This window comes from Flavobacterium sp. UBA7682, from assembly GCF_002482945.1.
Lineage (GTDB): Bacteria > Bacteroidota > Bacteroidia > Flavobacteriales > Flavobacteriaceae > Flavobacterium.
In genome coordinates this window covers 57,672-115,342 of record NZ_DLGY01000026.1, presented here as the reverse complement: position 1 = coordinate 115,342, position 57,671 = coordinate 57,672, and the positions used below count along the sequence as shown (strand labels likewise).

The following is a 57,671-nucleotide window of genomic DNA, read 5'->3' as shown; positions in this document are numbered from 1 at the left end:
ATATTTTTCACAACAATCAGACTTGCAGTTTTCTGCAATCTTGTGTGTTTTAAGGAGTAGTTTTTTGTGCTTTTTATCCTTTTCTTTGGTCTTATTTTTTTCTTTCTTGCCCACCTTTTCTACATTTATAATAAGTACGTGTTAAACCGGATTACGGTTTTGTGTTCAAAGAAACAGAGCTGGTTACAACCAATTGCTGAATATCACGGTCAAATAAGTATAAACCACCGCGGTCTTCACCAATTAAATTGATTTTGTCTAAAATGGTTTTGGCTTGTGCTTCTTCTTCTATTTGCTCAGCCACATACCATTGCAAGAAATTATGAGTCGCATAATCTTTTTCGCCTAAAGTGATATGGACCAATTCGTTAATTGAATTTGAAACAAACAATTCGTGTTGGTACAATTCTTCAAACATTTCTTTGAATGTCCCGAACTTTGTTTTTGGGGCTTTTAGTTCCGTGATGGTAGCATGCGATCCTCTTTCGTTAACATATTTAACGAGCTTTAACATGTGTTGGCGTTCTTCGTCAGATTGACCGTACATGAATTGAGCAACACCTTCAAGTCCTTGTACTTCAGCCCAACAAGCCATAGACAAATAAATTTGTGATGATTCCGCTTCAATGCGTATTTGATTATTAAGTGCGTTTTCGATATTAGCTTGTAACATGATATTTTTTTTGTAAAGTTAGAAAATTATTCGTTTAACAACTCTTGAAGTAAAGTTAAAAATTGTCCAACATGATAGCCATCAGCCAATCCGTGATGAACATGAACAGCAATTGCCATTGTTTTTTTACCATTTTCTTCCGCCATTTTGCCAAAAGAAATTTTCGGGCAACTGTCCGGCCAAGTATAACTTCTTGCGTGTGAATAAGAAGTAAAATCAATCCAAGGCACGGCTGAAAAATGAATCAAATTGTTTTCAAAATCACGAGTGATTAATCCGGTAGTGTTTTGAATTCGCTCAATTTCTTTTCTTGTGATTTCGGCAAATTCATTTATGTCTTCAGCATATTCCATTAAGGAAAAACCAAAAGTTTTGTCTTCGCGTAAAATGGTAGCAGAGGCATCAATTCTGTCAAAAACATACACTTCATTATCAATAATTCGGTAACGGAAATTTTCTACAGCATTGACTCCAATTAATGTTTTATGCAAATAATAGGTGAAAAATGAAACACCTAATTTCTTAGCATTCGTATAAGCTTTGGAACAATCCACTCTAGTGGTGATACCAAAAAAAGGTTCTTCCATTTGTTTAAAGAATAGAAAATGCTCTTTTCGATTCCAAGTCTCTAGTTCAAGTTTGTGCTTCATGGATGAAGATAATTATTTCAGCTTAACTAATTCTGAGTGTTTTAATCAGCGAATTTGCGGTGATTTTATTTTAATAAAATTGGCAAAACCTCAGTAATTTTTTCCAAAGCGGTAAAGTTAGGATGTTCTACTTTGTGGCTGATTTTTTCATGTTCCCAAGTCGTGTGAAACGGAATATGCACCGCATAACCGCCAATGCCTAACACTGGTAAAACATCTGATTTAAGAGAATTGCCAATCATAAAAAACTCATCTGCTTTGATTTCCAAACGCTTTAACAAATCTTCATAATCTTTTTCTTTTTTATCCGACATCACTTCGATATGGTGAAAATAATGGCCTAAACCGGAGTTGTGTAATTTTCTCCGTTGGTCCAATAAATCGCCTTTGGTTGCCACAACTAATTTGTATTTTCCGTTTAAAGCCGCCAAAGTTTCTTCTACACCATCCAATAATTCGATAGGTTTTTGAAGCAATTCTTTACCGTATTCCGTAATCTTTTCAATAGTTTCGATCGAAATGGTATTGTTCGAAATTTTCATCGCGGCTTCAATCATCGAAAGGATATAGCCTTTGATTCCGTAACCGTATAATTCTAAATTGGCGATTTCGGTTTTAAACAATTCCTGTGACAAACCTTGATGCGACAAATAATCGCTCATCAAAGCACAGAATTTCTCTTCCGTTTCTTGAAAATACGGTTCGTTGACAAACAAAGTGTCATCGGCGTCGAAAGCGATTACTTTTAGGTTCATGTATTAGTCATTGAATTTATAAAACGAATAAGTTTTGGTTTCTTTATCGAAACCGGCATAGAACAAAGCCGAATTAAATTTGAATACAACAGGAGAACTTAAATTCTCTTTTGTTTCTGAAAATTCTCTTAATTTATCAAAAGCGGTTTTTTTAACATTGCCTTCAAGATGATTGAAATTATTGTCAAACAAACAATTGATGTAAACTACTTTTCGTCCTTTATAGGAATTCAAGTTATTCATAGAATAATTAGAAGAAATAGCACTTCCAATCAATGCGCCGGTAAATCCGCCAAGTAAAGCACCATACATTGCCGCATTGTTTTCTACCAAAGAAACACCACCAATAACCATATACAAATTATCATTGGCTGAAAAAATGGATAGGGATGGATTTAAGTCATTTATTTTGCGTATCAACTGACTGGATTTGTCTAAAACTCTTTTGCTTTTAACATTGCCATTTTCCTGATAGATGTCGGAGTTTTTAAAAGTAATTTCTTGACTATTGATGAGAAATTGCTTTTTTTCCAGACCTTCCATGTCTTTTACAGACAATTTCATGAAGCTTGAATTGATTTTTGTCTGAACAATTTTGTCCTGAAGAAAAAAGGAGTTTGAATCATAGCTATAACCAGTCGATTGTCCGTTTTCATCTATTATGCGCTGATCTTCAGGAAAATTGGGTTGCGTAAACATTTTTGTGGAAGCCGAAAAATCATCTAGATCAATAGTGAAAGTTTGTGTAAATCTTCTGTTGTTGTCTAATGTAAACAGCAATTTATTCCCTAAAACATAAATCTTGCGTTTGTTAGCGCTGAAAGCTAATGAAGCAGGCGATTCATTTGAAATTGTTTGAAATGAATAAGGCATTTCATAATTTGTTGAGCTGGAAACAATTTCCCATAAGGTTGTGATTTTGTCTTCTCTGTCAAGAAATCTTTTTGCTGTTAAGTCGACAGTTTTTTTAGTAAGATTTCCGTCTTTTAAGATGTAGAAATTCAATATACCCGTACTTTTTACAATGGTAATCATGTAAAAAATATTGTTGACAGTAATCTGCTTTATGATTTTTTCTTTGGCAAGAGGGATATTCACGGGTTTAGAATTGGCTTTTTTAGCATCATAATCGAAACATTGAGACAGCATTTCTTTACCGTTTGAATTGGACCAATAAACGTAATATTGATTTCCGGATATGCTATAACCAACGATATCATCATAATCTTTTGATGGACTTTCAGAGGCAATCGAATCGATTACGCTAAAATTTTCATCAAATCGAACAGAATGCACCTTGTTTTTGTCACTAAAAAACAATGAAACTTGCTTTTTGTTTTCTTCCACAATCTGGAAAACATCTGATTTTTTATTGATGCTTAAACTTGTATTTTTTATCATTTCTTGTGAAAAAGAATGAAAGCCAATTAGGCAAATAAGTGTTAAAAAGGATTTTCTCATGTTTTTGTTTTGGAATTAACTAATCAAAGCGCCATTATCCACACCATCAGCATCAGGATTGACAAAAACCAATTTGCCTTCAGCGTTATTTGTCATCAAAATCATGCCCTGACTTTCCACGCCGCGCAACGCTCTTGGTGCCAAATTCACTAAAACCGTAACGCGTTTTCCCACGACTTCTTCTGGCGAAAAATGTTCTGCAATTCCTGAAACTATAGTGCGAACATCAATTCCGGTATCGACTTTTAGTACCAAAAGTTTATTGGCTTTCGGCATTTTTTCAGCTTCCAAAATCGTTCCGACACGCAAATCTAATTTGGAGAAATCTTCAAAGGTTGTCGTTGGTTTTTGTGGTTCTGTTACTTGGTTTTCCATAACATTCGCTTTTTTAGTCGCTTCGAGTTTGTCTATTTGTTTTTGGATTTCGGCATCTTCAATTTGGGCAAATAATATTTCGGCTTCGCCAATTTGATGTCCGGCCGGAATTAATTCGGAAGTTTCTGCAACCGAATTCCAGCTCAAGCTTTCCAATTTTAAAATCTTCGATAATTTATTTGACGTAAAAGGTAAAAATGGTTCAGCCAAAACTTGTAAAGCCGCCGCAATTTGCAACGCCACATACATTTGAGTTTGCACGCGTTCCGGATTGGTTTTAACCATTTTCCAAGGTTCTTCGTCGGCTAAATATTTATTTCCGAGACGAGCGACATTCATCAATTCACCTTGCGCTTCTCTAAAACGGTAACGCTCAATCGAACTCGAAATCACCGCAGGATAGGCTTTTAATTCGGCTAAAGTTTGTTCGTCAACATCACTAAATTCATTTGGCGAAGGAACAATGCCGGTGTAATATTTATTGGTTAAAACGACTACACGATTGATGAAGTTGCCAAAAATCGCTGCCAGTTCGTTGTTATTTCTCGCCTGAAAATCTTTCCAGGTAAAGTCGTTGTCTTTGGTTTCCGGAGCGTTTGCGGTTAATGCGTAACGCAACACATCTTGTTTTTCAGGGAAATCGATTAAGTATTCATGCAACCAAACCGCCCAGTTTTTAGAAGTTGATAATTTATTGCCTTCCAAATTCAAGAATTCATTTGCGGGAACATTATCGGGTAAAATAAAACTGCCTTCGGCTTTCAACATCGCCGGAAAAATGATACAATGGAAAACGATATTGTCTTTTCCGATGAAATGAACCAATTTAGTGTCTTCTTTTTTCCAATAATCTTCCCAGTTTTTGCCTTCGCGCGCTGCCCATTCTTTGGTGGAAGAAATGTAGCCAATCGGTGCGTCAAACCAAACGTATAGTTTTTTGCCTTCTGCGCCTTCAACAGGAACATCAATTCCCCAATCTAAGTCACGCGTTACGGCACGAGGTTTTAAGCCATCGTCTAACCAAGATTTCACTTGTCCGAGAACATTGGTTTTCCAATCTTTGGCGTGTCCAACCAAAATCCATTCTTTTAAGAAATCATCATAACGATCCAAAGGTAAAAACCAGTGTTTGGTCGATTTCAAAATCGGTGTTTCTCCTGTGATGGTTGATTTCGGATTGATTAAATCTGTTGCGTTTAAAGTCGAGCCACAACGTTCACATTGGTCGCCATAAGCTTCCGGATTTTCACATTTCGGACAGGTTCCGGTTACGAAACGGTCGGCTAAAAATTGGTCCGCTTTGGCATCATATAATTGCTCGGTTACTTCTTCGATGAAGTCACCATTGTCGTATAGTTTTCTGAAAAATTCAGACGCAGTATCGTGGTGAATTTTAGAAGACGTTCTCGAATAATTGTCAAATGAAATTCCGAAATCAATAAAAGACTGACGAATAATGCCGTCGTATTTGTCGATTACCTGCTGTGGCGTGATGCCTTCCTTTTTCGCTTTCATCGAAATGGCAACGCCGTGTTCGTCGCTTCCGCAAATAAAAGCCACATCTTTTCCTTGTAATCTTAAATAGCGCGCGTAAATGTCTGAAGGCACATAAACTCCGGCCAAATGACCGATGTGAATTGGTCCATTAGTATAAGGCAAAGCGGCCGTAATGGTATATCTTTTTGGATTTTCTAACATATTCTTTTAAATAGAGAGCAAAAATAACTTTTTAGCCACGAAATCTCGAATTAATTTTGGGATTTGTTTACTTTTGGTACAGCCAATTTACAATCATTTTTGATTCATGCGAATCCTTTTAATCTTAGTTTCACTAATTACATTTTCTTCTTATTCCCAAAAAAAGATGATTACACCACCATATCTCCAAAAAGGCGACACGATTGCCATCGTTTCTACAGCGCGAAAAAACATTGATGACAACCTAAAACCGACGATTGATATGCTTGAAGGTTGGGGTTTGAAAGTCAAAATCGGGAACACCATTGGTTTGGATTATTACCAGTTGGCCGGAACTGACGAACAACGAACAGCTGATTTTCAAGCGCAAATGGACAATCCGAATATCAAAGCGATTTGGTGTGTTCGCGGCGGTTATGGCACGGTGAAAATCATTGATCAGTTAGACTTTACTAAGTTCAAGCAAAACCCAAAATGGATTATCGGTTTTAGTGACGTTACTGTTTTACACAGTCATTTGAACCGAATGGGAATTGAATCTTTGCATGCGATTATGCCGGTCAGTGTGGCGCGAGCGACTGATGAAGCAAAAAACTCCCTTTGTACCGCATTGTTTGGCGAAAAATTACAATACACTTTAGATTGCGACGCTTTGAATCATTCAGGCAAAGCCAAAGGCGAATTGGTTGGTGGAAATCTTTCAATTTTGTACAGTTTGTTAGGCTCTGAATCAGCGATTGATTGTAACGATAAAATTCTTTTCATTGAAGATTTAGACGAATATTTATACCATATCGACCGAATGATGATGAACCTTAAACGAAACGGATGTTTGAGCAGTTTGAAAGGAATCATTGTTGGTGGCATGACCGACATGAAAGACAACGAAATTCCATGGGGAAGAAACGCTTTGGAAATTATTGAAGACAAGGTAAAAGGATTAAATATTCCAATCATTTATAACTTTCCGGCCGGACATATCAGAGACAATCGTGCGCTAATTTTTGGCAGACAAGTTTCGATGGAAGTAACGGCTGAAAAAAGTAAAGTGGTTTTTGAATAGACATCCTAGACTACTTAGAAGGTTAGATTGTTTGAAAATCTAAGAAGTCTAATCGGTCTAAAAATCTAAAAATCTGAAAATGGCAGAACACAATCAACTAGGAAAATTTGGGGAAGAATTGGCGGTAGCATTTCTGCAAAAGAAAGGCTATTCCATTTTGGAAACCAATTGGACTTTTCAAAAAGCTGAGATTGATATCATTGCCCAAAAGGAAGGTATTTTAGCCGTTGTTGAGGTAAAAACGCGTTCTTCCATTGAGTTTGGCTTGCCACAAGATTTTGTTAAACCTAAGAAAATCCAATTGTTGATTAAAGCCGTAAATGAATATGTAACGTCTAATGATTTAGATGTTGCTGTACGGTTTGATATTATTGCCATTTTTAAAGAAAACAGCGATTATAAAATTGAGCATATTGAAGATGCTTTTTATCATTTCTAGATAGATTAATCTTAATAAACGGTTTTACAATTTCTGTAAATTTCATATAAACAAATCCTAAATTTCAGAATAAAAAATAGTTTTGAATTGAATTTCAATAACTTTACAAAAAAATAACATTTACAAGCTATGAAAAAAGTTTTACTGTTTGCTGCATTTTTGATCTCTGTTTCAATTATTGCACAAAGTAAAGTAGCGGAAAAAGTAACCAACTTACAAAAATCAAATACTGATTTTAAGAGAGTTTCTGTTTTGTCGACTACTCAAAATACCATCAACGCTGAGGTCAACAAAGTGGTTGAAGGTGCTACATTGGCCGCTTTAGATTTGACGAAAGTCAATGAAGTTGTCAACAATAGATACAATACCATTGAATTAGAAATTCCCTACCAAAACCAAACCATTTCAGTTTTGTTATACCAATCTAATCCGTTGGCGGAAGGGTTTCATGTAGATACTGATAAAGGTAAAAACATTCCATACGAAAAAGGCGTTTATTACCGCGGAATTATAAACGGGAATACCAATTCAGTTTCGGCATTTAATTTCTTTAACGGAGAGTTTAACGGTATAATTTCGAGCTCGGAATTAGGTAATTTAGTAATTGGAAAATTAGACAAACCTAACAATCAGACTGAATACATTGTTTATTCGGATGCTAAAATGAAGGTGTTGAATCAGTTTGGATGTAACACTAAAGAAGAAGGAGTAACTGTAAACACGAACAATGAGACCAATAGAGATGTAAACACTGAAAAATGTGTTACTTTTTATTACGAGGTAGATTACAATTTGTATTTAAATAATGGTAGCAATGTTACCACTACTACTAATTGGATGACTTCTGTATCGAATAATGTTCAAACATTATTTGAATTTGATGGAATTTCAACAGCCTTAAAATCCATTTTTGTTTGGACAGAAACAGATCCTTACAACGGAATTTCAACATCCTCCGGGGATTATTTAAGTTCGTTTCGTAGTACAAGAACAGTTTTTGATGGTGATGTGGGACATTTAATTGGTGTTGACCCGGGTTCATTAGGCGGAGTTGCTTATTTAAACACTTTATGTACACAAAGTAATTATGCCTATTCTGATGTGAATTTCGCTTATTTAACGGTGCCAACTTATTCTTGGACGGTACAAGTAATTACCCATGAATTTGGACATTCACTCGGATCACCTCATACGCACCGTTGTTCATGGAATGGAAACAATACCGCTATTGACGGTTGCGGACAACAAGCAGGATTTACGGAAGGCAGTTGTCCACAAGGTCCAATTCCGGTACCGGAAGAAAAAGGAACAATTATGAGTTATTGTCACTTAATTTCAGGAGTCGGGATTAGCTTTAACAATGGTTTTGGCCCACAACCGGCAGAATTATTGGTTAATAATATTGATAGTAAAGCCTGTTTAAGTGTAGATTGTATAAACACTTGTATCAATACCATTACTGACATAACAATAACTAATATCACTACCGATTCTGCTTTAATCACATGGAATGACATTGGATCTAATTCCAGTTGGCAAATTTCGGTTACCTCAACTTTAGCAGCTCCGGTTTGGAATACGGTTGATACAAATAGTTATAGTGTTTCAGGCTTGAATGTTAATTCATATTACAGAGTTAGAATTAGACCTTTATGTGATAATGTTACGCCTACCAGTAGGGAAAAAATATTTGCTACAAAATCACCCGATTATTGTAATAATGTTTTATTCACAGATTCAGGTGGAGCTTCCGGAAACTATTTAAACTTTGAATCTTGGACGAGAACGTTGACTCCTTCAAATCCGGGATTGAAATTACGAGTTACTTTCTCAAACTTTAACATTGAACAAAATTGGGATTACTTGTACATTTACAATGGTCCGGATGATACCTATCCAGATTTAACATTGGGCGGATTAACCGGTTCAGCATTGCCAAATCCTTTTAATTCAACAGCATCTGATGGTTCATTGACCTTTAAGTTTTATTCGGATGAAGGAACTGTTGCCTCGGGCTGGAATGCCACCGTTACTTGTACCGGAACTTTAGGGGAAGTAGATGCAGACTTTATAGATTACAGCTATTATCCAAATCCAACCAATGGAAATGTGACCATTAATTCTAAAGATCCAATTTCTGAAGTATTGGTTTATAATGTCCAAGGCCAATTGTTATTCAATCAAAAAATGAACGAAATGACGACCAATGTTGACATGTCATCCTTTGCTAACGGAACGTATTTCTTCAAGTTGAAAATCAGTGGTGTGGAAGCCAATTTCAAAATATTAAAAATGTAATTATTACAATTTATTATAAAAAGAAAGCCACTCGAATTGAGTGGCTTTTTTATTTTTTCATCAATTCCATAAACTCTAAAGCTCGGGAAATTGATTTTACGTTTTCAAATGTGAGTAATAATCGCAAACCATTTTTGGTTTCTTTCTCTTTCATTTTACAAATATTTCCGTGCTGTTGTACAAACTGTAACATGTGTCGGAATGGCTTCGAATTGTAATAAGCCGATTGTTGGTCAGAGACAAAATAGCCAATCAGTTTGCCTTGTTTCATCACAATTCTTTCGATTCCCATTTGTGTGGCAATCCATTTGATGCGAATGCTGTTTAAAAGGGCTTTGGCTTCTTTCGGCAATGGGCCAAAACGGTCAATCAACTTATTTTCGTAGGCAATTAATTCCTCTTCGTTTTTGATGGTGCCCAATTCATTGTACAAATTCAATCGCTCCGAAATGTTGTTGATGTATTCATCGGGGAAGAGCAGTTCAAAGTCGGTATCGATTTGTAAATCTTTGACGTACTCTTTGTTTTCGTCTTCGTTTTCATCTTGGTACAAGTCTTTGAATTCGTTTTCTTTCAACTCTTCAATGGCTTCGTTCATGATTTTTTGATAGGTTTCAAAACCGATTTCGTTGATAAAACCACTTTGTTCTCCGCCCAATAAATCTCCGGCACCGCGAATCTCTAAATCCTTCATCGCAATATTAAAACCACTTCCCAATTCGCTGAATTGTTCCAAAGCCTGAATCCTTTTTCGGGCATCATCGGTCATGGCAGAATACGGTGGACAAATAAAATAACAAAATGCTTTTTTATTACTTCTTCCAACTCTTCCACGCATTTGATGCAAATCAGACAGCCCAAAATTATTGGCATTATTGATGAAAATCGTATTGGCATTCGGCACATCCAAACCACTTTCGATAATCGTTGTGGCAACCAAAACATCAAAATCACCATTCATAAATCCGAGCATCAACTCTTCCAACTTCGTGCCTTCCATTTGGCCGTGACCAATACCAACGCGGGCATCGGGAACGAGTCGCTGAATCATACCGGCAATTTCCTTGATGTTTTCAATTCGGTTGTTGATGAAAAAGACTTGGCCATTTCTTTGAATTTCATACGAAATCGCATCGCGAATCAACTCTTCATTAAAGCCAACAACCTGCGATTCGATTGGATAACGATTCGGCGGCGGCGTTGTAATAACCGATAAATCTCGAGCAGCCATCAACGAAAACTGCAAAGTTCTCGGAATTGGTGTTGCAGTTAGGGTTAAAGTATCTACGTTAGCCGCAATGGTTTTAAGCTTATCTTTTACGTTTACACCAAACTTTTGTTCTTCATCCACAATCAACAAACCTAAATCTTTAAACTGTACATTTTTGTTAACCAATTGGTGCGTGCCAATGATAATATCCAGTTTCCCGGAAGCCAATTCTTCTAAAGTTTGTGCTTTTTGTTTCGCCGTTCTGAATCTATTTAAGTAGCCAACTTTCACCGGCATTTCTTTTAATCTTTCTGTAAAAGTTCTATAATGTTGGTAAGCCAAAATAGTGGTTGGCACCAAAATCGCAACCTGTTTACTATTATCCACCGCCTTGAACGCTGCACGAATCGCCACTTCCGTTTTTCCAAAACCTACATCGCCACAAACCAATCGGTCCATTGGACGGTCTTTTTCCATATCGGCTTTGACGTCTTGCGTGGCCGTGATTTGGTCGGGTGTATCTTCGTAAATAAATGAGCTTTCTAATTCTTTTTGCAAATAACTATCGGGCGCAAACTGAAAGCCTTTTTCCAATCTTCGTTTGGCGTACAACTGAATTAAGTTGAACGCAATGTGTTTGACACGCGCTTTGGTTTTTTGTTTTAAAACTTTCCAAGCGTTCGAGCCGAGTTTGTATATCTTCGGCGGTGTGCCGTCTTTGCCGTTGTATTTAGAGATTTTATGCAGCGAATGGATACTAACGTAAACAATGTCGTTATCGGCATAAACGAGTTTAATGGCTTCTTGCGTTTTGCCTTCGACCTGAATTTTTTGCAAGCCACCAAACTTTCCAATTCCGTGATCAATATGCGTTACATAATCGCCTACGGATAATGAATTCAGTTCTTTCAGCGTCAAGGTTTGCTTTTTAGAGTAACCGTTTTTGATGGTAAATTTGTGGTAACGCTCAAAAATCTGGTGGTCGGTGTAACAAGCAATTTGGTTTTCTTCATCAATGAAACCTTGGTACAAAGATGAAACGATTGTATGGTATTGCTTGCGAATATTTTCGTGATTGGCTTCGTCTAAACTTTCAAAAATATCGTGAAAACGATTCGCCTGACCTTCATTGGCACAATACAAATAATTGGTATAACCGTTGAAATGATTGTCACTCAAATTATTCAACAACAAATCAAATTGCTTGTTAAACGAAGGTTGAGGTTGTATGTGGTATTCAAAAGTTTTAGTCGTTTTGAACAACGGTTTGTTCGATAATTCTATGATGGAAAAATCCAATGCTTTGCGCAAAAAACCTTCTTGGTTTAAGAACAAATGTTCCGGAGAAGCATGTTTGACGTCTTTTGATAATTTGTCAAAAGTTTCAATGGCTTTGCCAAAAAGCTTGTCCAATTGCCCGGTTAAAAACTCTGTATTCTCAATGCACAAAACGGTTTTATCACTGATGTAATCGAGGAAACTCTCGCGGTTTTCTTTGATGAATTTGTTTTCCAGATTTGGGATAATGGTAATCTTGGTTTGCTTTTCTACCGACAACTGAGTCGCGACATCAAACGTTCGAATGCTATCGACTTCATTCCCAAAAAACTCAATGCGATACGGATTGTCATTCGAAAAGGAGAACACATCTAAGATTCCGCCACGAACTGAAAACTCGCCCGGTTCGGTGATAAAATCTACGCGTTTGAATTCGTATTCAAATAAAACTTCGTTGATAAAATCGATGGAAACATTATCGCCAACGGAAACTTTTAAAGTGTTTTTGTCGAGTTCTTTTCGAGTAACCACTTTTTCAAAAAGTGCTTCGGGATACGTGACAATGACGGCCGGTTTTTTGCGGGAATTGATTCGGTTCAACACTTCGGAACGCAACAATACGTTGGCGTTGTCGGTTTCTTCAATTTGGTACGGACGACGATATGAACTCGGATAAAACAGTACGTCATTGGCACCAATCATTTGCTCCAAATCGTTTAAATAATAAGCCGCTTCTTCTTTTTCGTTGAGAATTAGTAGAAATGGTTTTTCGCTTTTCTTAAAAATAGCTTGAAAAACAAATGACAATGACGAACCCAAAAGTCCTTTTAACTGAATCTTAGCCAAAGGATTTTGCTTCGCCAGTTCGCTAACGCTCGTGTCAAGACTGTCTGCAATTTGTTTGACTTTCGCCGAATGGAGATAACTGTTATATAAAGAGTTTTGGCTCAAAGCTTATTGACGTGGTTTTAAATTTGGATCCGGAGTGGACGGAATGGCTCTGCTGGTGTCTAACATGCGCAACATGTCGCTTTCGCCATCTTCTATTTTGATGTTGCTTTTTCGGGTAATTTCATCGAGTTGGAACTGTAATGAAGCCACTTCGATATTGATTTCTTGCACCAATTTCACAATCTTAGCATCCGGAATTTGTTGCAAATTGATAAAAAGATTGATAGAATTAATTTTGGTGTTAATTGTGGCAATTCGGCTTTTAACTTCCGGTATAGCGAACTTCACAGGAATATTATTATTCAAGTCGGCTGCTTTTTTAGAAAGTGTTTTGGCTTTTGCTTTAAAAGCACCGATACTGCTTTTGGGTTTTTGTCCCAATTCGTTTAAAAACACGCGCCATTCGGCCCAATTGGTAGTGAGCGAACGAGCGGTTTCATTAGTAAGTTGGGTATTAAAATTCCACCCTTTATTAATGTTGTTAAAAATGACTTCTTGTTTCTTCGCTTCCTTTTCCTGTGCTAAGATGCGGATTTTTGGATCTTCTTGACAAGAGACCAAACACAACAGCATTAAAAGCAGGGCTGAAAAATAAATTTTCATTCGTTTGAATTTAAGTCGTAAAGGTACAAAGGTAAAAGGAAACTTCAGAATGAGATACTTAAAGGAATTATAATTTTGTTAAAAAAGAACGCCACTTTTAGTTAATGAAACATTTCTTAAAACTGTATCTTTGCCGGACACTCGAGCATAGTGACTGTATGGAACGAAGTGGAATAAAATACACACAAACTAAATGAGTACAAAAATCTTAATCATTGGCGCTTGCGGACAAATCGGAACCGAGTTGACCAAAAAACTGAGAAGTATTTACGGTGTTGACAATGTCATTGCTTCCGATATTCGAAAGCTGAATATTGATATCGTAAATGAAGGTATTTTTGAAGTAGTCAATGCTTTAGATTACAATCAAATTGAGCATTTAATTGAGCAATATCAAATTACCGATGTCTATTTGATGGCCGCTTTGCTTTCGGCGACAGCTGAAAAAAATCCGGCGTTTGCTTGGGATTTGAATATGAATTCACTTTTTCACGTTTTGAATTTAGCGAAGGCCAAAAAAATCCAAAAGATATTCTGGCCATCGAGCATTGCGGTTTTCGGACCCACAACGCCAAGGAACAATACGCCACAATACACTATCATGGAACCGACAACGGTTTACGGCATTAGCAAGCAAACCGGTGAAAGATGGTGTGAATATTACCATCATATTTATGGAGTTGACGTGAGAAGTATTCGTTATCCGGGATTAATCAGTTGGTCAACTGAACCGGGTGGCGGCACAACCGATTACGCAGTTGATATTTACCACAAAGCTTTGAAAGACGGTAAGTATGAATGTTTCCTTTCGGAAGATACGGCTTTGCCAATGATGTATATGGATGACGCAATTAGAGCGACTGTTGAAATTATGCAAGCACCGAGTGATAGTATCAAAATTAGATCTTCTTATAATTTAGCCGGCGTAAGTTTTACACCAAATGAAATCGCCGCTGAAATCAAAAATCACATACCTGATTTTACCATATCTTATAAACCTGATTTCCGTCAAAAGATTGCGGATAGTTGGCCGGCTTCTATTGATGACAGTGCCGCACAAAAGGACTGGAATTGGAAGCACAAATTTGATTTGGCTTCTATGACGGTCGAAATGTTAGAGAATCTTAAGTAAACAATACTATAAAGCAAAACGCTACCTTTTGGGTAGCGTTTTTTACAATAATAAAGTGAGTTACTATTGCACTATTGGATCTCTTAAAGATTCCAATACTGCAACGATGTCGGTATACAATTGTGTATTTGCCGCTACACCATTTTGATTGGCTGCTGCTCCAACATAACCAACAAATTTCGTGTAATTAGCATCGGTTGAAGTAGTACCCATTCTCGGGTTCATAGCCGGATTGTGAGCTGTCACCATATCCAAACCTGAATAAGTATTTACAGCATTTGTTCCACCGGTGTTGAAAGAGAAAAAGTCGGTAAGGTTGTCCACCAAAATAGCTAAGTTGGTCGTATTGCCTGCACCAACTTCTGTTAAAACCGGTGCGAAGTGCACGCCTAAATTACCGGAAGCACCGGCTTGAACATCGGCAACGATTAAACCTACTGTGGTGTTGACTACTTTGCGGTAGCTTAAACGACCTTGTTCAATCATTTGTCCCGGATTGTCAGGATCGGATACCATAGTAGTTCCGCCTAATCTTTCGTAGATTGATGGTGTTGCCGGTGGAGATGAATCATCGTCACTGCAAGAAGTGAATACTATCGCTCCGAAGACTAAAGCACTTAGTGCTAATTTTGAATACTTTTTCATAATGATATAATTTGAAGATTAATTAAAAATTCCTTGGATAAACTTGCTGAACTTGTATTTGAAACTGTCTTTTTTCATTACAGGACAAACTTGTTTGTTGGCTAAACTTGGCGGTAATAAAAAACGTTCTGCTTTGTAATCGCCTTTGGTCATTAATTCGTCGTACACTTTTTGGGAGTCGGCGATGGTGTTGTCGTGAAAATAGACTACCACATTTTCTTTGACAATGATGTCACTTTTAACGCCTTTGATACTGTGGAGTTTTTCTTTGATAGCAACAGTACTTAATGAATCAAATGGTTGGGCAAAATCGATACGACTGATTTGTATCGTTGCATTTTCTACCGGTCTGGCATTGGCGATATGATAAACCAAGATGCCGAAAAGCAGCACTACTACACCAAGTAGGCTCAATGCTATTCTCTTTACGGTTTTGTTAATTTTCATACTCTATTTGTTTTTTGTTTCCCTCATGTACGACGTGATTTCAATTTTGGTTTTATAAAAGCGAAAAAAAATTACTGTAGTGGTAATGTGAAGGCTATAAAATCAAAAAGCGCCACTTGTAGCAGTAGCGCTTTTCTTTAAACAAAAACAAAACTAACCTAACCTCTTAGTATGGGATGTAGTTGTCTTTTAGCTTGAAAAATACAAGCTGTCTCTTTATGCGGGAGCAAACAGGGCAAAGCAATAAGCCAAAAAAAGCAGCAGAAACAGTACTATAAACGCTATAGTGCCGAATAGTGCGTTGATTTTTTTGTTATTATCCATAATCGTAGCAATGGGATTCTTACCCTCATGTACGAGAAAAGGAAGGCTATGGATTTGAAGAAGGTAGAAAAACTATTTTTTTTCTTTTAATGTGGTGATGAGTTTGTCTTCGATAGGTGCTTTCACTTTTAAGACCTCGTCAATGTTGTCGTTAGGAATGGTCATCGAAAGGACGTAGTGTTTAATTTTCCATTGGCCATTGACCAAAACTAAAACGCCCGAACCGCGACAGATTTTCATTTGAGTATCCAACAATTCATCAAACCAAGCGGTTTTTTTATCGTTGCTGAAGTAAATATTTCTTTCTAAAGCGGTAAAATTCCATGCTTTTCCTTTGTCAAAATAAGGTTTGGCAAAGGCTTTAAAATCTGTTTTGTTCCAATTCTCGGTAGCATCGGTGCCAATGAAAATCGATTCTTCAGCCATGGCATCAAAATAGTCTTTGAAATTGGCTTCCGCTGCCGCTTTGTGCCAAGCGTCTAAAACTTTATTAATTTGTTCTTTCCCTTGTGCATTAACCAAGGAGAAACTAAAAGTGAAGACCAAAAGAAGCAGTATATTTTTCATCATCTTGTTTTTTAGACAGTTGTAATCAAAAGTAAATATACGATTTAGTGTTTATTTAGCCGATAACTTTTTGTAATTTTATAGGATGAATATACGGTTGGCTATGAAAAAACAACAATGGATTGGTGTTGTACTTGTCGTTTTAGTACTTGGGTTTTCTTTAACCGGATGGTATTGCGCCAAAAAGGATAATAAAGTGCTAAAAGTTTCGAGTAAATTTCAGCAGCAAGATTTTTCTTTGTCTTTTGACAGTACGCAAGTAGCTACTTTTTATGCCAAATATACTAAGTTGGTTTTGTATAAAACTCAAGTAGTAACACTGTATCAAAAAAGCCAATACAATTTTATTTGGTATGATAAAAAAGGGCGAAAAGAAACCGCCGAAGTGATTTACAATAAGATGAATAATCTTTTTGAAGAAGGCGTTCAAGCGAAAGTGCCTTACAAAGATATTTTGGATGGTTTGTTCCAAAAGACTTCATCGAAACCCAATGTGGATGTCGAATTGTTCCTGACCAATTATTATTTCTATTATACCAACAAAGTACTTCAGGGAATTGATGATACTAAAGTGGAAGAGTTAGGTTGGTATTTGCCTCGAAAAAAATTATCCTATGTTCAATATTTAGATTCTTTGTTGGTTGATCCAAAACTGATTGACAACAAAGAGCAACTGATAGGGCAATATTATAAACTGAAAACGGTATTGCAAAAATACAGAGCAATAGAACAAAACGGCGGTTGGACAGCTATTATAACTCCGGATGATTTCAAACAATTAAAACCGAATGACAGTTCCGACTTGGTAATGCAAATCAGAAGCCGATTGTTTTTGACGTCAGATATTGAAACTGATTCGAAGAGTGCTGTTTATGACGAATCTTTGCAACAAGCCATATTGAAGTACAAACAGCGCAACGGATTTTCAGCAGATAAGATTATTTTACCGAAACACATCGCCGAAATGAACGTGTCCATTAGCGACCGCATCAAAACCATTATGGTCAATATGGAACGCTGCCGTTGGATTTCGACCGATTTGACTAAAGCCAAAGAGTTTATCGTGGTGAATATTCCGTCCTATCGCCTGACTTATTTCAAGGAAGGAAAAGCCGCTTTGGTTTCGAATGTGGTGGTGGGAACGTCTTTAAATGAAACCGTGATTTTTAGCGGTATGATGAGTTATATTGTGTTTAGCCCGTATTGGAATGTACCGACCAGCATTAAGAATAAAGAAATTCTTCCGGCGATTAAAAAGAATCCGAATTATTTGGCCAAGCACAATATGGAGTGGAACGGCAATAACATCCGACAAAAACCGGGACCGAATAACTCCTTAGGTTTGGTGAAGTTTTTATTCCCGAATTCGAATAATATTTATTTACACGATACGCCGGCTAAGAGTTTGTTCAGCCAAGAAAAAAGGGCGTTCAGTCATGGATGTATTCGTGTGGAAAAACCCAAAGAACTGGCCAACTTGATTTTACAAGATGATCCCAATTGGACGCCCGAAAAAATTGATGCTGCCATGAGCGGCGGAAAAGAAAAGTGGCATACGTTGAAGAACCAAATCCCGGTGTATATTGGTTATTTTACCGCTTGGGTTGATGATGAAGGCACGATAAATTTCCACAAAGACATTTATGAAAGAGATAATGCTTTGGCGATGTTGTTGTTGGAGGAATAAGGAATAAGAGAAAAGGGATTAGGGATAAGTTAAAATGCTTCGCCGTGTTGCGACAAATCCAATCCCATGTTTTCTGATTCTTCTGAAACGCGAATCGGAATGATAAGATTGGTTAGTTTGAATAATAAATACGCACCGCCAAAAGTAAAGACCGAAACCAAAACCAAAGCCAGCATGTGGTGGCCAAAGATATTCCAACCACCATATAATAAACTGGCATTTTCTCCCTTAGCAAAAATAGCCGTTAAAATCATTCCCATTATTCCACCCACACCGTGACAAGCAAACACGTCTAAAGTGTCGTCAATTTGTTTTAGTTTTTTCCAATAAACCATTTTGTTCGAAACAATCGCACCGATGAATCCGAAGAAAATACTTTGAGGAATCGTCACATATCCTGCCGAAGGCGTAATCACGACCAATCCAACTACAGCACCGATACAAGCACCAAGTGCCGATACTTTTCTGCCGTTCATTCGGTCAAAGAATACCCAAGTCAGCATGGCCGAAGCCGAACAAATCGTTGTCGTAGCAAAAGCCATTGCGGCAGTTGCATTGGCGGCTAAAGCAGAACCTGCGTTGAATCCGAACCAGCCGAACCATAGCATTCCGGTGCCTAATAATACAAACGGAATATTCGTTGGAATGTGTTCGCTGTTTTTTCTTTTGCCTAAAACTAAAACACCAGCCAAAGCCGCAAAACCTGCACTCATGTGAACGACTGTTCCGCCTGCGAAATCCTTTACGCCGAAAAAGCTTCCCAAGAGACCGTTTGGGTGCCAAATCATGTGGCATAAAGGCGCGTAGATACAAATGGTAAACAAACAAATAAAGAGCAAAAAGGAAATGAAACGGATGCGTTCCGCGAGCGCGCCGGTAATGATGGCCGGTGTTATGACAGCAAATTTCATTTGGAACAAAGCAAACAAAATAAAAGGTATCGAAGAAGCCATCGTCTTGTGCGGATGCATTTCGACATAGCTAAAGAAAGCAAAATCAAACGGGTTGCCAATGATGCCATAGTGAATACCATTGATTGTTGGGCCAATCGGGGCGCCAAAAGAAAGCGAAAAACCAACGGTTACCCAAAGCAAACTGATTACACCCAAACAGATAAAGCTTTTAAGCATCGTGGAAATGACATTCTTTTTTCCCACCATACCGCCGTAAAAGAAAGCCAATCCCGGCGTCATGAGTAAAACCAAACAAGAAGCGGTGAGTAGCCAAGCCACATCGGCATAACTAATGGTGTCAATAGCATTGAAAGCCTCGTGGTTGTCGGCTAATTTTTCAGGCCAAAATAAACCCGAAATGGCGACTAAAGTAATGATGAGAAAAGAAACTATCCAACGTTTTTCGATTTTCATAAAAAGATAATTATAAGACCAACCCCTAAATTTTACAGGGTAAAGTTATTTAAAATTATGAATTATGAATTATGAGTTATGAATTTGTTCAGGGTAAAATTAAATTTTTGTTTAAATTTTAATAAATCGAATTTGTTTTTGTGGATTCAGAAAATAAGCACTTTGTTTTTGAGAAATGTATATTTTAATAAGTCAACAGCAAGGCGTCAGTTCGAGTTCGCCTGCAAGGCAAGTATCGAGAACCGTGGTAACAACAGTAAATTATTTTTTCAGTACTACTTTTTGTAATTCTTTTAAATCACTAGATTTAAAATTGGCAGCCGAACCTGTATAAGCCGAGTAGATGATTTCTCCGGTTTGGGAGTTGGTCACCGTGATGAACTTTTCTGTAGGTGTTTTGATGAAGAGTAAGTAATAAAATGGTGTGACGGTGTTTGCTATTTTATCGTTGAGTTCTGAGATTGGCAAAACTTTATAAGCCTGACTCAAACCATCGAAGATTTCTTTGTCTTCGTATTTCTTGCTTTCGTCGTCCGCATTTTTGGGGAACTTTATCATCACATAGTCAGGAATGAACAGTGTGGAAGCACTCATTTTTTGGAGTTCTGTTTTGTTGGCGATTTCGGTTTTGGCTAGGCAGTCGGTGCCTTTGTTGAGTAGGGAAGTGAGTTGTTGAAGGTAATTGGCAAGAACTCCTGCGCCCCAATTTTTAAAATGTCCTGCCGCGTCATAGTCCATTTTGTATAAAGCACTTGGGTTGTTTTGGGCATAATAATCGGCGAAGAGTTCTATGGTTGCGATAGAGATTTTATCGGCTTGGTTGAAGTGAAGGCGTTTTTTAGGATCGTGGGTGTATTTACCGTTGGTGGTCCAAAGTTCTAAATAGATGCGGGTTTCGGTGGACGCTAACGTGCTGTTGGAAGTCGTCATATTGGCACCGATAGTCACGAAACTGTTGTTGGGTGCAATGTTTTTCTCTACATCGGTGTATTTGATGCATTCTACTTTGGAGAGTGTCCAGGCTTTTTTGATGGCGTCGACAAAGGCTTTTGCTTTTGGTGCATTGGGATCGCTCATGGCGAAGAACGTGGTGCCTTGTTTGATTTTGGCTACTTCGGCGGTGTTGGTGATGGTGATTTGGCTAAAGCTGATTAGGGGAAATAAAGCGATGGCTATGAAAGTTGGAAAGGTGTGTTTTGATTTCATAAAAGGTTGGGTTGGTGAGGTAAAGTTAAAGAAATAATTATTTGGTTGGTGGGGAAAAGTGAGGGATAAGGGATAAGGGATAAGGGAAGAGGGATAAGGGAAAAGGGAAAAGGGAAAAGGGAAAAGGGATAAGAGAAGAGGGGTTATGCGGATTTAATAGACTACCTTGACGAAGAACTTGTCAAATCAAGTGTGGGTGTGTGATGGAAGATAGTTTTGAGACCTTGATTAGTAGTTTTATTAAGAGTAAAGTTGGGATTGCAGACCATTTTTTAAGCGATGATTTGTGCCAACATTTAAAGGAAAATATATTGGCCTTGCAAGCCGAGAATTTACTGGAAAAAGCCGGCATTGGCAATGACCAAAAGCTCCAACACAACAGCCAAGTGCGAAGCGATGTGATTTATTGGCTGGATAAAAAGCACAACAACATACACGAAAATGCCTTCTTTGAAAAGATGGACGCTTTTGTGCTTTATTTAAACGAAAGTTGCTACACCGGTATTACGGGGTATGAGTTTCATTATTCGTTATATGAAGCGGGTGATTTTTATAAAAAACACTTAGACCAGTTTCAAGACAATTCGAACCGACAGTTCTCGATGATTAGCTACTTGAATGCCGATTGGAAGGCAAAAGACGGGGGCGAACTACAGATTTACCAAACGCCCACCAACCAAACCATTTCACCTAATGCAGGGAAAACGGTTTTCTTTAGAAGCAACGAATTGGAACATGAGGTGTTGGTGACGAATGTGGTTAGAATGAGTGTTACGGGGTGGTTGAAGAGAGGGTGAAAGGGTTTTAGGTTAAATCTGTCACCATTGATGCTTTAGCTATACTTGAAGTAGGGATTTCCTATACTTGAGCCATACACTAGCTATTAAGGATAAGACAAAGACGAACTAAAGTTCGTGTACCTGAAGCCCACCGGGCTTCCTCCTCTTAATATCAAATTCTTAATATCAAATCTAGGGAGTAGCTATGGACTAGAGTGTGACTTGTGCGAAATAATTGTCTAAACACAAAGTTACATTCCTTTTTCAGGTCAGCAAGGACTTGAACACCAATGATGCATATTGAGTGCAAATAAGCCGTTTTGATATCCAACGATGCCCAATGAGTCTTAAAAGTACTCTTTTTTGACCTTTGTTCGGGTGTTGTTCGTAGCTTGTTCGCAGTTTGTTCGCAAAAACACCTTTTTTTGCGAACAACACCCGAACAAGAATGGGAGAAAACCCAAACGGAAAACGCAGAAATATACTTTTTTGCATACATTTTCTTTTTTTTTGCATACTTCTTATTGTCGCAATTGCTTTTCTTTGTGATATGAATTGCCCAAAATATGTATTTTTGTGTAAAGCCGACTATAACCACCTTTTTAATAAACTTAGATTATGAGTACAACTGTAAAACCAAAACACATAGGCCGTAATATCAGCCGTATTAGAGAGTTACGCCAAATGAAGCAGGAAGCCTTAGCCATGGCAATAGGCGTAAGCCAACAGACTATTTCTACTATTGAAAATAGTGAGAGTATTGATGAGGAGAAATTGCAACAGATAGCTGAAGCGTTAGGAGTTTCTAAGGATACTATTAAGAACTTTTCAGAAGACGCTATTTTCAATTATTTTAATAGTTTTCACGATAGCAGTGTGAACCATGGGCCCTATAATAATTGTACATTTAATCCTTTGGATAAGGTTGTTGAATTGTATGAAAGATTGTTAGAGGCAGAGAAAGAAAAAAATGCTCTGTTGGAGCAGTTGAAGAAATAGGAAGAGGATAGATGTGAGTCTATCCTTTTTTGTTTGATGTCTCTGTCATTCCGATGAAAGAAGAACTCATAATAATTTAACTGTAACTAATTAAAATATGTTTGTTTATTTTTTAAACATGTAAAGTTTAACTAATTGTTTTTAAATATTAAGCATTCTTAAGTTAGACAGTGTAGATTATAAACTTTCTCAATCTGTTTTTGTCTAAGTTGTTTATTATCCTTAAGTTTATAAAAATTCCAAAGCATGATTAATGTTACTTGTGCAATTATAATAATTGAAAATAAAATTTTAGTTACTCAAAGGAGTGAAATAATGAAGTTGCCATTGAAATGGGAGTTTCCAGGTGGTAAACTAGAGGAGAATGAAAACGAAATAGAATGCATAAAAAGAGAAGTAAAGGAAGAGATAAATATTGAAATAGATGTTTTAAAAAAGCTTTCTAATGTTGTTCATGATTATGGAGTATTTGAAATTAACCTAATTCCTTTTGTTGCAAATTATATCAAAGGCAGTATAGAATTATCGGAACATAAAGATTATAAATTATTAGATAAATCAGAACTCAAGAGTTTAGATTGGGCTGATGCAGATAAGCCAATTGTTGATGAATTTTTAAAACTTGAATTATGAACCAAGGACTTTATGAGGAATTAGTAACCAAACTAATTAACTTAAAAATAAATGAACTTAATAAAGATACTTTTCAAGTAAAGAAGGCGTCAATTGACAAAGCTGAAGCAGCACAAATACTATCTCAACATATTGGTAAAACAATCAAGCATGCTTTCACTTTAATTAAAGGAGAAGACATTTTAGAAACACAAATAGAGATTGCCAACAAAATCATTTTATTTCTAAAAGAAGAATTAAAAAAAGAAGAGTTTGAAGATGATTTAATAGAAACAGAAGGGAAAATTTTAAAGGCCGTCTTTACAAAAGTAGATGCACATTTTACAGATTTGGATTTGCATCTTAAAGAAATTACACCTTATACAAGATTAATTCACAGCGAACTTTTTACAGGAGGAAATTCAGGAACAACACTTGAAAGTGAGTTGCGAAAAGAGATTTTATCATCTGATAAAATTGATTTATTAGTTTCGTTTATTAAATGGAAAGGGATTAGAATTCTTGAAAAGGAACTAAGAGAGTTTACTAATAGAGGGGGTCAATTAAGAGTTATAACAACTACTTATATAGGTGCGACCGATGCCAAAGCAGTAGAGTTTTTATCGTCTTTGGAAAACACCGAAGTTAAAGTTTCTTATAATACAGGAAATGAAAGGTTGCATGCAAAAGCATATTTATTTCAAAGAAATACGGGTTTTCATACAGCTTATATTGGTTCTTCAAATTTTTCTCGTTCAGCATTAACAGATGGATTAGAGTGGAATTTAAAAATCACCACAAAAGAAGTTGGACATATTATTGACAAGTTCAAGAAAACTTTTGAAGCCTATTGGCAAAATCAGGAGTTTGAATTATATGATAAAAGCATTCATTCTGAAAAGTTAGTTGATGCTTTAAAACAAGGTAAGTTTTCAAAGGAATACAGATCCACAACAGCAAACTTTGACATCAAGCCATTTCATTACCAAAGTGAAATCCTTGAAAAGTTAGAGGTTGAAAGAACAGTGCATAACAGATTTAGAAATTTATTGGTTGCAGCAACAGGAACTGGAAAAACTGTAATTTCTGCATTTGATTATAAAAACTTTAAAAGCAATAATAAATCTTCAAAGTTACTTTTTGTAGCTCATAGGAAAGAGATATTACAACAAGCAAGAGCAACATTTCAAGGTGTTTTAAAAGATAATAATTTTGGAGATTTATGGGTTGATGGAATTGAGCCAACTACCAATGAGTTTGTTTTTGCTTCTGTTCAAACGTTAAATAATAGACTTAAAGATATTAAGTTGACACCTGAGTATTATGATTTTATAATTGTAGATGAGGTACATCATATTTCTGCAAACACATATAGACCGATAATAAATTATTTTAAACCAAAAATCCTTTTAGGATTGACCGCAACTCCAGAGAGAATGGATGGTGCAGATATTTTGGAGGATTTTTGTAATAGGATAGCAGCTGAAATAAGACTTCCTGAAGCATTGAATCAAAAACTACTTTGCCCTTTTCAGTATTTCGGAATTACAGATAGCATTGATTTAACCAATGCAAAATGGGAGAAAGGTAAATATGTTGCTAGTGAATTGACAAGTATATACACCAAAAACAATGTTAGGGTTGGTGAGATAATTAATAATCTTGATAAATACACAAATGATTTAAACGATGTTCGTGCTATTGGTTTTTGTGTCACGGTTGAACATGCCATTTTCATGACTGAGAAGTTTAATTTGGCCGGATTAAAAGCAGAATGTTTGACCAGTAAAAACACTAATGAAAGAGATAAAATTAGAGAGCAATTCAAGAAAAAAGAATTTAATTATTTGTTTGTAGTTGATATTTTTAATGAAGGAGTAGATATCCCGGAGGTAGATACGGTTTTGTTTTTGAGACCAACAGAAAGTTTAACGGTTTTCCTTCAACAGTTAGGAAGGGGTTTGCGTTTAGCAGAAGGAAAAGATTGTTTAACGGTTTTGGATTTCGTTGGAAATGCCAGACCTGAATATGATTTTGAAAATAAGTTTAGAGCTTTGATAGGTAAAACAACAACCTCTGTGCGAAAAGAAATAGAAGATGATTTTCCTCATTTACCTCTTGGCTGTTCTATTGTTTTGGAGAAAAAAGCAAAGGAAACAATTCTTAATAACATTATAAAAGCAACTTCTTTAAATGTAAATCAATTATTAACTAAGATTAAAAACTTCAAATATCAAACTACTTTGCCGTTAACTTTAAATAATTTTATAGAGTTTAATCATATCCCAATTCATACGATTTATTCAAAAAAGGAAACTTGGTCAAGACTTTGTCAAAGAGCGGGTGTAATAGAAGATTTTGAATCTACCAATGAAAAACAAATCTATTCAGCCATTAGTAATAAATGGTTGTCAACTAATTCAACAAGTTATTTCAATTTTATTTTAAGAATAGCGAACAAAAGTTTCAACATCAGTATTAATGATTTTGATGAGAATGAAAAGACTATGCTGTTAATGTTGCATTATGATATTTGGCAGAACGCAGGAGGATTTGACTCATTAGAAAGAAGTATAAGAGCAATTGGTAAAAACAAAGTTCTCGTTAAGGAGATAAAAGAAGTTTTAGAGATATTAATTGATAAGATTGGATTCAAAGAAATTGATATTCAATTGCCGTACAATCAACCATTAAAATTGCATGCTCGTTATACAAGAGATCAAATATTAGCTGCTTTTAGATTAAGTACTTTTGAGAAGAAATCATCAAATAGAGAAGGCGCAGCAGAAAATAAAGAGCTTAACACGGAAATCCTTTTTATCAATTTAATTAAATCAGAAGAGAATTTTTCTCCAACAACTATGTATGATGATTATGCTATAAGTGAAACATTGTTTCATTGGCAATCACATAATGCTTATGGGCCAGATACAATTAAAGGATTGTCATATATAAATCACCTTGAGAACAACAAGAAAATATTGCTTTTTGTTAGAGAAAAAGCAAATGATGAAAATGGGAATACACTAGGTTATGTTTTTGTTGGTGAGGCAATTTTTAGAGAGACAGAAGGTTCAAAACCAATGAGTGTGAAATGGGAACTTAATGAGCCAATACCAAATTATCTTTGGAAGGCTTCAGCTAAGATGTCGGTTGGGTGAATGTTATGCTAAAATAATTCTCCAAAGCTCTTCTAAACAATTCCGTATCAATTTTCAAAAGTTCTTCTTTTACATTCCATCCTTCAATGTATTCTTCATCTTCTTTGAAGATTTCTTGACCGTTTAGTTTTCGAGTCAAGATATCGCTAAGTAGCACATCATCGCAGCTATAATAAAGTGTATAATGTTTTTCGATGAAGTCCCAATATTCAAATCCTGAGTTATTTTTTTGTTCTTGCATTGCTTTGGTTTTGTTTACTAATTTAAGAAATTTAGGTGATTTGTAATCCTACAATTGTATGCATAAACTCTGTTTGTTTGCAGAATTTATGAACAATTGTTTTGTGTGGTTTGAGCAGGATTATGATATGCTTCCTTCGTCAGCATGACAAGTTGGGGTGGTGGATTTGCTGCGCCAGTCGGGCAAACCTTCGTGTCCGCCTGCGGGGGAATGACAAAAGTGAGCGATAATGACAAGCTGTGGTTGGCCCTTCGACCCTTCGACTCCCGATAAATATCGGGACAGGGTGACAGTCGGGTTCTCGATTGGGTTTAGTTGTAAAACAAAAAACCCCAACGTCTCCGTCAGGGTTTCTAATATTTTTTGAAATTCTTCTACCAAATCTTCACACGCTTTTCAGGTGCTAAATACAAAGAATCCGTTGGTTTAATATTAAACGCGTCATAAAACTCCGGAATGTTGCGCACGGTTCCGTTAATTCTAAATAACGCCGGTGAGTGTGGGTCGGAAGCAATTTGATTTCGCAAAGCTTCTTCACGAGATTTCTCTGCCCATACTTGTCCCCAACCTAAGAATACGCGTTGCATGCCGGTAAAGCCATCCATCACCGGAGCTTCTTTGCCGTTCAAACTTGCTTTGTAAGCTTTGATGGCAATGCTCAATCCGCCTAAGTCGCCAATGTTTTCACCCAAGGTAAACGCACCGTTAACATTCAAATCGGGGAATGCTTTAAAGCTGTTGTATTGCTCTACCAACGCTCCGGTTTTTTGTTTGAACGCGGCTAAATCTTGTGGTGTCCACCAGTTTTTCATGACACCTTTGCCATCAAAAGTACTGCCCTGGTCGTCAAAACCGTGACCAATTTCGTGACCGATAACAGCACCAATGCCACCATAATTTACGGCATCATCGGCATTCAAATCAAAGAAAGGCGGTTTCAAAATGGCAGCCGGGAATACAATCTCGTTTAACGAAGGATTGTAATAAGCATTTACCGTTTGTGGGTTCATGCCCCATTCAGCTCTGTCCACCGGTTTGCCCAGTTTGGCCAAGTTGCGGTTGTATTCAAATTCGGCTGCTCTTTGAGCATTTCCGAAAAGATCATTCTTGTCAATTTTAAGCGCCGAGTAATCTCTCCATTTGTCAGGATACCCAATTTTAATCATAAAGTTATCCACTTTGTTCAAAGCTTCTTTCTTAGTGGCTTCACTCATCCAATCCAAAGTTTTGATGCTTTCGGCATAAGCTTTCAATAAGTTTTTCACCATACCAACCATTCGTTCTTTGGCTTCAGGAGAGAAGTGTTTTTTAACGTATACTTTCCCTACGACTTCACCCAAACCACCGTTTACCACTTCAACAGCGCGTTTCCAATCTTCTTGTTGTTTCTCGGTGCCATACAAGGTTTTGCTGTAAAACTCAAAGTTTTGATTGTCTATAGCGGTAGTTAAACCACCGGCTGAACGGTTGATTAATCCCCATTTTAGATAGGTTTTCCATGTGTCAATTGGGGTCGATTTGATAATGTTGTTTAAACTTTTAGTATATTCTACTTGAGTTACTACCAGATTTTTTTCTTTCTCAACTCCTGCACTTTTCAACATAGCGTTCCAGTTGAAATCGGGCATCAATGTTTTTAAATCTTTCACCGCATACGCATTGTACAATTTTACAATGTCACGCGTGTCTTCTTTTTTCATGTGTTGGGTCGCCAAGGTAGTTTCCAAAGCCATGATTTTGGCCGCACTTTCAGCCGCATTCGGCAGGTTGGTCAATTGGAACATCTTCTCAATATGCGCTACATATTTTTGACGGATGTCAGTCATTTTAGCATCGGTAGCCAAATAATATTCTCTTTCCGGAAGACCTAAACCGGCTTGCCAAGTGATCAAAGTATATTTCGTTGGGTCTTTAAAATCAGTATACACCGAAACGTTAAACGGAATGGCTATTCCTTTACGGTTGGCCTGTCCAAAATAAACCGCCAAGTCATCATAAGAAGCTATAGCGTCGATGGCTTTCAATTCGGGTTGGATAGGTGCAACGCCTTTAGCATCACGCCCTTTTCTGTCCATAAATGAAGCATAGTAATCTCCGATTTTTTGTTCGTCCGAACCTTCCGCATTGCTGCCTTTGGCGGCTTCTTCGATAATGGCTTTGACGTCTTTTTGAGATTGGTCATACAACATATCAAAAGCACCATAAGACGCTTTGTCTGCCGGAATCTTGGCGGTTTTCATCCAAGCGCCGTTGACGTAAGCGGCAAAGTTATCGCCGGGTTTTACAAGCGTATCCATATTTTTGGTAGTGATACCCGAAGTGAGTTCTTTTTGATTGCAGGAAGCCAAAAGAAAGGCTGTCAACAGCAGAAGTGATGCGTTTTTCATTAAAGTGGAATTAGTTTGTATAAGCTAAGTTAGCTAAAATTAGTTGGCATAATTTAAATTTTGTTACACTTTGCTACAAAGCATAATTTAAATTAACGCTCCAACGGTACTTGGCTTCTACTCTTCCGGCATTGAGGTTTTGGTGTATCGGCAGCATGGCGTTGGCTCCCAGAGAGAGTTTATTTTTTCCGACTTCAAAACCTATTTTGCTCATCACGATATTACCGGCGGTGTTTCTTACTTTTTGGCTGTACTGGTAATTGCTTTCATAAATTTCACCTGCTAAGCCCAGCTGAGGTACAATACTGAAAGTTGAAGTTTCGTGAAAGTAAAAAAAAGTAGCAGCGTAATTGGTTTGATTTCCGAAGCGGTAGTTTTTTTGGTTTTCGGTTTTGAAGTTGTAGTTGATCATGGTGTTGAGTCCGAAACGGTTTCTTTTAATCACATAATCTGCGGTAAGCATGTAGTCCCAGCTTCCGGTTCCCAATTGATAACTTGGGTTGACACTGCCGTTGTTGGCTTCATCAAATTTCCCCAAAGGTATTTTGAGTCCGGCACCCAATTGTATTTTATGGTGGAATTGTGCAGAGTCATTAGTGGTTTGGTAGATTTCATATAGCCCTAAGACGGTTGCATCGCCTATGCCGGAAATGTTTTGTTTTCCTGCAGCAGTTTCTCGGTGGTGAAAATGAAAGGGCAGCAAAGCAGAGACTTGGATTTTTTTGGTAAGCGGAATTCTACTCCAAATTTGAACAGTATTGAAGGTTTCGTCATGCCAAGGAGAGTTGGTGTATAAACCATCATTGCTTTGGTAACTTTGGTAAAAGTAACGAATGCCTACAAAGTTGTTATTGAGCATAGAAGCAAATCCCATGCTGCCACCGCTGGCCGAGCAACCGCAAGCATCGCAGTCATCAGCCACAGATTCCCAGAGCGGTAAGGCTTTGAAAACGGGAGGCAATTGTAGGGTGTCTTTATTGGCAGCAAAAAGACACTGTGTGGTAAACAATAAGAGCAATAAGTATTTTTTCATTTTGATTAAAATTCGGCAAATTTTGGATTTGTTAAGTACTGTATATCAGTTAAGGTTTTTAGGAAAGCAATGATTTTTGTTTTTTCGCTTTCGGTCAATGGAATTCCTAAAGAGTTGTTGTTTTGCAACAATGGATCGAGTGTTGCCGAAGAGATGACACCGGTAGCATAGTGATTCAATACTGCATCTAGGGTGTAAAAACGACCGTCGTGCATGTACGGTGCGGTTTTTTCAATATTTCTTAAGCTTGGTACTTTGAATTTGTGCAAGTCTTGAGGCAATTCGGTTACACGATAGCGACCTATGTCATTGATGGAAGGGTTTACCGGTAAACCGTTGTTTCGAAATGTATTATCGGTAAAAATATCGGTAGCATGGCAAGAAGCACATTTTTGATTGAACAGCGCGTATCCTTGTAATTCGTCGGAAGTTAGTGTTCCACCCGGTTCATTACGGCGGTATTTGTCGAAACGCGAGTTAGAGGAAGTGACCATGACCATAAATTGACCTAAGGCTTTGAGCATATTCTCTGAATTGATTTCGCCGTCATCAAATGCTTGTCGGAATAATTTTCGGTACTGAGCATCGCCTTTCATCATGGCAATGATGTTGTTTAAGTTACCATTCATTTCAATTTCACTTGTAAGCGGAATAATGGCTTGAAGGTCGAGATGATCCGTGGCTCCATCCCACATGAAAGTAGTTTGATAAGCCAAATTTTGGATTGGCGGCGTATTGCGTGTTCCTATACCATCACCTACACCATGGCTAAAGGTGTGGCCGTGGTGTGTAAATGCATCTTCTTGAATGTGGCAAAATCCGCAAGAAACGACTCCGTCAGAGGCCAGTCGTCCGTCGTAGAATAACTTTTTACCTAATTCAAATCCTTTTTCGGTTAGAGGATTGTTGGCAAAATTATAGGCTACCGGAGGAAAATTAGAAGGGACATTAAACTCTAATGGGATGTTTTGGTATTCGGCACTTTCATCGTTAGAGCAACCCCAAAATAGGGGCATAAGAAAAAGCCACAAATGGTGTGTTTTCATTTTTTAAGAATTTAAAAAAGCAGTCAACCCAGGAGCTGACTGCTTTTTGTTTTTTAGTCATTGTGTACATGGTGTACTTCGAACACATTGGCAATGTTTGCGGTAACTAAAGCTAATTTAGCACCACCCATTACCATAGCACCTTCGGCAAAGTTGATTTTGTTTGTACCATCAATCAGTTGCGCTAAGTCGGCCATGATGTGTACTTGTGGCGTGATGTTGGTTCTTACTAAAGCATTTTCCGGTAAGTCAAGCGCTACAGTCGCGTAGTTGTAATCAGTACCTGTTTTTCCGGTGTGTAGCATAAAAGTTGTGTCGGTAGTTACGGAAGAAGAGGTAAACGAGCCTTCAAAAGCTACAAATTTGTATCCTGCACTCCAAGACCACATCATTCCGGCCGCTTGAGCTGTTGCTAAGAAGTTGCCTTGTCCGTCGGCACCTAATAAAAACTGTTCTTGGTCAACACCAATTCCGAAGGAAACTTTAGTATAGTTAGCCGCAGGAATATTAGGAAGCGTAAGCAATGTTGATGCTGCTGTGGCTTCGTCAATGATAAAGTAACTTTCGCTTTTTGGAACGGTATAAGTAGAACCGTCAGCTTTTGTTAGGACGATGTTGCTTACAATATATTTGGCTTTGGCCACTTTTATAACTTCACCATTGGTATTGGTATAAGTAGTGTTGAAAGCCAGATTGGCGGTTTTATATACGTTATCGAATTCTAATTTCAAGCTTCCTTGACCTGTTGGTGTGTTATCGTCATCGCTTGAACAAGCGGTAAAAGTTAATGCTATAGCAAAAGCTGCTACTAAGTTTCTTACTAGTAATTTCATTTTTGTTTTAATTAATTGATTATATAAAGTTAGCCCGAAGCGATTGCTGCTTCGGAGATAATGATTGAGCGTATAGGCTCGAAAGTTCCTGAAAAAGGAACTAAAAAATAAACAATTATGAAATTACAGTGGGTGGATGAAAGACAGAACCACTCTTTAAGTGAAAGTATAGATTGGTGTAGTGGTCGTCAATAGCATTTTTATGCTGAAAATAAGATTGTTTTGAAAATAAGACTTGAATTTCCTGAAAAAACAGAACTTCTGTTTCTTGGATTTGTGTTTTTTTGTTAGGTGAAATAGGTTTTTCTTCTTCTGCAGCTTTAGCCAATTCTTTCATCAACTGACATTTTCCGTTACATTTTAATTCCGGTTTGGCTTTGTTTTCACAAAGTACTTTAGTTATATAATCATAATTGACCACATAATCAACAACCGGAAACATCGGTTTGAGTACCATGGTAAGCGCCATTATGATTAATAAGTTTTTCACCGTGCAAAGGTACTACTGAAAATTATTATTTTAAACAAAATAAGGGCGTATTTTTTCTTTCTTAAAAGTTTTTTTAGAATTTAAATTTGCTAAGTTACTGTTTTTTTAAGAACGTCGCCACACCTTGACAGTGTTGCCTTGTAGAAATTTGTTTGGATTAATTGCTTAAACAAAAAGGAAAACCAATCACCCTTGGGTTAGTGTGTAATCTATTGAATTTGTTACAATTCGATAGTTTTCTAACGGTTACCCTTGTTAATACTTAGGGTTTTTATCTAAAATTACCGAAATGATAATAATTCAGCGTTAAAATTTGTTTATTATGGAATTGTTATTACTTTTATTAAAATATTTGTAAAATAATAATAATTTAAATGAAATATTCAGCAATTCAGAATTACATCAACGGACATTTTGTTCAAACCTCCACTTCCAAAACTTTAAATGTCATCTCTCCCTTAGACGGGAGTTTTTTATCTACAGTCCCTTTGTCGAGCGCGAAAGATTTAGACGAGGCGGTGAAAGCTGCCCAAGCTGCGTTTCCGGCGTGGAGCAAAACCCCGATTAAGGAACGCGTTCAGGTGTTTTTCAGATACAAAGCGTTATTAGAAAAAAACCTAAAAGAGTTAGCCGAACTGTGCAGCGAAGAAAACGGAAAAACCTATGGTGAATCGGTAGCCGAAATAGAAAAATGTATCGAACTTACCGAGTTCGCCACTTCCTTACCCCAATTAATCACCGGCGAATTACTAGAAGTCAGCAAAGGTGTTGAATGCAGAACAGAGCACGTGCCTTTGGGCGTTGTCGCTTCCATTGTTCCTTTCAACTTTCCCTCGATGGTTCCCAATTGGACAATCCCAAATGCGATTGCGTTAGGGAATTGCATGATTATCAAACCTTCTGAAAAAGTGCCATTGAGTTGTGGTCGTTTGGCCGAATTGTTAAAAGAAGCCGGATTGCCGGATGGTGTTTTCAATGTAGTTCACGGCGATGTAGATATTGTAAATGCGATTTGTGACCATCCGAAAATTGAAGCGGTTTCGTTTGTGGGTTCCACGAAAGTAGCGAAGATAGTGTACCAAAGAGCGACTCATAATTTAAAAAGATGTTTGGCTTTAGGTGGTGCCAAAAACCACTTAATGGTCTTACCCGATGCGATTCCGGATATGACGGCGCAGAATGTAGCAGCATCGATGTCGGGGTGTGCCGGACAACGTTGTATGGCGGCTTCGGCTATGATTGGCGTAGGCAATGTGGATGCCATTGTGTCCAAAATATGTGACGAAGCGCGCAAAATAATTCCGGGTCAAAACCTTGGAGCGGTCATTAATAAAGAATCTCAAGATAGAATCGAAAACTATATCACCCAAGCTGAAAAAGACGGTGCCAAAATATTAGTCGACGGCAGAAACACCAAAGTCGCCGGAAAGGAAAACGGCACTTATGTTGGGCCAACGGTAATCGACTTCGTAACACCCGAAATGAGTGTCGCTACTGAAGAAATCTTCGGACCGGTAATCTCCATTATCAGAACCAAAACAGTTGACGAAGCTTTAGCTATCGAAAACAAAAATCCTTATGGAAATGCCGCGAGTGTATTCACCCAAAATGGTGGCATGGCGCGTTACATCATCGACAAAGCCAGTGCCGGAATGATTGGCGTAAATGTAGGCGTTCCGGTACCGAGAGAACCATTCAGTTTTGGCGGTTGGAACGAAAGTAAATTTGGCGTAGGCGACATCACCGGAAAAAGCTCGATTGAGTTTTGGACCAAATTAAAAAAGAGCACAATTAAATGGAATGCTGAGGCTGGTGTGAATTGGATGAGCTAGGAAAATTATGTTAAATGCTAAATGTTGAATGTTAAATTATTTAGGAGCTAATCCCGCTTTTCACTTCAATCTTTTATGCCGAAAAACGGCACAAAAGGATTTCCGTTGCAATCGGGGCTAGAAAATCTCATTTAAAATTCAACATTCAACATTATCTAACGATCTGTTCGCTAGCGCTCGGGTCAAAATAAAAAATAAAGATGATTACAAAAGAACAAACCTTGACCAAAGAACAAATCATAAGCGACAGCAAAGAATTCAGTTTATTCTCGTGGTCGGCACAAGGAAGTGTGAATCCCATAGCGATAGAAAGAGCCGAAGGCGTGTATTTATACGACTACGACGGCAACAGAATCATCGATTTTTCTTCGGGCTTGATGTCGGTCAATATCGGTCATGGTGACCAACGCGTTACCGAGGCAGTCGTAGAGCAAATGCAAAAAGTGAGTTTTGTAACGCCAAGTTGCACGACGGAAATCAGAGCGAAGTTATCCAGAAAGTTGGCGGAAATCTGTCCGGGCGATTTGAACAAAGCATTCTACACTTTATGTGGTACGTCATCGATTGACAACGCGATTAAATTGGCAAGATTGTACACCGGAAGACACAAAATCATCGGAAGATACCGCGCTTTTCACGGTGGTTCCATTGGCGGAATGACCGTTGGTGGCGATCCAAGAAAATTAGCCAACGATTCCCAACAAATGCCGAATGCCGTGCATTTAGATGATCCGTATTATTTCTTTGGGATGAAAGATTTAGACGAAACCACCAAGTTGAACCTAAGTTTGGAATACGTAGAAAGAGTCATCCATTTGGAAGGCAAAACCAATATAGCGGCTTTTATTTTTGAAGGTGAAAGCGGTTCGTCAGGTTGTTTGCATTATCCGAAAGGGTATTTAAAAGGCGTAAAAGCGCTATGTGAAAAATACGGAATCTTGTTCGTTGCCGATGAGGTAATGAGCGGCTTCGGTCGCACCGGAAAATGGTTCGGTTTCGAAAACCACGGCATCATTCCAGATATGGTTTGTATGGCCAAAGGATTAACCGCTTCTTATTTGCCGTTAGGGTGCTTGATGGTTTCGGATAAAATAGCCGCCAAATTTGAAACGACGCCCATGATGATTGGCTTAACGTATAACGGTCATCCGGTAGCTTTAGCTGCTGCTTTGGCTGTAATCAACATTTACGAAAGCGATAGATTAATCGAGAATACCCGTAAAATGGGAGCGTATCTAGAATCCCGAATCGAAGCGATGAGAGCAGAACATCCTAGTATGGGAACGTTCCGAAACACCGGATTGTTGGGTTGTTTAGACATCTTAAAAAATAAAAGTACGGGCGAATTAATCGCTCCTTATAATGCTGCCGGCGATGATTTAAAAGTTACGAATGCCATTGCGGCGAAAGTGCGCGAATTAGGGTTGTACACTTTTGTGCGTTGGGGCTACATTTTCATAGCGCCGCCATTGTGTGTCACGGAAGCGCAAATCGATGAAGGATTAGCCATCATTGGTGAAGCTTTGAAAATATCAGATGCAGCTTTAGTATAAACAAACTCTAACCCAACATGTCCGAAAACCTAAATCATACAAATTCGACTTTGTATAGTGAAGACTTGGCGCCGGTTTCAGCCGAAAAGCGAACCTGGACGACTTGGAATTATGCTGCGCTTTGGATCAGCATGAGTCTTTGTATTCCGACCTATATGCTGTCGAGTTCGCTGATTGAAGGCGGGATGAATTGGTGGCAAGCGATATTAACCATATTTTTAGGAAACACAATTGTCTTAATTCCGATGATTTTAAACGGTCATGCGGGTGCTAAATATGGCATTCCATTTCCGGTCTTTGCCAGAGCGAGTTTCGGAACAATGGGTGCCAATATTCCGGCGCTACTTAGAGCGATAGTCGCTTGCGGTTGGTTCGGCATCCAAACCTGGATTGGCGGATTTGCCATTTACCAAATGATGCGACTGTGGATACCAAGCATAGAAACCTTACCACAAATTTTCCCTGATAGTTGGGGATTGCAAACCGGACCGGCGATATGTTTTTTGCTGTTTTGGTTGTTGAATATGTATGTAGTGTATTTAGGGGTTGACAGCATCCGAAAACTATTAGTGTTTAAAGCCATCTTTTTACCAGTGGCAGCATTGGCTTTATTGTTTTGGGCGATTAGTGCGGCGAATGGTTTGGGACCGATTTTGGAAACCAAATCTAAATTTACCAATACCGTCGATTTCTTCCATTTCTTTTTTCCGGCGCTGACCGGAATGGTAGGTTTTTGGGCGACATTGTCTTTAAACATTCCCGATTTTACCAGATATGCGACTTCGCAAAAAGCACAAATCAAAGGACAGATTTACGGGTTGCCTACTTCGATGACGATGTTCGCCTTCGTTGGCGTTGTTGTGACTTCGGCTACGACGATTGTTTTCGGAACTACCATTTGGGATCCTGTGATTTTAGCCGGAAAATTTGATAGTAAGTTATTGGTAAGTCTTGCCATGATTGCCGTGGCGATTTCGACATTGGCGACAAATATAGCCGCAAATATTGTCAGTCCGGCGAACGATTTTGCCAATTTATCGCCAAGTAAAATCGACTTCAGAAAAGGCGGTTACATCACAGGAATCATAGGAATCATGATTTTTCCATGGAAACTGATAGCTGACCCAACAGGATATATTTTCACTTGGTTGGTAGGCTATTCTAGTTTGCTTGGGCCAGTTGGCGGCATCATGATAGTCGATTATTATTTCATCCGAAAACAGACTTTGGTCGTGGATGATTTATACAATAAAAATGGCATTTACAGCTTTTCCAAAGGGTTCAACACCAAAGCGATTTGGGCATTACTCCTTGGAATTCTCCCGAATGTTCCGGGCTTTTTCTTAACCATCAAAGTAGTAGACAACTCTGTTTTTCCCGAGTGGATTTCAGGTTTGTACCATTACGCTTGGTTTGTAGGCTTTGGGATTAGTGGACTAGTGTATTATGTTTTAATGAGAAAAAAACAATAAATAATTATGATGAATGTTAAATGCTAAATGTTGAATGAATTTCATTTAGCATTTATTCCGCTACGCTTCATACAGTTCGGCTACGCCTCGGGTTAACATTCAAAATTTAACATAATAAGAAAATGAGTATTTTAATCAAAAACGGAAGAATCATAACCGCTACCGATGATTATGTGGCAGATATTTTTATAGAAGGCGAAACAATTTCAGCCATAGGTAAAAATTTTAACGTTCAAGCCGATGAAGTAATCGACGCCTCAGGAAAGTTAGTCATGCCGGGTGGAATTGATCCTCACGTGCATTTGGATATGCCGTTTATGGGAACGTACAGCAGTGACAATTATGAAACCGGAACCCGAGCCGCATTGTATGGTGGAACGACAACTGTGATTGATTTCATTCTGCAAACCCAAGGCAAAAGCCTACAATCCGCGTTACAAGAATGGAAAGGCAGAAGTGATAACAATGCGGTAGGCGATTACAGTTTTCACATGGCGGTGACCGATTTCAATGACGAAACCAAAAAAGAAATCCAGCATTTTATTGAAGTCGAAGGCATCACTTCTTTCAAAACATTTATGGCCTATAAAGGCGCATTGATGATTGATGACCGCCAAATGGTCGGCTTGATGCAAGAAGTTAAAAAACACGGCGGCTTAATCAACGTTCACGCCACCAATGGCGATATGATTGATTTCTTGATTGCCAAGCACAAATCAGAAGGCAAATTATCACCCTTATACCATTATTTATCCCAACCCGAAGTCACCGAAGCGGAAGCCAGCAGTCGCTTTGCCGATATGGCGGATTACACCGGTTGTCCCGGTTATATTGTTCACCTAACTTGTGAAGGTGCGTTAAACGCAGTGCGATTTGCGACTCGCAGAAACCAACACGTATTCGTAGAAACCTGTATTCAATATTTGATTTTGGATGCGAGTTTGTATGAACAAAATTTTGAAGGAGCTAAATGGGTTATGTCGCCGCCTTTGCGTGAAAAGAAAGACCAAGAAACGCTTTGGGCCGGATTGAATCAAGGTTTAGTCAATGTTGTGGCAACCGACCATTGTCCGTTTATGTGGGAACAAAAATTAATGGGAAAGGACGATTTCTCTAAAATCCCAAATGGCCATCCGGCAATCGAAAACCGAATGGAGTTATTATTTAGCGAAGGCGTAAACAAAGGCAGAATCACGTTGAATAAATATGTAGAAGTCGCTTCAACCAACGCAGCCAAAATCTTCGGCATGTTCCCGAAAAAAGGAACCATTGCCATAGGAAGCGATGCGGATATAGTCTTATTTGATGCCCATGAAAAACACACGCTTTCCGCCAAAACGCATCACATGAATGTGGATTACAGCGGTTATGAAGGTTGGGAACTGACCGGAAAAGTAAAAACCGTTTTGTTGCGAGGCAAAGTAGTAATTGACAATAACGAATGTAAAGTGCAAAAAGGCTACGGCCAATTTGTGAAACGAAATAAAGTGGACGGGAAGATATAATTATGTTGAATTTTAAATTTTAAATGCTAAATGAAAAGGCATTCAACATGCAACATTCAACATTCAAAATAATAAAAGATGAGGATAGTAAAATCAGGCTTAATCCAATTGAGTTTGGCCAAAACCGAAGGCGAAGGCACGATTTCCGAAATTATGGAAGCGATGCTGCAAAAGCACATTCCCTATATCGAAGAAGCCGGAAGACAAGGCGTTCAGATTTTGTGTTTTCAGGAGATTTTTAATACGCCTTATTTCTGTCCCGGACAAGACAGCGCTTGGTATGCTTCGGCAGAAAGTGTGCCCGGTCCAACGACAGAAAGAATGCAGGTTTACGCCGAGAAATATGACATGGTGATTGTTGTTCCGGTGTATGAAAAAGACCAAGCCGGCGTTTTATACAACACTGCTGCGGTTATTGATGCTGATGGAACGTATTTGGGTAAATACCGCAAAAATCACATTCCACAAACTGGTGGTTTTTGGGAGAAGTTTTTCTTCAAACCGGGAAATTTAGGTTATCCTGTTTTTCAAACCAAATACGCTAAAGTCGGCGTATACATTTGCTATGATAGACATTTTCCTGATGGTGCCAGATGTTTGGGATTGAACGGTGCCGAAATTGTTTACAATCCATCCGCCACAACCGTTGGACAATCCCAAAATTTATGGAAACTCGAACAACCGGCACATGCCGTGGCCAATGGTTATTTCATGGGTTGTATCAACCGAGTAGGCATTGAAAAACCTTGGAACTTGGGACGCTTTTATGGTACATCTTATTTCGTGAATCCGTTGGGTGAAATTTTCGCCTGCGCTTCTGAAGATAAAGATGAGTTGTTGGTAGCCGAATTCGATTTGGATTTAATAGAACAAATCAGAGCCAAATGGCAATTCTATCGAGACCGAAGACCCGAAACTTATGGTGAAATTACAGCACCTTAGAAAATAATTATGTTGAATGTTAAATGCTAAATTTTGAATGAAAGGCATTTAACATTCAAAATTCAAAATTTAACATAGAAAAAATATGAGCATAAAAAATAACCGATTAACCCCGGCAGAATATCAGGAAAACTTCACCGATATTCATCCGCCGTTTGAAACCAGAGATGCCGCTGTGGTGGAAGCCAATCGCTGTCTCTTTTGCTATGATCCGCCTTGTATGAAGTCGTGTCCGACGTCTATCAACGTACCCAAATTCATCAGACAAATCACGACGGATAATATTAAAGGCTCAGCACATACCATTTTTTCTTCCAATATTATGGGCGCGGGATGCAGTAAAGTGTGTCCGGTAGAAAAATTATGCGAAGGCGCTTGTGTCTATAATTTAATGCACGAAACGCCTATTAATATAGCCAAACTCCAACGCTATTCGACTGAAAAAGCGATGGAAAACAATTGGCAACTCTTCGATAGAAAGCCATCAAAAGGCAAAAAAGTCGCTATTGTTGGTGCCGGTCCTGCGGGTTTGAGTTGTGCGCATACTTTGAGCCGTGAAGGAATCGATGTGACCATTTATGAAAAAGAAAGCAAAGGCGGTGGTTTGATGACTTACGGTATTGCCGCTTATAAAGTAACGCCTGAATTTTGCGAAGAGGAGGTGAATTACATCACTTCCATTGGTGGCATCGACATCAAATACAATCAAGAATTTGGCAAAGACGTCACTTTGGAACAATTAAAACAAAACTACGATGCGGTTTATATGGCGTTCGGAGTTGGATTGGCGCGTCAATTAGACATTGAAGGCGAACATTTACAAGGTGTTGAAGATGCGATTAAATTCATTTACGAATTACGCGATAATGATTATTCCAAAATTGCCGTAGGCGATAAAGTAGCCGTAATCGGAATGGGAATGACTGCTATCGATGCCGCTACGCAAGCCAAGAGATTAGGTGCTTCCGATGTGACTTTGGTGTACCGAAGAACGCAATCCGAAATGCCTTGTACCGAAAAGGAATTGGACATTGCCAAACTCGACGGCTGTAAGGTAATCTGGTTAGCCTCACCTAAAGAAATTAAAGGCGAAAACGGCAAAGTCTCTCAACTGGTTTGTGATGTAATGAAACTCGGCGAACCCGATGCCAGTGGCAGAAGAAGTCCGGTAGTTTCAGGAGAAACCTTTACGCTAGATGTAGATATGGTCATCAAAGCCGCAGGGCAAATGCCTTTCCAATCTTTGGTCAATGACAATAATATCGAAAACAACAACGGCAAAATTGTCGTTGATGGAAAATCATCCGCTAAGATAGCAGGTGTATTTGCCGGTGGCGATTGCGTCAACGGCGGAAGAGAAGTGGTCGATGCGGTACAAGCCGGAAAAGACGGAGCCGCCGCTATTTTAAAATACATCATCAGTCCGGATTATATCATCGAATCCGAATTAAAACCAACTTTTAATAACTAAATTTATGATGAATGCTAAATGTTAAATGTTGAATGGAATGAAAACAGAGAACAAAATAGTAACCTTAACTTTTGATTTTTCTATTGCCATTATTGGTTTGTATAAAACTTTATTAGATCAAAAAGAGTATGTGATTTGTAAACAATTACTTCGAAGCACCACTAGCATCGGAGCGAATGTGGAAGAAGCCAATGCCGCTCAAACTAAGAAAGATTTTATTGCGAAAATGTCGATTGCTTCAAAAGAGGCCAGAGAAACAAAATATTGGTTACGGCTTTTAGATAAAAGTAAGCTGGTTCCCTTAGATTATTCAACATTTTAATACAGATTGAGCACATCATCAACATCATAACCAAGATTGTAAAAACAAGTCAAACGTCTTTACAATAAGAAACATTCAAAATTTAACATAATAAAATTATGGCAGATATATCAACCGATTTTTTAGGCATAAAATCTCCAAATCCGTTTTGGTTAGCCAGTGCGCCACCAACTGATAAATTAATCAACGTTGTCCGTGCTTTTGAAGCAGGTTGGGGCGGCGTGGTTTGGAAAACTTTAGGTTCCCAAGTCAAAAATGTGTCCTCGCGTTACTCTTCTGTGGAATATGGAAGAAAACGAATCATGGGTTTCAATAATATAGAATTAATCAGCGACCGACCTTTAGAAATCAACCTTAAAGAAATTTACGAAGTCGTAAAAATGTTCCCGGATAGAGCGATGATTGTTTCGCTAATGGCGGACAATGACCGTAAGTCTTGGCATGATTTAATCATGAAATGCGAAGATGCCGGAGCGATGGGCTTTGAATTGAACTTTGGATGTCCACACGGCATGACCGAAAGAGGCATGGGTGCAGCGGTAGGACAAGACCCGGAAATTGCCAAAATGGTAGTCGAATGGGTAATGGAAAAAGCCACGATTCCGGTAATTACTAAGCTTACACCCAATGTACATTCTGTTGTTCCAACCGGAAGAGCCGCGGTTGAAGGCGGAACCAGCGCACTGAGTTTAATCAATACCATACAAAGTGTCACCGGAATTGATTTAGATACGTTAGTGCCGAATCCTTACGTAGCCGGAAAAAGTGTTTTTGGTGGTTATTGCGGTCCGGCGGTGAAGCCGATTGCTTTAAAAATGTTAACCACGATTGCACAAGATGAGGTAACCAACAAAGTACCGATTTCCGGAATAGGTGGCGTAAGTACTTGGAAAGATGCCGTAGAATTCATGTTATTGGGCGCGACTTCCGTACAAGTTTGTACCGCTGCCATGACACACGGTTTCCGAATTGTGGAAGACCTATGCGAAGGTTTAAACAACTGGATGGACGAAAAAGGCTATCAAAAAACCACCGATTTCATTGGCAAATCTGTAGAAAAAATCACCCATTGGGAAGATTTAGACATCAACTACCATCACATCGCCAAAATCGATCAAGACAAATGCATTCATTGTGGCTTGTGTTACATCGCTTGCGAAGACACTTCGCACCAATCCATCAACATCGAAAGAGGCATTCCTTATAACAACTACACCATCAAAGAAGAAGAATGTGTAGGCTGTAATTTGTGCAAATTAGTCTGTCCGGTTGATGAATGCATCACGATGGAAGTCCACCGAGTGGCGCCTGAATATGTGAATTGGAAAGACTGGCAGGAAAGAGGATTGCCGTTAAATGACCATTAAAAATTATTTTAAATGTTAAATGTTGAATGTTGAATGATGGCACTGTTGTCATTTAACATTTAGCATTACTAACGTCCGTTCGCTTGCGCTCGGGTCAAAATTCAACATAAAATGAAAATAAATTCTGCTCGACTAGAGCAACACTTCGAAGCCATGAGCTTAATCGGCAAAATTGGCGAAACCGGCACTTGTCGTCCTGCGCATACTGAGTTGGAAAAACAAGGATTTGAAATCGCAGGTTCTTGGATGAAGGAAGCCGGTATGACCGTTCGCATCGATAATTTCGGAAACCTAATCGGAAGACTCGAAGGCAAAAATCCTGACTTACCTGTTTTGATGATGGGTTCGCATCTCGATTCCCAACCTTACGGTGGTCGTTTTGATGGCGTTGCCGGAGTGCTTTGTGCGATTGAAGTGGTGAAAACTTTACATGAAAACGGCATCGTTCCGGAAAGAAGTATCGAAGTCATTTCTTTTGCTGATGAAGAAGGTTGGCGTTTTAACAAAGGCTTATTCGGATCGCGCGGCATTTTAGGAAAACTCGAAGAAGGTGAATTAGAACGCGCTGATGCAGCAGGGATTACTCGCGGTCAAGCGTTGGCAGCTTTTGGTTGCGACATCACCAAATTCAAAGATTCAGAATACCAACCCAGAAGCATTTTTTGCTTTTTAGAATTGCATATTGAGCAAGGACCGATTTTAGATTTGGCCAATAAACCTATCGGAGTCGTTTCCGGAATTTCGGGGCCCCTATGGTGGACCGTCAAGCTCAAAGGAATGGCTGGGCATACCGGTTCTGTTCCGATGCCGATTCGGAAAGATGCGTTGGTTGGTGCCGCCGAAATCATTGTGGCCGTTAATGAAATAGCCAATCAAGTTCCCGGAAATCCAACCGTTGGAACCGTTGGAACGCTGAATATTTTTCCGGCATCCAGAAATATTATTCCCGAGGAAGTAACTTTTACGGTTGATTTGCGCGACATCGATTTGGAAAGAAGAAACCGTTATGAAAAGCAACTTCGCGATAGAATAGAATCCATTTGTGCTAAACATAAACTCACTTACGAAATCTCTGAAGACACCAAAAGCGATCCAAGATATTGCGCCGATTGGATTAAAGAAATCATCCACGCCGAATGTCAAAAACTACAATTAGACGAAATCGAATTGATGAGCGGCCCGTTTCACGATGCGTTGGCGTTGTCTTATGTCTGCGATTACGGAATGATATTTGTGCGTTGCAAAGATGGCATCAGTCACAATCCACTCGAATATGCATCCTATGAAGATTTGGCGATTGGTGCTAATGTTTTATTAGGAACGGTACAGCAAATTCTTAATCGATAACAGTTTTATCTTATAGGCTAAAAGTTAAATTAACGAAAATATTTCTTCCCATACGCGGGATTTTATTCCAGTCGGAGTAAGTCGTATAATAGTTATCCAATATATTTTCGGCACCTATTTTTGTATATAATTTACTTCCTGCAAACGAAAGTTTGTACCCGAAATTAGCATTCAGCAAGGCAAAATCAGGTGTTTTAGTTTCTCCATAAACAGCGCCAAATTGGTTTTGGGTAACATTACCAACACATTCCAAAGAGGCATTGAATTTCAATTGAGTGTAACTCAAAGCCGTTTTGTAACTCAAAGGATTGATGAGTGGCAAATCATTGTTATTACTGTCTTTTCCTCGGCTGTAGAATAAGTTTACGTTCCATTTCCACTTTTTGCTAAAAGTCCATTCCGCGTTAAAATCGACATTGAAAATGGTTGCATAATCCAAAGCCGTATACAATTTTACGCCATTGGCACCAATTGTCATCGGGACTAAAATATCATCAGGAGTTCCTATGATGTAATTAGTGATATGAAAATAGGAAGAAGTGATTTTGGCACTGATTTTTTCTCTTTTGTAACCAAAGAAAATATTGCTTTCGAATGATTTTTCGTTTTTCAAGTTCGGGTTGCCAATATAGTCAAAGCGGTCGGAGCTGTTGAAAAGATAGAATCCGTAGCCTTCGGAAACCGATGGTGCTCTTTCGCCATATCCACCCCCAAAGCCATATTCCCAATTGTTTTTAGTGTAGTTGTAATTGACCGCCATGCTTTTTAAGAAACGCGATTTTTGGGCTTCCATTTCGGGATAAAAAATTTGCAGACTTTGCAATCCGAAATCACTCGCAACCTCATTGGTATGACTGCCAATAGAAACCGAAATTTTCAAACCGGAATGGCAATTAAACACCCAATTGTCCTCAACAAACAAACCGGTGAAAAAAGTGCGCACATCGGGCCAAGTATACATGAACATGCTGTTTTCATTAGGGTCAGCAGGATACATGGTCATTTCTGCTACTGACTTGTTGTAAAACGAATTCAGATTGGCTAAAAAGTGATGGTTGTTTTTCAAACCGCTGATTTTGGAATACATCCCAAAAGTTTCGCTCCAACCCGGCATGTCCATGTGAATGGGAACTGATGGTCGAGTGGTATCGTCCATTCGGTGTGTTATGGTGTTGAAATAAATTTTGGTTTCCCAGTCTTTTAACAAAGGTGATTTCGGCAATATTACATATTTCAGCGAAGTGATTAAGGCTTCTGCCAAAGAAACATCCATAGGCAAAGCCGGATAACCAACATCAGTAGCTTTATCATAAATCACTGAAGCTTCAATCAATTGGTTTTGACGGAATTTAAAACCCGTAGTACCGGAGAAATTGAGTTTCCTGAATTGGGAATACAGGATTTCTTTGTTATTTCCGGCGGCGTAATTATCGGCTTCGCGAAACATCACATCGGTATCAAAATAATAAGTACTGTCGGCAAAATTGACAGACGAACCGATTATTTTTTGACGATTGTTAGATTCAAAACCGGTGTTTAGTGCGAAATTCCAATTTGGTGTTCCGAATTTGCTTTGGGTGCGTTTCAAATCAATAGCGCCTCCAATGGTTGAACCGAAACAGCTGCCTTGTTGTCCTGAATTTACAGTCGCTTGCGAAAGATTCGACACTTCTACATAAGAAGTGATTGGATCCATTTTATCCGTACAAGCGCCAAAAATTCGCATCCCGTCAATGGTAATTAGGGTTCTTTCAGTAGCCATGCTATTGATAATGGGTTCCCAAGCATAAGCGCCGCGTTTGACCAAATCGACTTTACTTCCTTTGTCTAAAAACTCATCGATAGTAGCAAGAGATTTGGTTAATTTTTCGTGGATTTGGGTTTTTTTGCCAATGACAATTACTTCTTTTAAATCTTTGGGCAACAAAGAGTCTTTTGCTTCTTGAGCATAGGAGATGAAGCCATTGAGTAATAGCAATAGGATAATTTTTTTCATCACAGTTAGATTTAAAAAGGTCTCACTAGTTTGTCAGCAAGACCTTTTTGAGTGGATTTAGAATTCGATTTCGAAGAAAATGCTGCTTTCCAAAACGCTTTCGGTAATGGCTTCGCCTTTTAAAACCGTGGCTTCGGCATTCAACAATTGCAAGTTGATTTTCCAATAACCGGTCATGGTTAAGGAAAGTTTGCCTTCGTATAAGCCGCCGTCTGCTTTTTGAGTAGCGTCAACATTATTCGGTGAACTGTGGTTGCCCATGCTTGGCATTCTTGGGTCTATTTTTACGGTATAACCATTTACAACCGGGAAGTTCATCATATCTTGCATTTTCCATACGCCAAAAACGACATCATTAACAGCGACTTTAGGGTGGTGTGGTTCGGCATAAGCCACGATGTATTTTGCACCATCAGTACCGGTAAAAGTATTCACTCTTCTTTTAACTGAAGCCGGAACATCAATCACAGAAGTAGCGGTGAAATCCGTTCCATTGATGGTGTAGTCTACTTTTAAATCCCAGTATTCGGTTGCGTTTTGAGCCATTTGAAAAACAATGTAACCGTTATATAAAGTGCCGTTAGTAGTAACTTTTTCCACCGTCGATTTCGGGCAAGAATGGTTCATCATAGCCATGTGCATTATTGGCATCCAGTTTACTTCGGCATTTGAAACATAATTACCGCTAGCGTTGTCTTTGATTCTAAGGGAAATTTCGTTGAAGCCTTGCTCCAAACTCCCTAAATGAGAATACAGTTCAATAGTGTGTGTTTCGTTAGAGAATTCTTTGAACTTTGTGAGTTCGGCTAATTCATCGGTTGGCGCGTTGTCATCATCAGAAGAACAAGCGGTAAATGTCATTGTAATGGCCAATAAAAAGAAGGCAAGCGTATATTTTAATAAGGTTTTCATTTTTGTAAATTTTAGATAATAAGAATTTCATTGGAACAACTTCCAATAGTTTTTGGACAAGAATCGTCCAGTCAATCTCAGTAAGATTGATAAAAGTTTAAAATTTAAGCCGAGAAAGTTGGCGGATGAAAAACGGCAAACCCATTCAAGTGAAAGTAAAGATTGGAATAGTAGTCGCCAATGGGGTTTTTAAGCTGACAATAAGATTGTCTTGCAATAAGCGGTTGGATTTCCTGAAAAAACAACACTTCTGTTTCGTGAAGTTGTATTTTTTTTGTGGGTGAAAGGGGTTTTTCTTGCTCTGAAGCTTTGGCCAATTCTTTCATCAACTGACACTTTCCGTTACACTTCAGTTCAGGTTTGGCTTTGTTTTCACAAAGTACTTTTGAGATGTAATCATAGTTAATGATGTAATCTGCTACCGGAAGTATCGGTTTCAGGAACATGACAAGTGCTATTATGATTACTAAGTTTTTCACGAGACAAATTTAAGCAGGAAAAGGCGGCTTTTTATATGATTATGGTCATATTTTTAGTATTTTTATAAAAACTAATTTTGTAACATATAGCAGAGATTACTGTTCATAAAGGCAGTTAGCTCCATAAAATACTCAAAATCAAAATGCAAATAGACTTAGATTTACTCTTCACTTGGGGCGCTATAGCTAAGGAATATAAAAAGGGCGAAATGATTTTTTGTGAAGATGAGATGGCCAACTTTTATTTTCAAATTATCGAAGGAAGTATTAGGATGTACAATTCCAATGACGAAGGCAAAGAGTTTACACAAGGCTATTTTTCGGAAGGTCAAAGTTTTGGAGAGCCACCTGTGTTTATCAATGAAATTTATCCTTCGACCGCTGTAGCTTTTCAAGACAGTAAAATAATTAAATTGTCCAAGGACAAGTTTTTAAAAATCTTGGATGAATATCCATCCATACAAAAACAATTTTTAAACTTGATGTGTCGTCGTATTCACTCAAAGACAATTACCTCTAAGGACATTATCAATCAAAAACCTGAATTCAGAATAATGGCCTTTTTAAATGCAAATAAAAAAGGAAAAACCGGATGTGAAAAAGAGCAAGTGCCTTTTACTCGACAAGAGATAGCCAATTTTACAGGCTTGAGAGTTGAAACCGTAATCAGGGCTTTATCAAAAATGGCCAAAGCCAAAAAAGTTGACATTATCAACCACAAAATATTTTACTAATGAACTTCAATAGTAAGTTTTGGTTAAAATTCTCTCTCATTAACTTGTTGATAGTTGCGTTTCTTGGGCTTTTGATGCGATATAAAATTGGTTTCGAATTTCCATTCTTTAACCAAAAAAATCTTCAACATTCCCATTCTCATTTTGCCTTTGCCGGTTGGATTAGCCATACATTGATGGTGCTGATGGTTGGGTTTTTGGAGAAAAGAGGCAATAGTCAAAAGGCATTAGGCAATAGATTTGGTAATTATAATAAGATTCTATTGGCCAATTTGATTTGTGCCTATGGGATGTTGGTATTCTTTATTGTTCAGGGTTATGCTGCTTTTTCGATATTTTTTTCTACCGCTTCAATAGTAGTGGCTTATGTTTTTGGGTACCAATATTGGAAAGATTTGAAATCGGTGGACAGCACCTCGCTTTCGGTAAATTGGTTTAAAGCAGCCATTTTTTTCAATGTCATTTCTTCTTTGGGCACTTTTGCTTTAGCGTATATGATGGTTAGTAAAAATATTCATCAAAATGAATACTTAGCCTCAATTTATTACTACCTGCATTTTCAATACAACGGTTGGTTTTTCTTTGCCTGTATGGGATTGCTGGTATGTTTTCTCGATTTAAAAACCACTGATTCGCCTTTTATTAAAAAGGTGTTTTGGCTGTTTTTCATCGCTTGTCTTCCGGCTTATTTCTTATCGACACTTTGGTTAGATTTGCCACTGTGGATTTATATTTTAACCGTAATTTCCGCTTTTCTTCAAGTTTTTGCGTGGTTTCCGTTTTTAGTTATTTTGGTCAAAACTAAAAAAACTGTTCTTGAAAACTATCCTTTCTTTCTGCGATACATCATCCTATTTGTGGCCATGGCTTTTAGTATGAAGTTGTTGTTGCAATTGGGTTCAACTGTTCCGGCACTTAGTCAAATGGCTTTTGGTTTTCGACCTATTGTTATTGCCTATTTGCATTTAGTTTTATTAGCGGTTATCAGTTTGTTTTTGTTGTTTTACATTTATGCCAATCATTTCTTTTTTATCCATAAATCCATCAAATTTGGGATTACACTTTTCTCTATCGGCGTTTTTTTAAACGAATTATTGTTGGCCATTCAAGGGATTGCATCGTTTAGTTATACCGTAATTCCGTACGTAAATGAGATGCTTTTTGGTATAGCATTGATACTTGTTTCAGGCATTGGTATCACTGCTTTTTATTCGATTAAAAAAGTTAAAATCCCTACAGTTTTATGAGTTGAATCATAAAATAACTGTTTCATAGTTAGGTACTTTGTGTGTATAAACCAAGTATTTAATATTATGAAAAATTCCATTAAAATTTTGCTTTTAGCTTGTTTTTTTGCTACTGTTGGTTGCAAACAAAACAGCGAAACTCCAGTTGAAACCACCGAAGCCATAGAGACCCAAAATGTAGGTCAGGAAGGTGTACAAGACGAAACCTCCAATCCAAATATTGTTCAGGTGGCTTCCGGAAGTAAAGACCACACTACATTAGTAGCGGCTGTAAAAGCGGCTGAGTTAGTAACTTCTTTAAGCAATGCCGGACCTTTTACCGTTTTTGCGCCAACCAATGCCGCTTTTGATAAATTACCGGCCGGAACCGTTGATGATTTATTAAAACCGGAAAAAAAAGCCGATTTGCAAAACATTTTAGGCTATCACACTTATGTGGGAACCTTGAAGGTAGAATACATGCAAGAAGGACAAGAGTTTGACATGGTTTATGGAGGCAAAGTAAAAATCACCAAGCAAGGCGAAAAAACTTTTGTAAACGGCTCTGAAATTGTAGCTTCGATTGAAACTTCCAACGGGATTATTCACGTAATCGGAGACGTCTTACTTCCAAAATAGGATAATTATTAATTCAAATCTTGTTTTTCTTTTTTGAAAGGGAAAAGGCGTGGAAGTTGTCATTCACGCCTTTTTTGTGATTAAAATCATAAACAAAGGTATTTTATTTTCCTCTATTTGCAATACAAATTCAATGTCTTTCGGCTATGATTCCACCGAGAAAATACCTATTCTTATTGCTGCTATTGTTGGCTTTATTTTCAAGTTACAATTATATTATTTATACCGATACGTCGGCTTATGGAAATGTACGATTGTCAGAAAAGGCGCTTCAGGGCGAGAAACTTTGGCTACAAAACAATTGTAATTCCTGTCATCAAATTTATGGTTTGGGCGGTTATCTCGGACCCGATTTGACCAATGTATATTCCTTTAGAAAGCGGGATGAGAAGTTTTTGAAATCAATGTTCAACAGTGGTATTAAAACCATGCCGAGGTTTGATTTCAATGAAACTGAAAAAGAAGAATTGTTACAGTATCTCAAAGAAATAGACCAAACCGGACAGTATCCGAATACCAAAGCCAAGATTGAGGCTGATGGTTGGGTCAAAATTCAAAACCAAAATGAAACGCATGAATAATACCCATTATCCTTTTTACTTTATTGCTTCCGGATTGATTTCTTTACTATTGGGGTTGTTTTGCGGATTGCTTGGCGGTTTCCAATATGTTATTCCCGAATTTATCAAAGAAACACTACCGTTTCAGACACTTCGACCATTACATACTTTATTTGTCGTTTCATGGGTTTTACTAACGGCGACAGGCGGTGTTTACTATTATTTGGGTCAAAATAACGAAGCCAAATTACCCAATCAAAATCTGATTAAAACTCATTTGTGGGTATTTATTCTTAGCGGATTGGGAATTGCAATATCTTATTTATTTAAAAATTTTGCCGGAAAAGAATACCTCGAATTCCCAAGCTATTTCTATTTTCCAATTGTCTTAGGTTGGATTCTATTTGGTCTTACTTATTTCAAAACGTTAGTTCCGACTTTCAAAAATTGGCCGGTGTATTACTGGATGTGGGCCACAGGTATTGTGTTGATGATTTACCATTTCACCGAAGCGCATTTGTGGTTACTACCCTATTTCAAAGCGCATTTTGTACAAAATGTAGCCATGCAATGGAAGGCCGGCGGTTCTTATGTAGGTTCTTGGAACATGTTGGTTTACGGCACGGCGATTTATGTTATGACCAAAATCAGCAAAGAGGAGCGTTATGCAAAGTCAGGGAAAGCGTTTTTCTTTTTCTTTTTAGGATTGACTAATTTGATGTTTGGCTGGGCGCATCACGTTTATATTATCCCGACAGCGTCATGGATAAGGTATCTCGCTTACGGCATTAGCATGACTGAATGGATTATACTCTTTTCGATTATTTATGACTGGAAAAAGAATTTGTCTCAGAAGAAAAAAAACGAGTTTGCTTTGGCTTATCAATTCATGCGCTTAGCTGATTTTTGGGTGTTTTTGAATATTATTTTGGCGCTGTTGATTTCTATTCCGGCTATCAATTTATTTACACATGGCACGCATATTACGGTGGCACATTCGATGGGAACTACCATTGGCATTAATACTTTGATATTGTTATCTTCAGTCACTTATATTTTGGAGTTGAATAACTGTTTGGTTCCCGTAAAGAGAATCCAAATTGGGCTCAAGATTTTCAACATTTCGTTTTTTCTTTTCTGGATCAGTTTGTTGTTGATGGGCATAAAAAAGGCCCATAGGACACACTTTAATCAAGCGATTTCTTTTGCGCAATTTCAGGATTCTATGCACTGGTTTTATGTCCTATTTGTGTTTTTCGGCCTAGGTATTTTGGTAGGATTGTATCTAATTGTCTTTGAACTGCTGATAAACATCAAAAAACATCTCTCTTCTTCCTTGGTATGACATATATCATACTTTATATGGAATGATTTCACAAAATTCGCCCCTTATTAAAAAACGTTACCTCATGACTACTACAAACAATATCCATACTTTTCACATACCCGTAATGGGATTGGCTTATACCATTGACAGTCCGATTCGTGTAGCACAATTTGGTATTTCCTCCGTAATATCCATCACCGATGACGAACTGATAGAAAAAATGCGGGCTTTTTACAGTAAAAAATTCAGTCTGCCTTACCATGAGATTACGCAAAAATGCCATGATTACCGTGCGGAGCGAATTAAGCATTATCTGAATTTGGTTGATACTATAGTCAAAGACAAATTTGAAATTTTCAAAAATGAACTGGCCGAGAACAAAACGGCTTTGGAAAATTACATCGCTATGTTGCCCAATAAATCCGAATTGAAAAACGGACTTCAAAGATTCATCGAGGAAGGATTGTTAATCAAAGAATCCGTTAAAAGTTACTTGGCTGAACATTTTTTCCCCGGAGAAATCGATGTGAATATCATGACTAAAGTGGACAAAGATAATTTTAATAAAAACGAACAATTACCGGTTGAATTCAATGATGCTCATGCTTCTTTGCGTGGTTTTGCTGAGAGTAGTTTGAGTTCTTCTGTAGTGCTTTCTGCAGGGATGAATCCAAGGCTGTACAGCTATTTTGAAAAATTTCCTGTGTTTTATCCTGATGCGAAAGGACGACTGCAAAAGAAAATTATTCTGAAAGTGAGCGACTTTCGTTCGGCGATGATTCAAGGGAATTTTTTGGCCAAAAAAGGGCTTTGGGTTTCAGAATACCGCATCGAATCGGGATTGAATTGTGGCGGACATGCATTTGCAACAGACGGTTTTTTGATGGGGCCAATCTTAGAAGAATTTAAAGCCAAAAAAGAACAGTTGGTGCAGTCAGCTCATGAATTGATGGTGAAGGCTTTAGAAGCTAAAAATCTAGCTGTTCCGACTCAGCCACTCAGTTTAAAAATCACAGCTCAAGGCGGTGTTGGTACAGGAGAAGAACATGATTTTTTAATCGAAAATTACAAATTAGATTCCGTAGGTTGGGGTTCACCATTCCTATTGGTTCCCGAAGCCACTTCAGTCGATAATGAAACCAGAACACTTTTGGCGAAAGCCCAAGAAGCTGATTTTTATTTGAGTGATATTTCACCACTGGGTGTTCCCTTTAATTCAGTGAAAGGGATGAGTAATGACCTTTGGAAACAAAAAAGAATTGACGACAATAAAGCCGGAAGTTCTTGTCCGAAAAAATTGTTAGCATTGAGTAAAGAATACGATCCGCAAGGCATGTGTACGGCTTCTAAAAAATATCAGGATATTAAATTAGCCGAATTAGAAGTTCAGAAAGACAATCTGTCTGAATCAGACATACAGAAAATGCAAGCCAAAATATTTGAAAAATCGTGTCTGTGCGTGGGCTTGGCTAATGCTTCATATATAGAAAATGATATTGAAGTTAAAGGCCAACAACAAGGTATTGTGATTTGTCCGGGACCAAATTTAGCTTATTTTGACAAAGTAGTTTCTTTGGCTCAAATGGTAAAGCATATTTATGGCAATGCCAATGTATTGTCGGATATCAATCGCCCAAATATGTTTGTTAAAGAGCTGAAAATGTATGTGGATTATTTGAAAAACGAATTGGAAAACTATACCGAGGAATTCACCACAGCCCAACTCAAAAAATGGAATGCCTTTAAAAGTAATGTGTTGACGGGAATTGATTATTATTTGGATTTGTTTGAAACAACTAATTCCTTTGCCAAGGAAAAGAATACTATCCAAAAACAATTGCAGTTTTATAAAGCGGAAGTGAATCAGATTGCTATTCCGGTTTTGGAGAATGTATAGCTTATCGAAGTGTAATTTTTACCGCAGGATTTATAGGCAAAGTGTTTTCCAAACGACAGTAAGAATTGGGTAATTTCCCAATGGTTTCTACTTGGTTTCTAAAATGCTGAATGTAATAAGTTCCGGTATATTCATTGTATTTCAGATAGTCAATCATATCGTTGAGTTCATCTTTGGCCAGCAATTCGGAGTGATAAGTGGTACGGACTTCAAAAGCAATATCAGCATTTAAAAGCAATTGCATGGATTTTTCAAATTGGTCAAATAAATCGGATTGTGTGATAAACGAAAACGACTCTTTGGTAGACTTAAAATCGAGTGCTACATAATCTATCAATTGTTGTTCTATCAGATGTTTAAGGACTTCAGGTTTGGAACCATTGGTATCCACTTTTACCAAAAAACCCATCGCTTTCACAAGACTGATTTGTTCTATTATATCTTTGTGAATTAAACATTCGCCACCACTGAAAACTACTGCATCGAGCAGGCCTTTTCGCGTTTCTAAAAAAGAGATCATTTCGGAAAAGGAGAATTTTCCTTTCCCGAAAACAATCTCAGGATTATAGCAATACAAACACCGCATATTGCAACCGGCATACCAAAGGATGCAAGCGCTTTTGTCCGGATAATCCAAAAGGGTAAAAGGAGTTATATTACTCACTGGTTTAACCATTTGGACATTCTTTAAAATGGATTCGTTGTTTGTGCTCTCCTTTCTTACCGATATTAAAACTTTCTACCGGGCGATGATATCCCATCACTCTGGTGTAAACGAGGCATTTGGTTCTCAAATGTTGGTTTTCTTTTAAAATCTCATTAGTTTTTGTTTTCATATGTAATATTTTTTTGGTTTTCTATTAAAACATCGTCGCATTTTGGGCAGAATTCGTGTTCACCGTTGAGGTAACCGTGAACCGGACAAACACTGAATACCGGTGTGACTGTGATATAAGGCAATTTGAATTTAGACAAGACCGTTTTGATAAAGTTTTTGCAAGCTTCCGAAGTGCTGATTCTTTCGTTCATATACAAATGCAGTACCGTTCCGCCGGTGTATTGACATTGCAAATCGTCTTGCATTAAGAGTGCTTCAAACGGATCTTGGGTAAAATCTACCGGAATTTGGGAACTGTTGGTATAATAAATATTTTCTTCCATGCCGGCTTGCAAGATATTTGGATAGCGTTTTTTGTCTTCTTTGGCGAAGCGATAAGTAGTGCCTTCCGCCGGAGTGGCTTCCAGGTTGTACAGATTACCAGTGGTTTCCTGAAATTCTTTCATGCGGTTGCGAATATGGTTTAAAATTTCCATAGAGAATTCATGTCCGAACGTTGTTGAGATGTCTTCTTTGTCTCCAGTGAAATTGCGTACCATTTCATTCATTCCATTGACACCAATGGTAGAAAAGTGATTCCGGAAATGCGGCAAATATCTTTTGGTGTAAGGATACAAACCGCGGTCATACATCTCTTGGATGAATTGTCGTTTCTTTTCCAAAGTCGATTGCGCCAATGCCATCAATCGGTCTAATTGATTGTACAGTTCTTCTTTATTGCCTTCGTATAAATAACCTAAACGTGCCATGTTGATGGTCACAACTCCGATGCTTCCGGTCATTTCGGCACTACCGAACAAACCGTTGCCTCGCTTTAATAATTCTCTTAAATCGAGTTGCAAACGACAACACATGCTGCGAACGGCATTAGGTTTGTAAGCATTCGGGTTTTCGACTTTATTGCCGTTTTCATCCAAAAGATATTGGCTTCCAATAAAATTCTGGAAATAAGACGAACCAATCTTAGCTGTGTTTTCAAACAACAGTTCGGTATTTTCGCCATTCCAATCAAAATCTTCGGTGATGTTTACTGTTGGAATTGGAAACGTAAATGGTTGACCATTGGCATCGCCTTCCGTCATTACGGTATAATAGGCTTTATTGATGAGATTCATCTCGGGTTGGAAATGTTCGTAGCGCAATTCAATGAGTGAATCCAAGCCACGTTCTTTGGCGCGCGACAAAATACTTTCATTGGTAATCGTTTCAAATAAATGATGGTCATTTTTGGTCGGAATTTGTTCTTTTAAATCCGCCGGAACTACCCAATCCAAAGTAATATTGGTAAAAGGTGATTGTCCCCAACGCGCGGGCACATTCAGGTTATAGACAAAACTGCGAACGGCTTTTAAAACATCGTCAAAAGACAAATTGTCTTTGAAAACATATGGCGCCAAATATGTGTCAAACGAACTGAACGCTTGTGCGCCGGCCCATTCGCTTTGCAAAATCCCCAGAAAGTTGGCCATTTGTCCCAAAGCTTCTCTAAAATGCGATGGTGCTTTGCTTTCCACACGACCTCGAACGCCGTTGAAACCGTCATTGAGTAAAACCCGCAAACTCCAACCGGCGCAATATCCGGTTAGGCAATCTAAATCGTGGATGTGCAAATCTCCGTTGCGGTGCGCATAACCTTCTTCTTTGGAATACACTTTATCCAACCAATAATTGGCAATGATTTTTCCGGCTACGTTGTTTACCAAACCCGCATTGGAGTAAGAAGTATTGGCATTGGCATTGATACGCCAGTCGGTTTGTGAAATGTATTCTTCTATGGTTTGTGTACTGTCAACATAAGTGGTGTCGTCATTTAATCCTTGGATATGTTCCCGTTGTAACTTTCGCGTATGCCGGAACAACATAAAAGAACGCATTGTGGTGAAATACCGGTTTTCAAAAAGCGTTTGCTCAATAATGTCCTGAATTTCCTCAACAGCCCAAGTTTCTTTGGCATTTATCGCCAATATAACTTTTTCAAAAACACGCTCATCAAACGGAAGCGAGACACTATTAAAACTCTTGACTATGGCATCCCTTATTTTAAAAGGTTCAAAAGGTTTGTATTCGCCATTTCTTTTGATGACATATTTTTCCATGATGAGCGTGGTTTTTAGGTTAGCATTGATTATGAAATATTGAATTTGGCTTCCATGGCTTTGGCTTTTGGAAACACGATGTTGTTTTCGAGATGGATGTGTTTGTGCAAATCTTGTTCGAATTCTTTCAGCATCGCAAAAGTGACTTTGTATGTTTCACAAGCATCTGCCGGCGGATGGTAATCATTGGTCAATTGCGCTATTTTTAGGAAGCGTTCGCCTTCATTTTCGTGTTCTTCCTGCATCATAGCAATTGGATTGTCTACGGTTCCGAAATGAGGTTGTTCAATCGAAGTGTTGTCTCTTAGTGCGTAATACATTTTTTTGACGAATGGGAACAAAATCAACTCTTCTTTTTTCATGTGTTGGGCTAATTCTCCTGCGCAAATTTTAAAGTGAAGCGCAATTTCAAACAACTCCGGATGTCTTTCTCCGTGTACTTTACAAAGTTTATCAAGATAGAAAAGAAGCGCGGTTGATTTTTCTTCCACATAACGGTGGTGCGTTTTTTCGATGTAGTCGATAAGTAGGTCGGTTGGCCATGATTTGAAGTCGATATTGTTATCTGATTTTGATTCTAAAACGGCATTTAGTTCCTCTTGGATATCGGCTGGATCTAACCCTTTTTTTTCGCAGACTTCCTCTAAAGTTCGGTTGCCTTTACAGCAAAAATCGATACCATATTTGGAAAAAACGGCAGCCGTTCTGAAATCGTCTGCAACAAATTCTCCTATGGTTATTTGTTC

The 57,671-nt window shown here is 38.1% G+C and carries 49 protein-coding genes (1 of these 49 only partly in view); 24 read left to right on the top strand and 25 right to left on the bottom strand.

The window, feature by feature from the left end:
* Positions 1–151: 151 nt before the first annotated feature.
* The 5 genes from B3C16_RS06790 to metG form a co-directional block, all read right to left on the bottom strand.
* Complete coding sequence (locus tag B3C16_RS06790; RefSeq protein WP_121312314.1) at positions 152–673, bottom strand: ferritin; 522 nt, start codon at positions 671–673, stop codon at positions 152–154.
* Positions 674–699: 26 nt separating this feature from the next.
* Positions 700–1,323: a chloramphenicol acetyltransferase gene (locus B3C16_RS06785; RefSeq protein WP_291130182.1), complete on the bottom strand. Its 624-nt coding sequence runs from the start codon at positions 1,321–1,323 to the stop codon at positions 700–702.
* 65 nt (positions 1,324–1,388) lie between these two features.
* Positions 1,389–2,078: an HAD family hydrolase gene (locus tag B3C16_RS06780; protein WP_121312316.1), complete on the bottom strand. Its 690-nt coding sequence runs from the start codon at positions 2,076–2,078 to the stop codon at positions 1,389–1,391.
* Positions 2,079–2,081: 3 nt separating this feature from the next.
* A complete protein-coding gene (locus tag B3C16_RS06775) occupies positions 2,082–3,539 on the bottom strand; it encodes a hypothetical protein (RefSeq protein ID WP_291130178.1) in 1,458 nt (485 codons plus the stop codon).
* Between the two features lie 15 nt (positions 3,540–3,554).
* A complete protein-coding gene (gene metG / locus B3C16_RS06770) occupies positions 3,555–5,612 on the bottom strand; it encodes a methionine--tRNA ligase (protein ID WP_291130174.1) in 2,058 nt (685 codons plus the stop codon).
* A gap of 166 nt (positions 5,613–5,778) precedes the next feature.
* Between metG and B3C16_RS06765 the strand changes: the two genes are divergently transcribed.
* The 3 genes from B3C16_RS06765 to B3C16_RS06755 all read left to right on the top strand — a co-directional run bounded on the left by B3C16_RS06765 (position 5,779) and on the right by B3C16_RS06755 (position 9,412).
* Complete coding sequence (locus B3C16_RS06765) at positions 5,779–6,675, top strand: S66 peptidase family protein (protein ID WP_291130171.1); 897 nt, start codon at positions 5,779–5,781, stop codon at positions 6,673–6,675.
* A 79-nt stretch (positions 6,676–6,754) separates the two neighbouring features.
* Positions 6,755–7,114 carry a YraN family protein gene (locus tag B3C16_RS06760; protein ID WP_121312319.1) on the top strand — a complete coding sequence of 120 codons (360 nt, stop codon included), beginning with the start codon at positions 6,755–6,757 and terminating at the stop codon, positions 7,112–7,114.
* Positions 7,115–7,243: 129 nt separating this feature from the next.
* Positions 7,244–9,412, top strand: a complete 2,169-nt coding sequence (locus tag B3C16_RS06755; protein WP_291130166.1) for a M12 family metallo-peptidase — start codon at positions 7,244–7,246, stop codon at positions 9,410–9,412.
* 49 nt (positions 9,413–9,461) lie between these two features.
* Here the strand turns inward: B3C16_RS06755 and mfd are convergent, their stop codons facing one another.
* A complete protein-coding gene (gene mfd, locus B3C16_RS06750; RefSeq protein ID WP_414655259.1) occupies positions 9,462–12,851 on the bottom strand; it encodes a transcription-repair coupling factor in 3,390 nt (1,129 codons plus the stop codon).
* A gap of 3 nt (positions 12,852–12,854) precedes the next feature.
* Entirely contained in the window at positions 12,855–13,454 is a 600-nt protein-coding gene (locus tag B3C16_RS06745) for a hypothetical protein (RefSeq protein WP_291130163.1), read from the bottom strand.
* A 193-nt stretch (positions 13,455–13,647) separates the two neighbouring features.
* On the opposite strand from B3C16_RS06745, the gene B3C16_RS06740 reads away from it, so the two are divergent.
* Entirely contained in the window at positions 13,648–14,586 is a 939-nt protein-coding gene (locus B3C16_RS06740; protein ID WP_121312323.1) for an L-threonine 3-dehydrogenase, read from the top strand.
* A 63-nt stretch (positions 14,587–14,649) separates the two neighbouring features.
* Here B3C16_RS06740 and B3C16_RS06735 read toward each other — a convergent pair whose 3' ends face one another.
* The 3 genes from B3C16_RS06735 to B3C16_RS06725 form a co-directional block, all read right to left on the bottom strand.
* Complete coding sequence (locus B3C16_RS06735; RefSeq protein WP_291130160.1) at positions 14,650–15,231, bottom strand: hypothetical protein; 582 nt, start codon at positions 15,229–15,231, stop codon at positions 14,650–14,652.
* An 18-nt stretch (positions 15,232–15,249) separates the two neighbouring features.
* Positions 15,250–15,678, bottom strand: a complete 429-nt coding sequence (locus tag B3C16_RS06730; RefSeq protein WP_291130156.1) for a hypothetical protein — start codon at positions 15,676–15,678, stop codon at positions 15,250–15,252.
* A 396-nt stretch (positions 15,679–16,074) separates the two neighbouring features.
* Positions 16,075–16,569, bottom strand: a complete 495-nt coding sequence (locus B3C16_RS06725; protein WP_414655258.1) for a nuclear transport factor 2 family protein — start codon at positions 16,567–16,569, stop codon at positions 16,075–16,077.
* Between the two features lie 103 nt (positions 16,570–16,672).
* Here B3C16_RS06725 and B3C16_RS06720 point away from each other — a divergent pair, with 103 nt between their 5' ends.
* Positions 16,673–18,256, top strand: coding sequence for a L,D-transpeptidase family protein (locus tag B3C16_RS06720; RefSeq protein WP_291130149.1), 1,584 nt, complete (start codon positions 16,673–16,675; stop codon positions 18,254–18,256).
* A gap of 29 nt (positions 18,257–18,285) precedes the next feature.
* Here B3C16_RS06720 and B3C16_RS06715 read toward each other — a convergent pair whose 3' ends face one another.
* Both B3C16_RS06715 and B3C16_RS06710 read right to left on the bottom strand, forming a co-directional pair.
* Positions 18,286–19,623: an ammonium transporter gene (locus tag B3C16_RS06715; protein WP_291130146.1), complete on the bottom strand. Its 1,338-nt coding sequence runs from the start codon at positions 19,621–19,623 to the stop codon at positions 18,286–18,288.
* A gap of 261 nt (positions 19,624–19,884) precedes the next feature.
* Positions 19,885–20,829: a hypothetical protein gene (locus B3C16_RS06710; protein WP_291130143.1), complete on the bottom strand. Its 945-nt coding sequence runs from the start codon at positions 20,827–20,829 to the stop codon at positions 19,885–19,887.
* A gap of 203 nt (positions 20,830–21,032) precedes the next feature.
* On the opposite strand from B3C16_RS06710, the gene B3C16_RS06705 reads away from it, so the two are divergent.
* The 4 genes from B3C16_RS06705 (at position 21,033) to B3C16_RS06690 (ending at position 26,380) form a co-directional block, all read left to right on the top strand.
* Positions 21,033–21,626 carry a 2OG-Fe(II) oxygenase gene (locus B3C16_RS06705; RefSeq protein WP_291130140.1) on the top strand — a complete coding sequence of 198 codons (594 nt, stop codon included), beginning with the start codon at positions 21,033–21,035 and terminating at the stop codon, positions 21,624–21,626.
* A gap of 600 nt (positions 21,627–22,226) precedes the next feature.
* Positions 22,227–22,607 carry a helix-turn-helix domain-containing protein gene (locus B3C16_RS06700; protein WP_291130137.1) on the top strand — a complete coding sequence of 127 codons (381 nt, stop codon included), beginning with the start codon at positions 22,227–22,229 and terminating at the stop codon, positions 22,605–22,607.
* 246 nt (positions 22,608–22,853) lie between these two features.
* Positions 22,854–23,240: a (deoxy)nucleoside triphosphate pyrophosphohydrolase gene (locus B3C16_RS06695; RefSeq protein ID WP_291130134.1), complete on the top strand. Its 387-nt coding sequence runs from the start codon at positions 22,854–22,856 to the stop codon at positions 23,238–23,240.
* Positions 23,237–26,380 (top strand): DUF3427 domain-containing protein, encoded by a 3,144-nt coding sequence (locus B3C16_RS06690; protein WP_291130131.1) that lies wholly within the window; start codon positions 23,237–23,239, stop codon positions 26,378–26,380. The genes B3C16_RS06695 and B3C16_RS06690 overlap by 4 nt, the downstream gene beginning before the upstream one ends.
* Here B3C16_RS06690 and B3C16_RS06685 read toward each other — a convergent pair.
* The 6 genes from B3C16_RS06685 to B3C16_RS06660 all read right to left on the bottom strand — a co-directional run bounded on the left by B3C16_RS06685 (position 26,361) and on the right by B3C16_RS06660 (position 32,389).
* The gene (locus tag B3C16_RS06685) at positions 26,361–26,621 is read right to left on the bottom strand and encodes a hypothetical protein (protein ID WP_291130128.1); all 261 of its coding nucleotides are present in this window, start codon (positions 26,619–26,621) and stop codon (positions 26,361–26,363) included. The genes B3C16_RS06690 and B3C16_RS06685 overlap by 20 nt on opposite strands.
* A 374-nt stretch (positions 26,622–26,995) precedes the next feature.
* Entirely contained in the window at positions 26,996–29,008 is a 2,013-nt protein-coding gene (locus tag B3C16_RS06680; protein ID WP_291130125.1) for a M13 family metallopeptidase, read from the bottom strand.
* A gap of 73 nt (positions 29,009–29,081) precedes the next feature.
* The gene (locus B3C16_RS06675) at positions 29,082–30,041 is read right to left on the bottom strand and encodes a transporter (protein WP_291130122.1); all 960 of its coding nucleotides are present in this window, start codon (positions 30,039–30,041) and stop codon (positions 29,082–29,084) included.
* Positions 30,042–30,046: 5 nt separating this feature from the next.
* Positions 30,047–31,087 carry a cytochrome-c peroxidase gene (locus tag B3C16_RS06670; RefSeq protein ID WP_291130119.1) on the bottom strand — a complete coding sequence of 347 codons (1,041 nt, stop codon included), beginning with the start codon at positions 31,085–31,087 and terminating at the stop codon, positions 30,047–30,049.
* Between the two features lie 53 nt (positions 31,088–31,140).
* On the bottom strand, positions 31,141–31,920 hold the full coding sequence (locus B3C16_RS06665; protein ID WP_291130116.1) for an MbnP family protein: 780 nt from the start codon (positions 31,918–31,920) through the stop codon (positions 31,141–31,143).
* Between the two features lie 115 nt (positions 31,921–32,035).
* The gene (locus B3C16_RS06660; protein WP_291130113.1) at positions 32,036–32,389 is read right to left on the bottom strand and encodes a hypothetical protein; all 354 of its coding nucleotides are present in this window, start codon (positions 32,387–32,389) and stop codon (positions 32,036–32,038) included.
* Positions 32,390–32,784: 395 nt separating this feature from the next.
* On the opposite strand from B3C16_RS06660, the gene B3C16_RS06655 reads away from it, so the two are divergent.
* From B3C16_RS06655 to B3C16_RS06615, 9 genes are all read left to right on the top strand, one after another.
* Positions 32,785–34,242 carry a CoA-acylating methylmalonate-semialdehyde dehydrogenase gene (locus B3C16_RS06655; RefSeq protein WP_291130110.1) on the top strand — a complete coding sequence of 486 codons (1,458 nt, stop codon included), beginning with the start codon at positions 32,785–32,787 and terminating at the stop codon, positions 34,240–34,242.
* A gap of 200 nt (positions 34,243–34,442) precedes the next feature.
* Positions 34,443–35,795 carry an aminotransferase class III-fold pyridoxal phosphate-dependent enzyme gene (locus tag B3C16_RS06650; RefSeq protein WP_291130107.1) on the top strand — a complete coding sequence of 451 codons (1,353 nt, stop codon included), beginning with the start codon at positions 34,443–34,445 and terminating at the stop codon, positions 35,793–35,795.
* Positions 35,796–35,812: 17 nt separating this feature from the next.
* Positions 35,813–37,267: an NCS1 family nucleobase:cation symporter-1 gene (locus tag B3C16_RS06645; protein WP_291130104.1), complete on the top strand. Its 1,455-nt coding sequence runs from the start codon at positions 35,813–35,815 to the stop codon at positions 37,265–37,267.
* A 122-nt stretch (positions 37,268–37,389) separates the two neighbouring features.
* Positions 37,390–38,772 (top strand): dihydropyrimidinase, encoded by a 1,383-nt coding sequence (hydA, locus tag B3C16_RS06640; protein ID WP_291130101.1) that lies wholly within the window; start codon positions 37,390–37,392, stop codon positions 38,770–38,772.
* A 78-nt stretch (positions 38,773–38,850) separates the two neighbouring features.
* Positions 38,851–39,714: a nitrilase-related carbon-nitrogen hydrolase gene (locus tag B3C16_RS06635; protein WP_291130099.1), complete on the top strand. Its 864-nt coding sequence runs from the start codon at positions 38,851–38,853 to the stop codon at positions 39,712–39,714.
* 85 nt (positions 39,715–39,799) lie between these two features.
* On the top strand, positions 39,800–41,185 hold the full coding sequence (locus B3C16_RS06630) for an NAD(P)-dependent oxidoreductase (RefSeq protein WP_291130097.1): 1,386 nt from the start codon (positions 39,800–39,802) through the stop codon (positions 41,183–41,185).
* A gap of 37 nt (positions 41,186–41,222) precedes the next feature.
* On the top strand, positions 41,223–41,507 hold the full coding sequence (locus B3C16_RS06625; protein ID WP_291130094.1) for a four helix bundle protein: 285 nt from the start codon (positions 41,223–41,225) through the stop codon (positions 41,505–41,507).
* Positions 41,508–41,605: 98 nt separating this feature from the next.
* Positions 41,606–42,874: an NAD-dependent dihydropyrimidine dehydrogenase subunit PreA gene (gene preA, locus B3C16_RS06620; RefSeq protein ID WP_291130091.1), complete on the top strand. Its 1,269-nt coding sequence runs from the start codon at positions 41,606–41,608 to the stop codon at positions 42,872–42,874.
* A 111-nt stretch (positions 42,875–42,985) separates the two neighbouring features.
* Entirely contained in the window at positions 42,986–44,221 is a 1,236-nt protein-coding gene (locus B3C16_RS06615) for a M20 family metallo-hydrolase (protein ID WP_291130088.1), read from the top strand.
* A 10-nt stretch (positions 44,222–44,231) separates the two neighbouring features.
* Here the strand turns inward: B3C16_RS06615 and B3C16_RS06610 are convergent, their stop codons facing one another.
* From B3C16_RS06610 to B3C16_RS06600, 3 genes are all read right to left on the bottom strand, one after another.
* Complete coding sequence (locus tag B3C16_RS06610; RefSeq protein WP_291130085.1) at positions 44,232–46,217, bottom strand: TonB-dependent receptor plug domain-containing protein; 1,986 nt, start codon at positions 46,215–46,217, stop codon at positions 44,232–44,234.
* A 57-nt stretch (positions 46,218–46,274) separates the two neighbouring features.
* A complete protein-coding gene (locus B3C16_RS06605; RefSeq protein ID WP_291130082.1) occupies positions 46,275–47,129 on the bottom strand; it encodes a FixH family protein in 855 nt (284 codons plus the stop codon).
* A gap of 104 nt (positions 47,130–47,233) precedes the next feature.
* Complete coding sequence (locus B3C16_RS06600) at positions 47,234–47,608, bottom strand: hypothetical protein (protein WP_291130079.1); 375 nt, start codon at positions 47,606–47,608, stop codon at positions 47,234–47,236.
* Between the two features lie 143 nt (positions 47,609–47,751).
* On the opposite strand from B3C16_RS06600, the gene B3C16_RS06595 reads away from it, so the two are divergent.
* From B3C16_RS06595 to B3C16_RS06570, 6 genes are all read left to right on the top strand, one after another.
* Positions 47,752–48,342, top strand: coding sequence for a Crp/Fnr family transcriptional regulator (locus B3C16_RS06595; RefSeq protein WP_291130077.1), 591 nt, complete (start codon positions 47,752–47,754; stop codon positions 48,340–48,342).
* Entirely contained in the window at positions 48,342–49,589 is a 1,248-nt protein-coding gene (locus tag B3C16_RS06590) for a hypothetical protein (protein ID WP_291130075.1), read from the top strand. Before B3C16_RS06595 ends, B3C16_RS06590 begins: the two co-directional genes overlap by 1 nt.
* Before the next feature lie 66 nt (positions 49,590–49,655).
* A complete protein-coding gene (locus B3C16_RS06585; RefSeq protein ID WP_121312348.1) occupies positions 49,656–50,207 on the top strand; it encodes a fasciclin domain-containing protein in 552 nt (183 codons plus the stop codon).
* A 146-nt stretch (positions 50,208–50,353) separates the two neighbouring features.
* The gene (locus B3C16_RS06580; protein ID WP_121312349.1) at positions 50,354–50,788 is read left to right on the top strand and encodes a c-type cytochrome; all 435 of its coding nucleotides are present in this window, start codon (positions 50,354–50,356) and stop codon (positions 50,786–50,788) included.
* Positions 50,781–52,112: a cbb3-type cytochrome c oxidase subunit I gene (locus B3C16_RS06575; protein ID WP_158592546.1), complete on the top strand. Its 1,332-nt coding sequence runs from the start codon at positions 50,781–50,783 to the stop codon at positions 52,110–52,112. The genes B3C16_RS06580 and B3C16_RS06575 overlap by 8 nt, the downstream gene beginning before the upstream one ends.
* Before the next feature lie 64 nt (positions 52,113–52,176).
* The gene (locus B3C16_RS06570) at positions 52,177–53,991 is read left to right on the top strand and encodes a hypothetical protein (protein WP_291130072.1); all 1,815 of its coding nucleotides are present in this window, start codon (positions 52,177–52,179) and stop codon (positions 53,989–53,991) included.
* 1 nt (position 53,992) lies between these two features.
* Here the strand turns inward: B3C16_RS06570 and B3C16_RS06565 are convergent, their stop codons facing one another.
* The 4 genes in view from B3C16_RS06565 to ric are tightly spaced (at most 29 nt apart) and all read right to left on the bottom strand, a layout consistent with a single transcriptional unit that may run on beyond the window.
* A complete protein-coding gene (locus B3C16_RS06565; protein ID WP_233549724.1) occupies positions 53,993–54,655 on the bottom strand; it encodes an anaerobic ribonucleoside-triphosphate reductase activating protein in 663 nt (220 codons plus the stop codon).
* A gap of 4 nt (positions 54,656–54,659) precedes the next feature.
* Positions 54,660–54,827, bottom strand: a complete 168-nt coding sequence (gene nrdD / locus B3C16_RS06560) for an anaerobic ribonucleoside-triphosphate reductase (RefSeq protein WP_121312352.1) — start codon at positions 54,825–54,827, stop codon at positions 54,660–54,662.
* Entirely contained in the window at positions 54,811–56,925 is a 2,115-nt protein-coding gene (locus tag B3C16_RS06555) for a ribonucleoside triphosphate reductase (protein ID WP_291130069.1), read from the bottom strand. Before B3C16_RS06555 ends, nrdD begins: the two co-directional genes overlap by 17 nt.
* 29 nt (positions 56,926–56,954) lie before the next feature.
* On the bottom strand, positions 56,955–57,671 hold the 3' portion of the coding sequence (gene ric, locus B3C16_RS06550) for an iron-sulfur cluster repair di-iron protein (RefSeq protein ID WP_291130066.1). The gene runs 12 nt beyond the window's last position; 717 of the gene's 729 nt are visible here — the last part of the coding sequence; its start codon lies beyond the right edge, outside the window; it ends in the stop codon at positions 56,955–56,957.

What these genes read in the sequence shown, in the direction of transcription:
- B3C16_RS06740 (WP_121312323.1), top strand. Translation starts at nt 13,648, where the DNA reads ATGAGTACAAAAATCTTAATCATTGGCGCTTGCGGACAAATCGGAACC.
- B3C16_RS06585 (WP_121312348.1), top strand. Translation starts at nt 49,656, where the DNA reads ATGAAAAATTCCATTAAAATTTTGCTTTTAGCTTGTTTTTTTGCTACT.
- B3C16_RS06690 (WP_291130131.1), top strand. Translation starts at nt 23,237, where the DNA reads ATGAACCAAGGACTTTATGAGGAATTAGTAACCAAACTAATTAACTTA.
- B3C16_RS06725 (WP_414655258.1), bottom strand. Translation starts at nt 16,569, where the DNA reads ATGAAAAATATACTGCTTCTTTTGGTCTTCACTTTTAGTTTCTCCTTG.
- B3C16_RS06595 (WP_291130077.1), top strand. Translation starts at nt 47,752, where the DNA reads ATGCAAATAGACTTAGATTTACTCTTCACTTGGGGCGCTATAGCTAAG.
- B3C16_RS06615 (WP_291130088.1), top strand. Translation starts at nt 42,986, where the DNA reads ATGAAAATAAATTCTGCTCGACTAGAGCAACACTTCGAAGCCATGAGC.
- B3C16_RS06645 (WP_291130104.1), top strand. Translation starts at nt 35,813, where the DNA reads ATGTCCGAAAACCTAAATCATACAAATTCGACTTTGTATAGTGAAGAC.
- B3C16_RS06735 (WP_291130160.1), bottom strand. Translation starts at nt 15,231, where the DNA reads ATGAAAAAGTATTCAAAATTAGCACTAAGTGCTTTAGTCTTCGGAGCG.
- B3C16_RS06610 (WP_291130085.1), bottom strand. Translation starts at nt 46,217, where the DNA reads ATGAAAAAAATTATCCTATTGCTATTACTCAATGGCTTCATCTCCTAT.
- B3C16_RS06650 (WP_291130107.1), top strand. Translation starts at nt 34,443, where the DNA reads ATGATTACAAAAGAACAAACCTTGACCAAAGAACAAATCATAAGCGAC.
- B3C16_RS06720 (WP_291130149.1), top strand. Translation starts at nt 16,673, where the DNA reads ATGAAAAAACAACAATGGATTGGTGTTGTACTTGTCGTTTTAGTACTT.
- B3C16_RS06630 (WP_291130097.1), top strand. Translation starts at nt 39,800, where the DNA reads ATGAGCATAAAAAATAACCGATTAACCCCGGCAGAATATCAGGAAAAC.
- B3C16_RS06755 (WP_291130166.1), top strand. Translation starts at nt 7,244, where the DNA reads ATGAAAAAAGTTTTACTGTTTGCTGCATTTTTGATCTCTGTTTCAATT.
- B3C16_RS06625 (WP_291130094.1), top strand. Translation starts at nt 41,223, where the DNA reads ATGAAAACAGAGAACAAAATAGTAACCTTAACTTTTGATTTTTCTATT.
- B3C16_RS06760 (WP_121312319.1), top strand. Translation starts at nt 6,755, where the DNA reads ATGGCAGAACACAATCAACTAGGAAAATTTGGGGAAGAATTGGCGGTA.
- B3C16_RS06665 (WP_291130116.1), bottom strand. Translation starts at nt 31,920, where the DNA reads ATGAAATTACTAGTAAGAAACTTAGTAGCAGCTTTTGCTATAGCATTA.
- B3C16_RS06780 (WP_121312316.1), bottom strand. Translation starts at nt 2,078, where the DNA reads ATGAACCTAAAAGTAATCGCTTTCGACGCCGATGACACTTTGTTTGTC.
- B3C16_RS06705 (WP_291130140.1), top strand. Translation starts at nt 21,033, where the DNA reads ATGGAAGATAGTTTTGAGACCTTGATTAGTAGTTTTATTAAGAGTAAA.
- B3C16_RS06775 (WP_291130178.1), bottom strand. Translation starts at nt 3,539, where the DNA reads ATGAGAAAATCCTTTTTAACACTTATTTGCCTAATTGGCTTTCATTCT.
- B3C16_RS06670 (WP_291130119.1), bottom strand. Translation starts at nt 31,087, where the DNA reads ATGAAAACACACCATTTGTGGCTTTTTCTTATGCCCCTATTTTGGGGT.
- B3C16_RS06570 (WP_291130072.1), top strand. Translation starts at nt 52,177, where the DNA reads ATGACTACTACAAACAATATCCATACTTTTCACATACCCGTAATGGGA.
- B3C16_RS06695 (WP_291130134.1), top strand. Translation starts at nt 22,854, where the DNA reads ATGATTAATGTTACTTGTGCAATTATAATAATTGAAAATAAAATTTTA.
- B3C16_RS06590 (WP_291130075.1), top strand. Translation starts at nt 48,342, where the DNA reads ATGAACTTCAATAGTAAGTTTTGGTTAAAATTCTCTCTCATTAACTTG.
- B3C16_RS06555 (WP_291130069.1), bottom strand. Translation starts at nt 56,925, where the DNA reads ATGGAAAAATATGTCATCAAAAGAAATGGCGAATACAAACCTTTTGAA.
- B3C16_RS06700 (WP_291130137.1), top strand. Translation starts at nt 22,227, where the DNA reads ATGAGTACAACTGTAAAACCAAAACACATAGGCCGTAATATCAGCCGT.
- metG (WP_291130174.1), bottom strand. Translation starts at nt 5,612, where the DNA reads ATGTTAGAAAATCCAAAAAGATATACCATTACGGCCGCTTTGCCTTAT.
- B3C16_RS06605 (WP_291130082.1), bottom strand. Translation starts at nt 47,129, where the DNA reads ATGAAAACCTTATTAAAATATACGCTTGCCTTCTTTTTATTGGCCATT.
- B3C16_RS06745 (WP_291130163.1), bottom strand. Translation starts at nt 13,454, where the DNA reads ATGAAAATTTATTTTTCAGCCCTGCTTTTAATGCTGTTGTGTTTGGTC.
- nrdD (WP_121312352.1), bottom strand. Translation starts at nt 54,827, where the DNA reads ATGAAAACAAAAACTAATGAGATTTTAAAAGAAAACCAACATTTGAGA.
- B3C16_RS06655 (WP_291130110.1), top strand. Translation starts at nt 32,785, where the DNA reads ATGAAATATTCAGCAATTCAGAATTACATCAACGGACATTTTGTTCAA.
- B3C16_RS06710 (WP_291130143.1), bottom strand. Translation starts at nt 20,829, where the DNA reads ATGAAATCAAAACACACCTTTCCAACTTTCATAGCCATCGCTTTATTT.
- B3C16_RS06580 (WP_121312349.1), top strand. Translation starts at nt 50,354, where the DNA reads ATGATTCCACCGAGAAAATACCTATTCTTATTGCTGCTATTGTTGGCT.
- B3C16_RS06790 (WP_121312314.1), bottom strand. Translation starts at nt 673, where the DNA reads ATGTTACAAGCTAATATCGAAAACGCACTTAATAATCAAATACGCATT.
- B3C16_RS06660 (WP_291130113.1), bottom strand. Translation starts at nt 32,389, where the DNA reads ATGGCGCTTACCATGGTACTCAAACCGATGTTTCCGGTTGTTGATTAT.
- B3C16_RS06685 (WP_291130128.1), bottom strand. Translation starts at nt 26,621, where the DNA reads ATGCAAGAACAAAAAAATAACTCAGGATTTGAATATTGGGACTTCATC.
- B3C16_RS06785 (WP_291130182.1), bottom strand. Translation starts at nt 1,323, where the DNA reads ATGAAGCACAAACTTGAACTAGAGACTTGGAATCGAAAAGAGCATTTT.
- B3C16_RS06730 (WP_291130156.1), bottom strand. Translation starts at nt 15,678, where the DNA reads ATGAAAATTAACAAAACCGTAAAGAGAATAGCATTGAGCCTACTTGGT.
- preA (WP_291130091.1), top strand. Translation starts at nt 41,606, where the DNA reads ATGGCAGATATATCAACCGATTTTTTAGGCATAAAATCTCCAAATCCG.
- B3C16_RS06675 (WP_291130122.1), bottom strand. Translation starts at nt 30,041, where the DNA reads ATGAAAAAATACTTATTGCTCTTATTGTTTACCACACAGTGTCTTTTT.
- B3C16_RS06765 (WP_291130171.1), top strand. Translation starts at nt 5,779, where the DNA reads ATGATTACACCACCATATCTCCAAAAAGGCGACACGATTGCCATCGTT.
- B3C16_RS06575 (WP_158592546.1), top strand. Translation starts at nt 50,781, where the DNA reads ATGAATAATACCCATTATCCTTTTTACTTTATTGCTTCCGGATTGATT.
- hydA (WP_291130101.1), top strand. Translation starts at nt 37,390, where the DNA reads ATGAGTATTTTAATCAAAAACGGAAGAATCATAACCGCTACCGATGAT.
- B3C16_RS06715 (WP_291130146.1), bottom strand. Translation starts at nt 19,623, where the DNA reads ATGAAAATCGAAAAACGTTGGATAGTTTCTTTTCTCATCATTACTTTA.
- B3C16_RS06635 (WP_291130099.1), top strand. Translation starts at nt 38,851, where the DNA reads ATGAGGATAGTAAAATCAGGCTTAATCCAATTGAGTTTGGCCAAAACC.
- B3C16_RS06680 (WP_291130125.1), bottom strand. Translation starts at nt 29,008, where the DNA reads ATGAAAAACGCATCACTTCTGCTGTTGACAGCCTTTCTTTTGGCTTCC.